Source organism: Paenibacillus sp. CF384 (assembly GCF_900106745.1).
In the GTDB taxonomy this organism is placed as follows: Bacteria; Bacillota; Bacilli; order Paenibacillales; family Paenibacillaceae; genus Paenibacillus_Z.
The window spans coordinates 1-57,671 of record NZ_FNNV01000005.1; the positions used below are offsets into that span (position 1 = coordinate 1).

Consider the following 57,671-nt stretch of genomic DNA (forward strand, 5'->3'; position numbering starts at 1 on the left):
AAGGAGGCTTAACGCCCTTCGACCTCCACAAACCAACCCTAAAACCAAAGAGAAACCCAACGTTTGAAAAAAAACGTTGGGTTTCTCGACATTCTGAGGCTGCCAAATGGCAGCCTTCTCTATGTTAAATATTCGAAAACTTAGCGAATCGCTGCTTGTACATCTTCTCGAGACCAAGCGAGATCAAATGGAAGCCCAGTATAAACACCGTATAGACAAGAAGCGGAATGAACAGCAGCCATTGGTTGATATCCAAATTACTGCGTGCTTGGCCGATCAATCCGCTCCATTCGTTCGTGCGGCTGATGTATTCGGGCAGTTCGGGCCACGGATTGATGTAAACTATCGTACCCCCGACGAAGATATGGAAGATGGCCAGCTGTCCGCACAACTCCAGGATCAATACGATCTCTTGAACAAACAGGATAATGAAGCTTTCCTTTAAGTGAGGGAGCAGATGCGTCCGGATGATAGTCCATTGGCTTGCTCCGATTGACTTCGCGGAGAGGATGAACTGCTTCTCGCGAATGACCATCGTCTTCTCTTTCACCGTAGAGGCGACTGTCGGGATGCCGACAAGCGCCATAACGATAGAAAGGATGAGCGTCAGCTTAAGAGGTGAAGACGCCGGATTCATGGAAATGCCGATCATGATCATCCATACAATAATTAAGATCGGAATGCCGTTTAACATATTCCAGATCGGAAGACGGCCAGCTCTGGAGGTCTTGCTTGTTCCCAGAAAACCAAGCAGCATCCCCAGCACACCGCCAATGCATATGCGGGTTAGCGCAATCGATACCGTTGCTATAATCGTATATTTCGCCCCGTCCAGCAGCTTCGCCATCAAGTCTAGACCGTATTTATCCGTTCCAAAGGGATAGGCGGCTGACGGCGGGCTCGGCGGCGCAATAAGCGTGGCTATGCCATTCTCGTCGACCTGATAATCGACAGCAAGATGTTCGTTTAGATCATGAGGAGCGATATAGTGGCCGAAGAAGGAAGACAAGATAATAAGAACTGTAATCGTCAGACCGGCCAACAACGTTCTGTTCATCGTACAAACACCTTCTCCCAGCCGTAAAGCAACGCTCTCAAGATGGCAAACATAATCACATAGAGCAGCAGCATCGTGAAAATGCCGTTCACGACCAGGTTGTACTGATAACCTTCATAGGCATAAGCGTTGGAGAATACCATCAGCGTCACGCCGTTCAGATTGTATAAATATTCGAAGATGAACAAATTACCGAACAGGATTCCCATAAACTTATGCAAATCCGCTTTGACAAAAGGCAATACGTTAGGCAGTGCATGGAAGAAAATAATATAGCGTTTACCCAGCCCTCGTGCTTTCGCAAAGCTGATATAGTCTTCCGTCAGCGTCTGACTCATATGAAGCGCGACATTGCGAATCATATAGATCGCAGGAATGATGATGGCCGAGATTAGCGGCAGCGCGACCGCCGGATCGTCGGTCGAAAAGCTTGCGACTTGGAAGACAATGAGCCCCGTCTCATCCGCGATGACTACGATCAGAAACTGCAGCAGCAAGACGATGACGAAATCCGGCAGCACGCCGAGCAGTTCCAACAGGCTCTTAAGCCATCGCGCGCGCGTAATCGCAAAATAGATGCCAAGCAAAATGCCGATCGTCATGCCGATAGAGGCGCCGACAATCATATAGGAGAAAGTAAGCGTAAAACTGCTGCCGATTTGCTCCAAGAACGAGTGCTCGGTCCTGCCGGCCAGGTAGATGAAGCTCTGCCCATTGGCAAGGCCATCGATGTAGCTGACCAACCGCTTCAGTCCCTCTGACCAATTGTAATGCAGCGAGCCGTCCACGTAGCTTTGCTGAAGCACAGCGGGAACCATGGCAAATGCAAGGACGAACATCAGAATCCCCAGAATAATCGCTGTGTGCGACGTAAGTTTTGACATGCTGCGACCCTAATCCTTTCTACAAGAATTCATCGCCGGTAAACGCAACGAGCGAAAGAATGAACAGCAAGGAAACAAGCACAAACACACCTAAGCAAATCGTAGAAGAAATTTTCTGCGAACGCGGTGATACCGTAACGCCCCAGCTAATCAGGAATGCCCAGAGACCATTGCTGAAATGGAACACAGCCGACAATACGCCGATGACGTAAAGAATGAAATACACCGGATTCACGGCAATGTGATGCATGGTCGAACCGAGCTCCTCATGGGTGATATTACCCAAGTAAATTTGAAGCCGCGTATTGAAGAAATGCCAGAAAACGAAGATAAACGTAAGAACGCCCGTAATGCGCTGCAATGTGAACGCCCAGTTACGCTCGTATTTGTATTGTCCCGCGTTCAAATTGGACTGAAAAGCCATGTACAGTCCATAAATAGCGTGAAACAAAATCGGCAGGTAGATCCCCACAATCTCTAGCAACGGCTTAAGCGGCAAGCTGTTAATGAAATGCACGTAGGTAGCGAAGCCTTCCGGTCCACGCTCAAACGCTTGAAAGTTGATCGATACATGCACAAGAATAAAACCTCCGAGAGGAATTACACCAAGCAGTGAATGCAATTTGCGCCAGTAATAGGAATTTCTTTTCATCATTTCGCCTCCCTATAAATGAAACGATTCAGAGCGCTCATCTGTGACACGAGCTTCGACATTTATCATGCCACCAGCGCACAAAGAGCAATCGGCAGATTACATAGCCCGATTGCTCTTTGTGTCAAATAAGGGGATAACTTCAATATGGAAACACCATAATAAGATGAATATTTGTTCTTAGACAGGCGGTGCGTCGTATGACCTCAAATCTAAATCAAGCATTGCGAGACACTTCTAAGTCATCCGATTTTCTGCAAACAACCCAGCTTGTGCAAGATACCCTTATTCATTTTACTTACTATAAAACGCTCATCAGCCAAGAGCAATTTCACCATGATATACTCCCTTTTTTGCAATTTCCGGAAGATACAAGCTTACATCTGCATGATGTGCAAGCCCTGATTCCAATTACAGGAACCACGATCTCTTCCAGCCTAGATGAAGTCCTTAAAGCCTTAGCGCAGGGCTCAATCTTCATTCAATTGGATGCCGAGCTGAACGAAGGACTGCTCGTAAACCTCGCGGACGTAAAACTTGGCCATCGTGATCATAATGATACCGAGAATGAATACAGCGTACTCGGGCCGAAGGTCGGTTTTGTCGAATGCATAGATACCAACTTGTCTTTACTGCGAAGAGGGCTTGTAACCGAAAAATTAATATTTGAAGAACTCATCATTGGTTCGATTTCAAAAACGAGAACCGTTATCGTTTCGTTGGATGGAGTCACGAATCCCCAGCATGTAAATACGGCTAGGCAGCGACTGTTGGATCTCGATTTTGACGTCGTGTTTGAAACTTCCCTGCTGGAATTACTGATTACCGACAACTCGAATTCACCTTTCCCGTTGTTCTTGTCCAGTGAACGTCTGGACAGAATCATGTATGCCTTGATAAACGGAGAAATAGCGATTCTATGCGACGGTTCTCCTTCTATTATTACGGGACCTACGAGCCTATTCAGCTTCTTCATTTCTCCCGAAGATTACTATTTGCCATGGATTATGGGCTCGTTCTTTCGTCTCATTCGTTATTTCGGCATCACTTTTTCAATTCTGGCTACCTCCTTATATGTTGCGATTCTTACCTTTCATTACACCGTCATTCCCCGTGACCTATTGGGTCCGATTATCGAATCCAGATCGAACGTCCCTTTCCCTCCGATGCTGGAAGTGCTGTTCTTGGAAATAACCATCGAGCTGCTTCGCGAAGCCGGCTCCAGATTGCCTACAAAAGTCAGTCAAACGCTTGGCATCGTAGGCGGCATCATACTTGGACAAGCAGCCGTGCAAGCCGGTTTGACCAGTAATATCCTGCTCATCATCGTGTCTCTGTCGGCGCTCGCTTCCTTTACCACGCCTATCTTTAAAATTTCGAACACGATCCGATTTTTGCGTTTTCCATTGATTATCTTGGCGTCCTATTGGGGCGGATTAGGCATCGTCATTGGGTTAATGTTGATTACATGCCATTTATTGCGTTTGAAATCGCTGGGAATGCCCTATATCGCACCCCTGTTTCCTTTTCGTCCTAAAGGTTTCAGCGACAGTTTCATACGCTCTTCCTTCACCCTTACTTCTAAACGATTCGCTACTCTGCGCCCGCTCTCGACACAAAGATATACCGTTAAGAAAAATAAGGATATCGGAGACGACTATAACAATGAATAATGTTGTGCGGCTAGGAGGATGAAATCGTGACAAGAAGGACTATCCCCGCTCTTATCTGCTGCTGCTTATTATGCGGATGCGCGCAAGAGCGGATCATTGACCGCATTAATATTATTCAGAGCATTGGAGTAGACAAGGAAGGGGAGACCATTAAGATAAGTGCTTCTTTGCCTTCCTATATAAAAGGCGCTCGTGAACAAGCCTCCCCGATAACCGCGGAGTCTAACGTCACGTACGGGATATTCACAGCCTTGACCGCCAAGTCTTCGCAGCCGATCGAAGTCGGTCAAATGCGCACCTTGGTCCTCAGCGAACCATTCGCCCGGGAAGCCATTGATGAGTTTGCCGAGATTATCAATCGAGAATCGATCAAAAGCAGCAATGCTACGATTGTCGTAACCAAACAAAACGTCAACTCCATTATTGCCGACAGCTCGAAGAAGCCTCCGTTCTACTTGTCGGAGCTCATCGAACATAACATGAAACAGGGAAACACGCCGAAGACCAATTATCATTCCTTCTTAAATCAGTATTATGGAGAAGGACAGGATCTGTATTTGCCCGTTATCAATAGAGACAACGGTTTATTACAAATGGATGGCATTTGCGTCTATAAAGGGAACGAGCTCAAGCTATGGTTAACAGCCGAAGAAGGCTTATATCTAAAGCTGCTGACAGACAAAGCATTGACCGGCGAATATGATTTCAAGCTAGGTCCACAAGAGATGTACTCCTTGATCATTCTGCGCGGAAAGAGAAAAGTTGCCATTGCACATGACGGAAAAACGAAGATATCCCTTCGATTGTCCATAGCGCTTAGAGAGATTCCGAAGGCGATTAACGTTCAGAAACAAGCCGATTTGCAGAAAGTAAAAGAACAAATCGAGACGAAACTATCTTCGGAAATCACGGCGCTGCTAACTCGATTACAGAAGAACAAGGTCGATCCCGTCGGCTTCGGAGAATACTATAGATGGCAGCATAGAACGTTTAACGCGAATCGTTTTTATAACAAAATCTACCCGAATCAAGTGTTCGAAGTGAAAACGAAAATTATTATTACATACTCAGGGGTTGGGCAATAGTGCAGAAGCTCGTAAAGGAAAACTACACGATTTCCGGATATTTTGTATTTTTCTTAATCGGCACTTCCCAGGCTGCCGCTAACATCTTTAATTTTCAATGTCTGATTGCCGTTCATGCCGAACAGGATGCTTGGATATCCATTATGCTGATGGGTTTGAGCTTGCATCTGATCGTCTGGATGGTGTTTAAGATGCTCGGTAATCCGGCGAAAGACGTCATTGATTTGCATCGAAGGATCTTCGGAAGGATCATAGGGAATGCCATTTCTCTGCTATTAGTCGGATACTACTTCTTGATGTCTCTTTATTTCCTGCGGTCTTACATCGAAATCATTCAAGTGTGGGTGTTTCCGAATATCCGAGCATGGGCGCTGGCAGCGCTCTTCAGCTGCATTATTTACTATATCGTATCCGGCGGGTTCAGGGTTGTTGCCGGCTTTAACTTCTTTTACTTGGTCCTGCTTCCGCTGCTCTTCTGGCTGTACTTCCCGATTCGACAAGGCAATTTCCATCATCTATTGCCAATGCTTAATCACTCTATTGTTGAATTGCTGAGAGGCTCCAGAGCTGCCGGATTTATTTTCTTCGGACTTGAAGCATTGCTTATTTACTTTCCTTTCTTAAAATCGCCTGAAAAAAACGTGAAATGGGCGCATCTGGCCGTGTTATTCTCAACGCTCAAATATATGGCAATCATGATGGTAACCATCATGTATTTTAGTCAGGGGATGCTGAAACATTCGCTATGGCCTACTTTAGCCATGACGAAAATTACGGAGCTGTCCTTCTTTGCAAGGTTTGAGTTTGTCTTTATATTTGTTTGGCTGATGATCATCATTTCAACGGTTTGCATCCCCATTTGGTGCTGTACGAGAATTATGAAGAGGGTTGCCTCGTTTAAACCCGGACTGTCATTACCGATTCTATTGGCAGCCCTTTTCATTGCCTCTCTTATGTTTAACGAACGAACGAAGATCACTGCATTTGGAACGTTTATAAACGATATCAGCTTTTATTTCAATTTTGCCTATATCCCGATTCTGTTCATCATCTCTTGCTTGGTCATAAAGTCGAATTCGACAGGGGGGCCTCTTTCGTAACGATGCTTTAGTCGGTCTGTATCCCGTTCCCTCCAAACACCACATTACTGCAGGCCTGCAGCCGAACAGCCTCTTCCGTCTGGCTTAACACCTTACCGGATGCGGGTACGACAAGCTCATTATTCAGAACATGCAAGCCCGAAGTGCTCTTAGCATGCAAAATATCACCTGCGATCATTTCGAAACGGTTATCTTCAATCCGGACATGTTGATGTACCGGCTGTTCGGCACTGCCCTCTCGATTCTCCGGAGCAATTAGAATGACAGGATGATCCTCATTGCCGCAAGCCAAGAATCGATTCTTCCTAATCGTTACATCTCGAACCATGCCGGACTCGAACCAGCTCTCGGCATCATCGGCGATTAGAATCGCGCTCATGCCTGTCCGTTCAAATCGGTTGTTCTCGATGACAACCTTTCGTCTGGTCGTAACCAAGATGCCGCGCGTCGGAATACAAGCAAACCGATTGTTGTCGATGCTAACCTGCGGCGTCCATGTGACATTCTCGACTACATCGTGTTCCTCGATCGAATCCGGCACCTGCTTGTCCAAGGTGAGCTGCCAATCTCTGGCATCCATCCTACTGACCTCTTCAACCGTATGGCAGGAATAAGGAATTAACGTTCGCGCTCGAATAAACTCCACCACATCACCGGTGAAGAAAGGCTCGAAACCGTAGGTTTGCTCATGCATAAATCGAACGACCACTTGGTTCCGGGACGGACGATCCACGATTCGCAAATGGGTGCCATGCACGTTAATGGCGTCATCATGCGCCCCTTCAAAATCGCTGTTCTCGACGCGGATGAGGCCGCGGCATCCCGAGACATGAATCAAATCCGCAAATCCTGCGCATGTCCGGCCGGATTCGGGGCGAGGCTTCATGTTCATCGCATCGAATGCAACGTTCTCGCTGAACTGACACACAATGCCAAGCCCATGCATGTAGTGTATGCCGACCTTTGACCATGTTACGTTCCGACTGCGGACCACGAAAGAACCCACTTGATCGCGGATACCATCGCGCAGCTGAAATACGTTACCGACTTTCGTATCCGGCATGTCCTCGGCATAATGCAACCGCAAGCGCTTCGGCTCTAACTCTTCTACTTTCACGGCGTCCATGATGGGATGCTGCGGGATACGCCTGATCGTATTGTTCGCCGGATCATATTGCGCAGCCGGTCCTCCTTGGTATCGCCAGCCTTCTCCGACCCAGGACAACACTCCGTGTTGATCGAGCTCATACCAAGAGTCCGGCTTGACGCGAACATCCAGATGATGGCAACCTACTGATTCGACGACCATCTCCGACATGGTCGCACGCTCGAAATCGATCGATAGATTGCGAATCTGAATGTTATCACAGCCATCGATGACTAGCGGCGTCATTTTCCCATGGAACACAAAGAGCGAACCGTTGCCATCCAGCGTAATGCCTTTCATGCCTTTCAACAACAGCCCGATTGTCTTGCTTACATCCGGATTCTCGGATTCGCTCGCTGTGTTGGTTATATAATAGGGCACCTTCGCTGCATGCTCGGGATAGAAATCGTATCTGCCCTTCGCGATGGATAGGGTTACCGGACTATCGTACGCATTCAACTGCTCTATCGCCTGACGGAAATACGGCACGGCATCTACTCCGAGATCCGGTTTCAGCCCAACATCCAACATATGCACGGTATTCTCCATTACTTATCCCCTCTCTGCGCCTCCAATTTAGCCCTTCACCACGAGCGTAGTCACGCTTTCAGCTTTAAACGTCCACACACGCGGAGTTGCACCTGTGAATACGCGCTCCAAATCAGAATCTGCAGATGTTTCGTAAATTTCTGTACTCGTTCCCTCTCCATCCGTACCGATATCAATGCCAGAGGTAACATTCTCTTTGCTGTTGTTAACGACCACAAGCGTTACGCGCTCTCCACCGTTGTCGGTAAACGCTGCAACCTTCAGCTCTGAATGATCGGAGTACGCCTCGTTTCTTACATCGCCGGGGCGAATGAATTTAGTATAATTTCCGAATGCCCATAGCCGTTTCGTTTCCTTGATCCGTCCCTCTGCCTCATCGACATAAACCAATCCGTCTCGGAAGTCGTATTTGGACACGGCGATCCAATACTGCCACGAAGTTACGCCGCCAATGGTGATATCCTCATGGACAAGATTAGCTAGATTCAAAGCGGTTTCCATGCCATAGTCTGCTCCGCCCTCCATTTCGGTCCACTCCGACATCCAAATGCTGAGGTTCGGCTGCTCCCGGCGAATAAGCTCAGTGAACTCTTCTTTGTACACGGGATTGGAAACATGCGGAACATACGAATGCACGGCAATATTGCCGAGACGGCTCATGAGCTCCTTATCCTCAGCCAACTTGTAATAGTACATCCTGGCGCTTGTCCATTCTCCCGCTTCGATCGCGGATATGCGGACAGGCAGCCCTTGCTCTTGCAGTTTACGGTCTAAAGCACGATAGACGAGCAAACATTCCTCAGGCGTGTAATGACAGCCTTCTTGTCCGTTCTCTGCATTCCATAACCACATCGGCTCATTGATCGGGGAAATCCATTCCACAGGCAAACCTTCGACTTCAATCAGATGCTTGACGACATCTATGAGGTACTGGGCGAACTGCTCTTCCATGCCTGCGCGGAAATTCGACTTCCCTTCTTGATGTCCGGAGGTCATCCCGCTAATCGTCATTCTAGGTGTTGGACTATTAGCAAACGCTACAATTTGCTTGGCACCTTTCTCTACAGCCATCTTCATTACCGCCAGAGCTTGCGCGTCCCTGCTCCAGTCATATTGTCCTTCGGCCACTTCGACACTTTCCGCGCGCCGCCACGCATCCTCAATTTCCTCGCCATCACCGGCTCCGATATTGTGACGATAGATCGTCATGCCGATTCCTTTGTGGGGATCATAAAACAATTCCAGTAATCGAGCCAATTCCGACTCCTGCCAGCTGCCCGTGTGCTGTGCCCACCATGCGCCTGAAGCACCGAAGCCCTCCATGCGTTGTTTCTTGTCTGCCTGTTTGATTTCAATCCGAAATGCTCCCATACGCTCACCTTATCTCTCAATAGAATGTGCTTTGCGTTCTCATCACGGTGCCTCAAGCAGAATACCGGTAAACAGAATCTCGATCATTTCTTTCAACGCTGCGTCGTAGGTCAAATTCATATCCAGCAAGAACCGGTCCTTCAACATGCGATCCATTGTCCCCACGATCATTTCCTTCAGAATCAAGGGATGAATCGGCTTAATTCGCTGCTGCTTTATCCCTTCCTCAATTAAAGCCAAGGTCTGATCCCAATCCGCCTGCAGATGGCCTTCGATCTCCGCGAACAGCTCCGGGTACGTCTTCTCGATTTCGTAAGCGCGCCTGTAATCGAGCACATCTGAGAATGCCGGCATGATCGGAATCACGCGCTTCAGCTTCTCAATAACATCCAGGGAGGCATCCGACAATACCCGCTGCTCTTGTTCCTTTATACTTGCAAAAGCTTCTTGAATAAACAGGCGAATAACATCTTCCTTATTGCCTATTTGCTCATATAATGTTCGTTTGGAGATGCCTAGCTTGGCAGATAGGTCATCCATGGTAAACCGAATCCCTTTCTCGTCGAATGCCTCTATAGCCGCTTTCATGACCCGAGCTTTTAATTCCATCCTGCTACACTTCCTTTACCACTTCACTTGTAAAAGCGTTTGTAAACCAATAAAACTACATTGGTTTTCTCAGTTTTATATCCAAAATAGCATACCTTTTAAGACTATACAAGACATCTTTCACCGAAGCTTGATTCATGTATGGAACTAAAAACCGAATAGGTGTCCATACTATAGAGGAACCGTATATCTAGATCTTTGCTGAGGACGTGAACGTACATTGACGACGAAATCTGTACCGAAAGAACAAACGGAACGCGAAGGAAATGCTCTGTTTCTAACCATGAAAATTACCGCATGGGTAGCGTTTATTATTGGCGTGGTGTTGTGTCTCAGCAACTATGAGAATTTCAGCGACAGCAACAGCTCACTAATGACCGGGATCGGCTGTTTGGTCGGCAGCGTGTTCATCTATACGATTGGCACGGCAATTAGCCTTGTGCAGAAACGCAAGGCGGAATCCGAGTAAGTAGCTTCATGTTAGTTAGCTTCGGGGCTGTTTCCTTCTATGGAGGAGCGGCCCTTTCTTGCGTAGATTAGCCTTGCAGCAATGGCGGCTGTAATATTGATCCGCATTCCGGGGAAAATTAAGTTAATCCAAGGTGATGGTTAGGAGATGAGAAACTGTTGAATATGTCCAAGTTCATTCGGCTGTTGACCACAAGCGGCGTCTTGGCAAGCACCGCCTTGTTTGCATCGGGCTGCAAGTCCATGATCGTCTTCGATCCGAAAGGGCCAATCGGCATGCATCAGCGTGATCTAATCTATTTTACGATGCTGCTTTGCCTTATCCTATTGGTTCCGGTGTTGATCATTACAGCCTGGATCGTTTGGCGCTTCCGCGACAAGAAGGGGAACAACGCGCCTTATCAGCCTATATGGTCTCACAGCACCAAGCTCGAGATTACCTGGTGGAGCATTCCCATCCTTGTCATTCTGATCTTAGCCATTGTCACTGTACGGTACACCTACATGCTGGATCCGGCTAAACCGATTACGTCGGACAAGAAGGCGATTACGATCCAGGCAACGTCACTGGACTGGAAATGGCTGTTTCAGTATCCGGATCAAGGTATCGCCACCGTCAACCATCTGGTCATTCCCGAAGAGACGCCGATTAAGTTCGAGCTTACCTCAGACGGTCCCATGAACGGTTTCTGGGTGCCCCAGCTCGGAGGGATGATCTATACGATGTCCGGCATGGCGACGACGATGTATCTTCAAGCGGACGAGCCCGGTAATTATATGGGGACCGGATCGAATTTTACAGGCCGCGAATTCGCGAAGATGGGCTTTACGACCAAAGCCGTTCCACAGGCGGAATTCGATCAATGGGTGGCGGACGCGAAAGCCGGTGGGAATGCCCTGTCCGAAGAGGGCTATCAAGCGCTTGCCAAACCGGGGACTTCAGACAAAATGACGTTCGCTTCCATCCCGTCCGGCTTATTCGAGCGTATCGTCCACGTCTACTCCATGAGCCGCGGCGCACCTCCGGGTTATACGCAGAAGGCGCAAACACTCAGCGGCGAGAAGGCCATAGAGAAATCGGAAGGCGGACAGCTGCCGCCCGGAAACAATGCGCAAAAGGATACACCGGACGACTTTGAAAGCTTCGGCTCCGGGCACTCCCATCATAAATTAGACAACAAACACATGTATCATGGCAAATGAGAGGAGAGGCTTCCGTGATGGACCAAATTAAAGATTTCGTCTCGTGGTTCTTTGTCACAGGCGACCCGTTAATTTATGGCGCGGATGTGGCGATATCGCTGACGACGGTGGCTATTATCTTCGTGCTTAGCTATTTTGGCAAATGGGGCTGGCTATGGCGGGAATGGCTGACGACTGTCGATCATAAGCGCGTCGGGATTATGTACATCATCGCTGCGCTGCTGATGCTGTTCCGCGGCGGCGTCGATGCGCTGATGATGCGGACGCAGCTCGCTTTTCCCGAGATGAAGTTCTTATCGCCGGAGCACTATAACGAGGTGTTCACCACGCATGGCGTCATTATGATTCTGTTCATGGCGATGCCGCTCATGTTCGGCTTATTCAACATCGCCGTGCCGCTGCAGCTTGGCGCGCGCGACGTCGCATTCCCGTTCCTGAACTCGCTTAGCTTCTGGTTATTCTTCTTCGGCGCCATGCTGTTCAATATGTCGTTCGTAATCGGCGGTTCCCCGAATGCCGGCTGGCTGTCGTATCCGCCGCTGTCGGAGATGACGGGCAGTCCCGGCGTAGGCGAAGACTTCTATATTTGGGGGATTCAAATATCCGGGATCGGATCTCTGATGACAGGCATTAATTTCATTGTCACCATCGTTAAGATGCGTGCACCGGGGATGACATGGTCGCGGGTGCCGATCTTTACTTGGTCGGTACTTTCCAGCTGCATCGCGATTATTGTTGCCTTCCCTGTGCTGACGGTAACGCTTGCGCTGCTGTTCCTGGATCGTTTCTTAGGTGCGCATTTCTTCACGATGGACGGCGGCGGGAACGCCATGATGTACGTCAACCTGATCTGGATGTGGGGCCATCCGGAGGTCTATATTGTCGTTCTGCCTGCCTTCGGCATTTTCTCAGAAGTGGTGGCAGCCTTCTCGAAGAAGCGCTTGTTCGGCTATGGGTCCATGGTGTTTGCGATGATGAGCATTAGTCTGATGGCTTATTTCACGTGGCTCCATCACTTCTTCACGATGGGCTCGGGCGCTAACGTCAACATTTTCTTCGCCATATCCACGATGATTATTGCGATTCCTACAGGCGTGAAAATTTTCAATTGGCTGTTCACCATGTTCCGCGGAAGGATCTCGTTCGCAACGCCAATGCTGTGGACGATCGGGTTCATTCCCTGTTTCGTCGTGGGCGGCATGACCGGCGTGATGCTCTCGGTAGCGCCTGCGGATTTCCAGTTTCACAACAGCTATTTCCTCATCGCTCACTTCCATCAAGTCCTCATCGGCGGGGTAGCTTTCGGATACTTCGCGGGTTTGTATTACTGGTGGCCGAAGATGTTCGGCTTCAAACTCAATGAACCTATCGGCAAGTGGGCGTTCTGGATATGGAACATCGGTTTCTATGTCTGTTTTATGCCTCAGTATATCGTCGGACTAGACGGCATGACGCGCCGGATCAATTCGTACGACTGGGATACGGGCTGGTGGGCCATGAATTTCACATCGACCATAGGCGGGTTCTTGATGGGGCTCGGCTTCCTATTCCAGGTATGGCAGATCGCGCACAGCATCAAGTTTATGGAGAAGGATACGACCGGCGATCCGTGGGGAGCCCGTACGCTGGAATGGTCCATTCCCTCGCCCGCGCCGCTCTATAACTTTGCGACGACGCCTCTCGTAACGGACCGGGATGATTGGTGGGAAGAGAAAGAGCGCATCGCCGCAGGCAAAATGCCTAAAGACAAACCGGCGCTCGAGCCTATTCATATGCCGAAGAATTCACCGATTCCTTTTATCCAATCCATCTGCTGGTTTACGGTCGGCTTTGGGCTTGTGTTTCACTGGCTCTGGATCGCGATTCCCGGTTTCATCGGCATTGCGCTGACGATGCTCGCTCATTCGTTCAACTACGATACCGATTACTATATCCCTGTGGATGAAATCAAACGCACGGAAGCCAATGCAAGGGGGAGTATCTGATGGCGCACGCTCATGCGCACGAGGGCGGCCATGATGGCCATCACGATCTGGAGGAGCTCCGCAAATTCGGCTTCTGGATCTTCTTGATTACCGACTGTATCTTGTTCGCGACTCTGTTTGCCACTTATCTCGTGCTTCATGAAAGTACTGCAGGCGGACCGGATGCCAAAGAAATTTTCGAGATGCCCGGCGTCATCGTCGAAACGTTCATCCTTCTAACCAGCAGCTTCACTAGCGGTTTGGCTGTTCTTGCACTGAATGCGGGAAGCCGGAAAGGACTGATAGGCTGGCTCGTTGTGACGATTCTGCTCGGTGCCTGCTTTATCGGCATGGAAGTGACTGAGTTTCTGAAGCTCATCCACGAGGGCCATACGATTCATTCCAGCGCGTTTCTGTCGGGCTTCTTCACGCTTGTCGGTACGCACGGGCTGCACGTCTCGCTCGGTATCTGCTGGATCACCGCGTTGATCATCCAGCTAACCCGGCATGGCATTACGCCGGTAACGCAGCGAAAAGTACATATCACCAGCTTGTATTGGCACTTTCTGGATGCCGTATGGATCTTCGTATTCACATTCGTTTATTTGATGGGAGTGATGTGAGATGGCGCATAACCATGCTGCCGGGCACGGCGATCACGGGCACCAAGCCGCACACCACGGCTCGCTCAAGGAGTACGTTATCGGCTTCGGGCTCTCCATCATCCTGACCATTATCCCGATCCTCGCTGTCATGGACGGCTGGTTCGGGAAAACGGCAACGATCGTAGTTTTGCTGACCACTGCAGTTCTGCAATTTGCGGTGCAGCTTCTATTCTTCATGCACTTGCGAGAGGAAGAAGGCCCGCGTTATAACCTCATTACGCTCATCCTCGGCTTGATCATCGTCGTGGTCGTCGTCTACGGTTCCATTTGGATTATGGACCATAACAAAATGTATTAGACGCAGAAGACGCCGAAGAGCCGATGCCTTCCCCATTGTTGGGGTCGGCATCGGCTCTTCTGGCTTCCATCTAGGTTAGCGCAATTATTGGAGACCTATGATTAGCGAGTCGACGAATTTCTCGCTCGCTGTTCCAAGGTCATATGAGGAATCCGAAAGGCACCATGTGATAAGAGCTCCCGTCAAGAAAGAGAACAAATAATGCACGATCTCTTCTACGGATAACTCTTGTCGGAATATGGACTGTGATATTCCCTCTTCAATCGCATTATATAATAGTTCCTGCTTAATGCAGTCTGAGAAGAACGAAGGTTCTGTTGATTTCTGCGATAGGAGGACTACGAACGTCAGTTTAGTAAGTTCTTCCCCGACGATTAACGGAAAGCCCAGCGCAACCATCATAAACGTTCTAAGTTTATCGACCGGAGAAGCATGTTCATTATCCTCGATATACTTCCCGAATTTCTCGTCCATGTACTCGGACATATCATCTCGGAATAACTGTCTGACGATGTCCTCTTTGGACTTGTAGTGAATATAGAATGCCCCTTTAGAAAGGCTGCATGTCTCGCAAATTTCATCAACCGTAACGTTGTTGTATCCTTTGCTCAGAATGAGTTCCTTCGCTACGGTAAAAATCTTTTTCTTCGTGGCTTTCCCCTTCAGGTAGCGACTCGTTTCTTTTTCCTTCATCCCGTAACCCCTCCACAATGATAACTATAACGTATAGGTTTTTGGTTAGTCAAAGCTTGCTCGGGGGGAATTGACAAAACAAATATGACTGAAGTATACTGACTACAGTCACATTGACTGCGGTCACTTTTATAAGGACCGAAACAAATCATAAGAAAGAAGGTCGTTCATCATGAAAATTTCTATCCTAGGTACAGGTCATATCGGAGGTAGTCTTGCCCGGACCTTCAGTCGTAAAGGTCATACGGTTACGATCGCCAATTCGAGTAACTCCAAAGCTTTGCACGAATTAGCTACCGAGACGGGAGCTACTCCGGCAACGGTTCAGAACATCGCACAAGGTGCCGACGTTATTATTCTCTCCATTCCTACAAAGGGAATTCTCGATTTGCCTTCGGAATTCATCAATAGTATCGCACCCGAGACGATTGTCATTGATACCACCAATTATTATCCTTTACACCGCGACGGAGCCATTGATGGCATTGAGAACGGTTTGCTCGAAAGTCGTTGGGTGGAGCAACAAATCAAGCACCCGGTGATCAAAACGTTCAGTGCCACGAATTGGTATAACTTCACGGCAGAAATTCAGTCGGAACTACCTAGCCGTCTGGCTTTGCCCGTCTCCGGCGACGACCCTGCAGCTAAGGCACTCGTATCCCAATTGGTGACCGAGGCTGGATTCGATCCGGTCGATGCTGGCGGACTGGATGAATCCTGGCGTCAACAGCCCGGATCGCCGGCCTATTGCACCGATCTCGGCGTAGAAGACTTGCGTAAAGCCTTGTCTCAAGCGACTAACGTGCGGAAACCGGAATCGTCGGGTGTCCGCTCGAGCCAAGAAGAACTGGCTACGGCGCGGGAGATGCAAACCACGTTCTTTCAAACCTTCACCAAAGCCATTGAGGTTCTGATGGAATCAAACCAGTGGTCGGAAGCAGCGGCAACGAAGCGTCTGGTCGCACAATTTATGACGGGTCAATCACCAGAGGCTGTCTTTGGATTCATATTCGAGCACAAACGGCTATCCTAAACTAACGGCATAGGGGTTACGACTTCGGTCGTCGCAACCTGACAGGTACCCATGCACTGGCACTTTAACAAAGTGTCACGTGCATGGGTACTTTTATGTGGAATAAAAAAAGCTGGCTTCGGTATCATACATCAAACCGAGACCAGCTATTGAAGCTTCATCTATACAATTCCAGTTAGAACGCCTTAGCTACTTCACGCGCTTTGCGGATCGACTTATCTATAATCGTCTTCGCTTGGTCAGAAGCCGAAGCCGTGCCCTCGACAAAGATTCCTTCTAAGTTCGGAACGCCAAGGAATTTCATAATGACATTCAGGTGGCGATGTCCCATTTCGAATGCGGCAAAATCCGATCCAGGCGACAATACGCTTCCGCTTGCTTGGATATGAACGGCTTTTTTGCTGCTCAATAATCCGACCGGACCTTTACCTTCCACATATTGAAATGTTTTCCCGGCAACGCAGATGGAATCGATATAGGCCTTCAATACGGGCGGAAACGAAAAATTCCATATCGGATTCACAAAAACATATTTATCGGCTTCCACGAATTGATCCACGAGCTCGTTCAAACGCGCGATTTTGGATTGTTCAGCAGAAGATAACGCTTTTCCTTCTCCCGCTTTCTTCCAACCGTTCATGACATCGGCATCGATCTCCGGAATGCTCGATTGATAAAGATCAAGGTGAATCACTTCATCGTTAGGATTTTCCTTCTGGTAAGTCTCTATAAAAGCAGCGCCGACAGACATACTATAGGATGACTCTTGGTTTTTGGGATGAGCCGTTATATACAACACTTTCTCTTTTTGGCCATTTCCATTAGATGAGCTGAATATTTTTTTGAGAAGCTGGATCACTTTACTACGACTCCTTCAATACTTAGAATGTTTTTGCAATGTTCCAAGCTTGTTGAATGGCATTTTCTTTAATTTGACGCGCTTGGTCTGACGCTGCTGCCATGCCTTCTACGAAAATGGCTTCAAAGCTAGGAACACCGATGAATTTCATGATCACATCCAAATGACGATGACCGATTTCAAAATCAGCATAAGCGGAGCCTGGGGACAATACGCTGCCACTTGCTTGAATGTGAAGGGCTTTTTTGTTGCCCAGAAGACCGACAGGACCTTTATCCGTATATTTAAATGTTTTTCCTGCAACGCAAATCGAGTCAATATAGGCTTTCATGACCGGAGGGTAGGAGAAGTTCCAAGTCGGGTTAACGAAGACATATTTATCGGCTTCTACGAATTGATTCACAAGCTCGCCAAGTCGAGCGACTTTCGCTTGTTCCTCGCTTGTTAATTGATCGAATGCCGTACCTGCTCCTAATTTCTCCCATGCGCTAAATACATCAGCATCGATGCGCGGGATATCCATCTTGAACAAATCGAGATGTACGATCTCGTCGTTAGGATTTGCAGCTCTATAAGCCTCAAGAAATTGTTTGCCAACCGCCAAGCTATATGAAGCTTCGGTTTCATTCGGGTGTGCAGTGATATACAGAACAGTAGACATAATATTAATCCTTCTTTCGTTTTTTTATTCGGATTTTATCCGTTTACGATTATTAACAAAGTGCGTATTGCTGCTTTGTTAAGCTTCTTACTTTTTGTATGTTACTATAGATAAATATTAGTCGTCAATGATATTTTCTTCCAGCTCTCTCAATTGTCGTATCCTCGCAATTTCGATCAAATCACCTATAATTGAAACGCAAAAAAACGGATTAGCTATTTGCCATCCGTTTCATGGTTCATTTTGTTGCAACAACTTCTAATAATAAGGGCAATCAAAGCGGCTCGATCGTCACCGCGCATACTTTGAAGCCAGGCATCCGACATGTGGGATCGAGTGCCTGATTGGTGATCTTATTCACGTTTTGGGAGTCGCCCCAATGCATCGGTACGAATACGGTGTCCTGCCGGATGTCTGTCGTCACCTTACTGCGAACGACGATGCTGCCGCGGCGCGAAGTTATCCGCACGAGCTCGCCATCCGAGATCCGGTAAGCCTTAGCCGTCTTCGGATGCAGCTCTACGAACGATTCCACATCACGGGCTGCCAAGGAGTGACTGCGGCGCGTCTGTACGCCGGTCAAATACTGCGACAGCACGCGGCCTGTCGTCAGATAGAGCGGGTAGGTCTCATCCGTCAGCTCGGCCGGCATATGATTGTCGACCGGAACAAGCTCCGCTTTGCCATCTGCATGGGCGAATTGCCGCTCGAACATCCGCCCGGTATTCGCCTCGCCCGGGGACGGACATGGCCAGTAGACCCCTTCCTCAGAGCGAAGCCGCTCATACGTAATCCCGTAGTAATCGGCGATGCCGCCTTGGCTTGCTACTCGTAGTTCTTCAAAGATAGCTTCGGCACAGTCAAATTCAAAATACTGCCCGCGGCCCAACCTACTTGCGACATCGCACAGAATTCGCCAATCGTCACGCGACTCGCCGAGCGCCGGACGACTCGCTTCACGCAGCAGCACACGTCCTTCTAAATTCGTCATCGTCCCGGTATTCTCCATATAGGAAGTGACCGGAATGACGAGGTCAGCCAGACGAGCCGTCTCTGACATGAACATATCTGCAACTACGAGGAAATCGAGCTTGCGCAGCCCTTCTTCGACAAAATTGGCGTTCGGATTCGATACGATCGGGTTTGAACCCATCACGAACATGCCCCGAATCTCCTGCGCATGCACCTTCTCCATCATCTCATACGCGGATACACCTTTCCCAGGCAGCTCCTCCGGCTCAATATTCCATACGTTCGCGATATACGCACGGTCGACTGGGTTCTCTATCAGTCGGTAGCCCGGCAGTTGGTCGGCCTTCTGCCCGTGCTCGCGTCCGCCTTGCCCGTTGCCCTGACCGGTCACCGCACCATACCCGGAGCCAGGTTTACCGATCTTGCCGGTCATTAGCACCATATTGAGGAAGCTGCGCACGGCCATGTAACCATCCGTCTGTTGTTCGACACCGCGTGCCGTGAATACCATTGCGGTACTCGACTTACCGTACGCGATTGCAGCCTTGCGGATATTTGCAACCGATACCCCTGTCAGCTGCGCAATCTCATCCAAATCTAGCGCATCAAGGTGTGCCTTCAGTTCCGAGTAGCCTTTCGTCCGCCCCTGCACGAACGCTTCATCCAGCAGCCCTTCCTCAAGCAGCACCTTCTGTAACCCGTTCGCGAGCGCGGCATCCATGCCCGGCTTCACCTTCAGATGCAGATCGGAGACCCGAGTCGTTCCCGTCTCGCGTGGATCGATCGCGATAATGAAGGCACCGTTCTCTTTCGCTCTTGTAAAATAAGGCATGAGCGTCGGCTGACACTCCGCGATGTTCGTTCCGGCGAGAATGATGCATTTTGCCAGAGGAATATCGGACAGCGGATTGGTCAGCCCCCGATCGATGCCGAACGTCTTGTTGCCGGCCGATGCAGCCGCAGACATGCAGAACCGTCCATTATAATCGATATATTTGCTCCGCAGCGCAACACGTGCGAACTTGCCGAGCAAATAAGCCGATTCATTCGTCAGCGACCCGCCGCCATACACGCCGACCGAATCGCGGCCGAATTGCTCCTGCAGCGCGGCGAACCGCTGGCCGATGATCTCAAGCGCATGATCCCAGGAGATCGGAACGAAGTGCTCTCCTTCTCTGCGCATCGGCACTGTCAACCGTTCCCGGTGAAGTGAATGCTGATAAGCATTCATCCCTTTAATGCAGAGCCGCCCTTCGGAAGCCTTGTTCATCTTCGGCTCCACGGTATAGACCGGTCTGACGGCTCCCGGCTCCCAACGCTCCGTCACCAACGCCTTGCACTGAACGCTGCAGAACGGGCATTGTGTATCCATTACTTTTATGACAGGAGCCGCGCCAATTACCTGATCCTGCTGCTGCATCATTTTCATTGCCATTTCCCCCGATCAATAGGCGGCTGCCGATTATTAATGTTAGATTGATCCGCTTAACACTTCAGCTACAGGGATCACATGTTGAGCGGCAGGTACATTCGCCAGCAGATGATCCCGATAATCGCCATTGAAAAGTCCTTCACGGAGCGGAATAAGGCCTAACCGATCCATCCACTGCCATGCATATTCGCCATACTCCGCCTCTTCGCGGTACCATAGGGCGAAAGCGGCCGCGATGTCGATTGCCGCTTCATCACTGCAGCATACGCCTATCAGCTGCGGCGTCCGCAGCTCCTTGATCCGGCTGCCGCCGGCGTAGATCTCCCAGCCTGCCGGCGTGCCAACAATTCCGAGGTCGGCGGTCAGCGTACCTGCGCGATGCATCGGACTGCCGGACACCGCAGCTGAGAATTCAGCCGGAAAGGCAAGACCTTCGAGCATCCATTCCAGCCTTGCGCCCATCTCCACCGAATCGCGCCAGACCCTCGAATCATACTTCGGAACTGCACCGGTAAGGACTGTTCCAAGCGCATTGCCATAACGCGATGCTGCCAGCGGCATAGCCAGCGCAGCACCGACGGCGGCAACCTGCTCCACCGCAATTCCCTGCAAATCCAGGCCGCCCGTGCTCGTCAGCTTCACATGCGGGATGCTGAAACGTTCCACGACTTCGGCAATGCGCCGCAGCTGATCTGCATTCGTAAGTCCGCCATACATGCGCGGCATGATCGAATAGGTGCCGTCAGCTAGTCGCGAGAACGCAAGGCTTCCGTCTTTATGCGCCGCATCAGTACCAGAAGAATTCTCAGACTTCATCTTTCGCGAGAAAGCATGAACTCCCAGATAATACGCTAGAGCTGCGTGACATACGCCGCAGCCGTTCTCCGTTTGCCAGCCGAGTGAACATCTTACTCCAGCCGCATCCATCTCGCTGCTACTGGCAATCGCCTCGCGAAGTTCGCTGTGGCTCAGATGGGTACAGCCGCATACCGTTACCTTCGGCGGCTCAGGCTGTTCCTCGTTCGCAAGCGTATACTCCAGAATCGAGCATACGAGCGGCTTGCAGCCGCCGCATGAGCTGGAAGCTTTCGTGTAGCTGCGCACTTGCTCGAATGTCTCCAGACCGTTCTCGCGGATTGCCGATACGATTGCGCCTTTACTTACGCCATTGCAGGAACAAACGGTATCGTTGCCCGACATGGCGGCGATCGCTGCCATATCCGCTCCGCCACCGCCCGAGCCTTGCTCCGCATCCTGTTCCAATATGGCCGCATCCGAATGCTGCTTAATATAACCGAGCAGTTTACCGCCTTCTGAGCTGTCCCCGAACAAGACAGCGCCGACGACTTTGCTGTCTTTAACGAAAATCCGCTTGTACGTGCCTTTAATTCCATTGGACAATTTATAAGATGCATCTGTTGCGCTGTCTCGGATCTCGCCGGCCGAGAAAACATCTACGCCCGATACTTTCAGATGGGAAGCGAGAATCGAGCCCTCGTACCCTTCTGTCTGCATCCCGCAGATGTGCTTGGCAAGCACTTTCCCCTGCTCATATAGGGGAGATACCATGCCGTAAACCATGCCGCGATGCTCTGCGCACTCCCCAACCGCATACACATCCTTGATACTCGTCTGCATAGTATCGTTGACGAGAATCGCCCTATCAATCTCAAGTCCGGCTTCTGCGGCTAGTCTGACGTTCGGGCGAACGCCGACTGCGATAACGACCAGATCCACGCTTATCGTCGTACCGTCCTTGAACAGCAGTCCTTCGACCCGTTTCTTGCCGAGAATCTTCTCCGTCTGCTTGGTCAGCAGGAAATTCATCCCCTGCTTCTCGAGCTCCCTGCGCAGCATGCTAGACGCTTCGCGGTCCAGCTGACGCTCCATCAAATACTCGTTAATGTGGATGACGTCGACCTGCATGCCAAGATTGAGCAAGCCGCGCGCCGCCTCCAATCCGAGCAAGCCGCCACCGATTACGGCAGCGCGGCGATACGTTTTGGAAGCCTCAAGCATGGTGTTGCAGTCTTTAATATCCCGAAATGCGGTAACGCCGGGCAAGTTGGCGCCGGGTAACGGAAGCATGAACGGCAGGGAACCCGTGGCGAATAGAAGTTTATCGTACGGGGCGACTACTCCGCTGCTGCTGATCACCTGCTTGCGCTCGGTATCGACGCGGACAACGGGATCGCCGGCATGCAGCGTAATGCCGTTGTCTTTATACCACTGCCAATCGTTGATCGTTATGTCAGCCAGCTTCGTATCTCCCTGCAGGACTTTCGACAACATAATCCGGTTGTAGTTCGGATGCGGCTCACTGCCGAAGATCGTCACCGAGAATTCGTCCGGTTCCAGCCTCAGGATCTCCTCGACACATCGAACACCAGCCATACCGTTACCTATAACAATGAGCTTCGTTTTCTTCATTACCGTTCCCCTCCACAATCCAGACCAAATCGCGGCATACCTCTCTCTCTTTCAGAAGCGCAGAGCGCTATACCGCGTGAGTCGCCTCTTTCTCTATGGCAGGGCGTATGGTCCACGCATTGAATCCAAAACATACAGCCGTAAAAACCAACAACAAGACGAAACCATTTACGTACGACCCGCTTGCGTCGTGAATGAATCCGAGCAGCATCGGCGGGAAGAAGCCGCCAAGTCCGCCTGCGGCGCCAACGATGCCGGTTACGGCACCCGTATCTTGCGGCGAAACCTCCGGTACCATTTTGAACACGGCACCATTACCGATGCCGAGGAACATTGCGCCGATCAGACAGCCTGCCGTGAACAGCGGGAGCCGATCCAGCGATAATGTCATGATGAATGCGGCAATCGCGAAGCCGCTGAACACGACGGCCAGCACGCGGCGCGAGCCGATACGGTCCGCCCATAAGCCGCCAAGCGGACGGATGAGTGTCGCTAGCAGGACGAACAACGCCGTCCGAAAGCCCGCCTCCGTCGCCGAAAGCACGAATTGTTCTTTCAGAAGCGTCGGCAGGTACACACTGAATGCAACGAATCCGCCGAATGTCAGGAAGTAAAATAAAGAGAGCAGCCAAGTCGATCTCTTGCGGAGCACCGCCATCGACTGCTTGAATGTTTTGACCGATGCCGGTTTAGGCAGATCTTTCCCCAGCAGCCAAAAGCCGATTGCCACCGCGCCGATCATAATCGCCAGACTGCGGAAGGTCGCGCTCATTCCCATCTGCGCATGCAGGAGCGGAACGCCATAGCTTGCCGCCGCCACGCCGAGATTTCCAAGCCCAGCAAGGCCAAGCACAAGACCTTGTTTCCGGGGAGGAAACCACCGGGATACATAGGTCAGCGAGATTGCAAAGGTCGAGCCGCCCATACCTAGGAACAGCGCGCAGAGCAGCAGGACCGAATAAGATGAAGCGAAGCTGGCTGCCAAGAGCGGCACGATCAAGAACAGCATCGTTGCCGAGAATACGCGCCTTCCGCCGTAGCGGTCAGCGTAGATGCCCATCGGAATGCGCATCACGGAACCGAGGAGCACCGGAGCTGCGATCAGCACGCTCGTCTGGAAACCGGTCAGCTGATACAGCTCCTTGAACTTGACAGCAAGCGGAGAAAACAGATTCCATATAATGAAGGACGCCGCCATGGCGATCGTCGATAACAGTAACGCCTGAATCGGTCTGTTCTTAGGCACGCACATGGCTCCCCCTTCTTCCTGCCCATCCTATCGTGCGGACACCGATATTTCATTGCTCATAGGCGAAAACGTCCTCTTCAGTTCATCCTGCTCGATAATTTCCTTCCATGGATCCTTCGTCAGGCTGAGCGAGTGTTCGACGCGCGATATTAATGCCAGACGATCTTCCTCTTTCTGGAGTGCATTCTTCACGGTATCGAGTCCGATACGTTCCAGCCATTCGCTGGTCCGTTCATTGTATTTGCCCGTCTCGCGGTAATATTGGATGAAAGCGCCGCACCATTCCATGACCTCGTCCTCCGTCTTCACTTTGGTCAACAGATCGCTGCCGCGCAGCTTCGTTCCGCCGTTACCGGAAATATGCAGCTCCCAGCCGCCATCGATCGCGACGACGCCGAAGTCTTTGATCGTCGCTTCCGCACAGTTGCGCGGACAGCCCGAAACGGCCATTTTGAACTTTGCCGGCGTTGCCAAACGCTCGAACTTCTTCTCCATCTTAATGCCCATGCCCATCGCATCCTGCGTGCCGAAGCGGCAGAAGGTTTCCCCGACGCAAGTCTTAACCGTGCGCAGCGTCTTGCCGTATGCATAACCCGAAGGCATATCGAGATCGGCCCACATCTTCGGCAAGTCTTCCTTCTTCACGCCAAGCAAATCTATCCGTTGTCCGCCTGTCATCTTCACAAGCGGCACTTCATATTTAAGCGCAACGTTAGCGATCTTCTGCAGATCCTCCGGCGTCGTCACGCCGCCATACATCCGAGGCACGACTGAATACGTGCCGTCTTTTTGAATATTGGCGTGATTGCGTTCGTTAACGAAACGGGACTCGCGCTCGTCTTCATGCTCATCCGGCCACAGCATGCCCAAGTAATAATTGAGCGCAGGGCGGCATTTCGAGCAGCCTTCCGTATTCGACCAATCGAGGACGTTCATCACTTCCTTCGACGTCGTCAGATGCATATTCTTGATCGCTTCGACCACTTCGTCGCGGCCAAGCGTCGTACAACCGCAAATCCCTTCCTTCACCGTCTTCACGCCGTCCGCGCCAAGCACGTACGTCAGAACATCTCCCACGAGAGGTTTACAGCCGCCGCAGGAGCCGCCCGCTTTGGTGCACGCTTTAATTTCGTTAATGCTGCTGCAGCCTTTCTCGTTGACGGCGTTCACGATTGCACCTTTGGACACCCCGTTGCAGCCGCAGACGATCTCGTCGTCCGGCATCCCTGCCACCAGAGCTGCGCCGGATTTCTGAGCGCCGCCGCCTGATGCGCCGAGCAGCACTTCTTTCTCGCGTCCCGTAACGTCTTCACCGGTACGGATCATTTTGAACAGACTCGAGCTGTCCGAGATATCGCCGAACAAGACGGCACCGATTACTTTGCCTTCACTAATGAGGACCTTCTTGTAAACTCCGCCAAAATCATCCTGCACGCGTACCGAACGAGTTCCCGGCCGATCGTTGTATACGCCGGCTGAGAATACGTCAACGCCCGATACTTTCAGCTTCGTCGAGACGACCGAGCCGTGATAACCATCCGTCTCAAGACCTGCCAGCTGCTTCGCGATAACCGCACCTTGCTCGTACAGCGGTGCGACAAGGCCGTAACCCACTCCACGGTGTTCGACACATTCGCCGACCGCATATACATTCGGGAGACTCGTCTCCAGGAAGTCATTAACGACGATCCCTTGGTTGATTGTAATGCCTGCTTGACGAGCCAGATCAACATTAGGCCGAATTCCGACGGCCATGACGATCAGATCCGTCTCTTCTTCCGTACCATCCGTGAATCTCAGTCCCGATACGCGCTTCTTTCCGTAAATACGTTCCGTATTCTTGCTAAGCAAGAACTTCATGCCCTGCTGCTCCAACTCGCTGCGCAGCATCGTCGATGCCGTTTGATCCAGCTGGCGCTCCATGATGTAAGGGTGCTTGTGCACGACCGTCACTTCCATGTTCAGGTTAAGCAGCCCGCGCGCCGCTTCCAGTCCGAGCAACCCCCCGCCGATAACAACCGCTTTGCGGTATGTCTTCGCCGTCTCCATCATCGTCTCGCAGTCTTTGATATCCCGGAAAGCGATAACGCCCGGTTTGTCAGCGCCCGGAACGGGGAGGATGAACGCGCTGGAGCCCGTCGCAATGATCAGCTCGTCGTATGGAAGCTTAAGACCGTTATCTATGCCGATCTGTTTACGTTCGGAATCGATTGAAGTCACCGTCCGCCCCGTGTGCAGCGTAATATGGTTTTCTTCATACCAGGACCATTCGTTAATGACGATATCCTTCATATCTGCGTCCCCTGCCAGAACGGAGGACAGCAGGATCCGGTTATAGTTAGGGTGCGGCTCACTGCCGATGATCGTAATGTCATAAAGGTTCGGGGCCAGCTTCAACAATTGTTCGATGCAATTCACACCGGCCATTCCGTTTCCTACCAAAACAAGTTTCTTCTTCATGAACACCCACTCCAATCTGTATCTAACATGTTGATGTAAGGTTTTTGCTGACAACTTCATCACGAACTAAAGCAATTCAAATTTATGTGTTATATTTCATGACATAAGATATTCATACTTTAACGCAGAATTGCTGTTTTGGCAATGATTAACTAGGAAATTTGGGTCCCATCTACAAAAAACTGCTCTTTGGCGAACAATATATCTAACATACACTGTCATCGTTCGTCATCCGAAGCAACCACCACGGAGCTTTGAGGTGGGTTAAAAAGAAAGCGTCCCCGCAATTTATCTCAAGTTTCAGACAAAAAGAAAACACCAGCTCAATCTCCCTCAGGAGATCGAACTGGTGTTATCTGGACAAACCGACATCTTCGTAGTTGTCAGATGACAACCTACTGGGGAATCCTCACCGTTACGCAGGTTCCCTCGCCTTGTTCACTTGTAATCGTGATTCCATAATTGCTGCCATACTGTACCCGGATTCGCTCCTGCACATTATAGAGACCGTAGCCCTGCGACTGCTTGACCAACACTTCTTCAACCATCTCCGGCGTAAACCCTGGGCCGTTATCTTTTACCGTAAATATCAGCACGTTATCTGCAATGGTACCGCCAATTTGAAGAACGCCTCTACCTGACCGTTTCTGATCGATGCCATGCTCGATCGCATTCTCCACGATCGGCTGCAGCACCAACTTTATCATATGACAGTCCCGTATATGGGGATCGATCGCATACTCCACATCGAAGCTGTAATCATGCATGATAAGCTGTATTTCAATATAAGACTTCGTATTAAGCACTTCATCACTGACGGACATGATATCTTTGCCTCTATTTAATGAGGTGCGGTAAAACGATGACAACAGTCCCGCTACTTCACTGATATCCTCCGCACCTGCTGATATGGCTTTCCAATTGATGACCGACAGCGAATTGTATAAAAAATGCGGATTGATTTGGGATTGAAGCGCCCGGAGCTCCGCTTCTTTTTGACTGATTTGGTTCTTGTAGCCCTCTTCGATCAGCACGTTAATGCTGGTCAGCATTTTGCCGAAGCGATGCTCCAGTTCGCCAATTTCATCTCTCGCCACTATTTTGCTGCCGACAGAAAACACGCCTTGCTCGACCATTCTCATCTTATTATTGAGCTGATGGATGCGGCTCACAAATACACGCGAGAACAACCAAATAATAATAAGGAGAACGATAAAGCAAATACCCTCGATGATAATAGTGGCACGTATGATTTTCCAAGGCTTAATCGTTAATGTATTCGAGGAAGCAAGCAGGGAAAGCGTCCAGCCTGTTTCCCGAATCGGTCTGCTGAGCGCAATCAGTTCCTTGTCTTCACGCTCCGAATTCGGCAGCTTCATCTCGGAGTTACTCGTATATATGACGTGTTGCTTAGCGTCTGAGATCACAATGGAAAACTCTTTCATACTCGAAACATTGAGAGAGTTAAAGAAAAATTCCGGCTTTAGCTCCATATAAACAAGGTTATTCTTATCATAATTAATATCGCCGAAAATACGGCGTACACCAAATATTTTACCGTCCTTCGCGTACCAGTTCGTCTGAGTTGAGCTCATCGCTTCTTCAAACCAGAACTCATGCTCAACCGTAGCGATCGGCATAATGGATCCTATTCGCTCCGTAATATTGTTGCCGGTGTAAATCATGATGCGGCTAATATCCTTGTTTAGAAAAAGCGTTGTATCCAGCAATGGATCTACATTTTCGCTAAGATCTTTGTACATGGTGTAATAATCGCTGTATTCATCATTAAAAATACGCGAGAAATTCGGATTGTATGTGATCAGCTCGATGGCGGAATTAAACCGCTGCAATTTGTAGTTCAGGTTATCTTCAATCTTGCTCAGATTATCCTGCAGCACGATGTCCATCTGCTGAATTTGCAACTGCTTCGATTGTTGAAACGAGTATGCGCCTAATATGGCAAGCGGAATAATAATGACAGCCAAGTAGGAAACAAACAGCTTTCGTTTCATACTCAGGTTGTGAATAAATTCCAGTTTCATTCCGAAATCAACTCTCTCTCTGTCTCTATCGTTTCATTATACGATGAAATGAAAGCATAGATAAGAGCGTAGTCAATCCGTGTCCTCTACTCTTTCACCGCGCCAAGCACGATTCCGCTTACGAAATATCGCTGCAAGAACGGATATATCAGCATGATCGGAACCATCGATACCATAACTTTAGCCGCATTGAGCAATTGGCTTGAAATGTTAGATAGGCGCTTCACTTCTTCAGGGTCAGTCGTATTCATAATCGAGCTAAGGTTGACTATGAGTTGCTGAATGTACGTTTGAAGCGGCCAATTTTCCTTATGCTGCATGAGAATCATTCCGTCAAAGAATGCGTTCCAATGTCCGACGAACGAGAACAGCGTTACGGCAGCAAGGGCAGGCAGCGAGACCGGAATGAAAATCATAAACAGTGTTCGCCAAGGACCTGCACCGTCCATATGCGCTGCTTCCTCGAGCTCTTTCGGAATGCCTTTGAAGAAATTCATAAGCAAGATGACATTAAATACCGGTACAGCAGTAGGAAGAACGAGCGCCCAAATTTTATCCAACAGACCTAACGAGCTGATCGTCATATACCATGGGATCAAGCCTCCGCTAAACAGCATGCAGAAAATAATAAACCACATATAGATATTGCGGCCCGGAAACAGCTTTGAAGTCTTAGCGAGCGGAAAAGCCATTAAGACGGTGATGATGAAATTGATTGCACCGCCTAGCAGCACGCGTTTTACCGAGACCCAGAAGGAACGGAAAAAGTCGTTATCGCTCAGCACCTGTTTATAGGCACTCACATTCATGTCCACCGGCCAGAAATAAACCTGTCCGGTCATCGCGGGGATTTTGCCGCTGAAGGATATGGCAAGCGTATTGAGAATAGGCGCCATCGAGAAGAAAGCGACTAGGGTTAGTATGGCATAAATAACAGCATCGACGATGCGGCTGTTGCCTCGAATCATGATCCATCTCTCCAGTCAAGAAGCGTTCAGCTTTGATTTAGAAAATACGATAATTTGCAAAACGCGAAGCAAGCGCGTAAGACACCGAAATTAAGATTAAGCTGACGACAGACTTCAGCATCCCTACCGCAGTCGCAAGACCATATTGCGTTTCCAGCAGACCTGCCCGGTATACATACGTATCAATGATATCTCCCGATTGGTAGACGATCGGATTATATAGATTTAAAATTTGCTCGAAGCCGGCATTTAGGACGTTTCCGAGACTAAGTGTCGCTAGCAGAATGACAGTCGGTAATAAGCTAGGTATCGTAATGTACTTCAGACGCTGGTAACGATTGGCACCGTCAATTGCAGCAGCTTCGTACAAATTGCCATTAATAGATGTTAATGCGGCAATATAAATAATGGTACTAAACCCGAATTCCTTCCATACATCGCTTGCTACGACGATTGGACGGAACCAGACATTGCTCTGCAAGAACATAATCGGTTCGAAACCAAAAAACTGAACGATATGGTTGATAATGCCGTCTAAACTCAGAATGTTTATCATAACGCCGGAGAGGATAACCCATGACATAAAATGAGGCAAATAGACGATCGTTTGAATGGTTCTCTTAAACTTGACGCTGAACACTTCATGAAGAAGCAGCGCAAATACGAAAGGTACAATCAATCCGGCGATAATTTTCATAATTGCGATCACAAGCGTATTGACGAGTATGAGCTTACTGTCCGGCAGGCTGAACATGTACGTAAAGTTCTCCCAGCCGACCCAATCGGAATGAAACATACCTAGTGTAGGTTGATAATCTTGAAAGGCGATCACAATACCAAACATCGGAACGATGCTGAACAGGATTAGAAAAATAATTCCCGGGAGCAGCATGAGGTGATAATTCAAAGCAAAAGCTCGATTAAACATTCGATCTCCACCTATACACGTTTTTATTAAGAAGGGTATCACTTGCGCTATGCAAGGATACCCTTCCATCTCTATGAATGCTTAAGCAAGTGCTGCGGATTATTTGATGGATTCCTGAACTTCTTTGGCTATTTCGTCACCGCCGGTGCTCTTCCAGGTTTGTACAAACTTATCGAACTCGCCGATTGGAGAAGCTCCCGTAATGATGCGCAGGAATGTTTCATTCTCCAGCTTTTCGAGGTTAGCGCCTTTCTTCACCATAGTTTCCGTTGAGCCATAGAAAACCGGGTTCACCTTCGTGATTTCTTTCGCGCCTGTAACAGCACCTGCTTTGTAGAAGGCGAGTGTATCGGCGAAGGCTGCGATATCCTTCTTCGGCTCTTTATGATCCTTTAACACCGAATTCACGCGGGGGATTAGACGAGCAGGCAGATCTTTCATATCGTTATCTTGAACTACTTTGTCATAAATCGGAATGTCGCGAGCAAGCGCATCTTGGAAGTCCAGCTGCAAGTTTAGCGGATAGTTCAGCCAAGTTACGCCTTTATCTTTGTAAATTTCTTGCGTTGGCGGATCGATCAAGCGAATGCCCTGATACTCCACATTCAGCATTTTGAGAGCAGCTTCTGGGTTCTTCGCGTCTTTGCTGACCACGAGGAAAGTACCGGATGGAGCGGATGGCACGACATTACGCTTGCCTTCGCCATCGAGCGGACCAGCAATCGGAAGCCACTCTGCGTTCGGATCCGATTTCACATTATCGGAAAGCATCCAGCCCGCAAACCATGGGGCGAATAGAATGCCTGCTCTGCTGCCGGATACGAGACCGGCATTGTCTTCCCATTTGCGAGTGAGGAACTCTTTATCAATTAGTCCTTCTTTATACATGTCGCTAAGCTGTTGCAGGGCTTGCTTCGTTTCAGGTGTTGTGGAGCCATACACGATGTTGCCGCTATCATCCTTGAACCAGCTCTTCGGATAGGAGTGATTGAGGTTGAAGATCGGGTCGAATGTGAAGAACGAGCCGTCACCTACGATCAGTTTATCACCTAGTAATCCAACTGTATCCGGCTTGCCATTTCCGTCCGGATCTTGCTCTCTGAACGCCTTGGCAATAGCCTTTACATCATCCATGCTCGATGGAACCTTCAGGTTCAATTTATCAAGCCAGTCCTTGCGCACCCACATCAGTTGATAGCTGCCGTCGATGTTCGTATTCGGCAGTCCAAGCAGCTTGCCGTCGACGCGGCCTGTATTGAGAACGCGATCTTCGGAGTACGAACCATAGTACTCTTTAATTAGTGGCGAGGCATACTTCTCGTAAATATCGGTCAAATCAGCTATTGAGCCTGATTTCGCCATCCGTTTGAACTGCTGCTCGTTGACAACCATAATATCGGGAATGCTGTTGCTTGCAATCGCCAGATTCACTTTTTGGTTGTAACCGTCGGTATCCTCAACGGAAAACTCGTATTTCACTTTAACATTTAATTTATCCTCAACATATTTCAAGTACTGATTGCTCTCGAGGCTATCGCCATCCGGCAAGTTATTGCCCGAGACTCCTTGTCTACCCAGCGAAACGGTAACCGTGTTGTCATACTTCGTGAACGGACCGTCTTCGACCGCAGCCTCATCCTTTGTGTTGCCCGCAGCCTGGTTCGTTGTGTCGCCCGCCGAATTTGTTGAATTAGCATTCTTGCCTTCATTCGATGCCTCGTTTGCATTGTTCGAACCGCAAGCCGTCAAACTTAAAGCGACCGATGCGCACAGTACCAAACTCAGTGCTTTCTTTTTCATTGTCATCCCCCAATTTCGTATAATTTCTTTACAGGTTCATTATAGCGAGCAACCGCTTTCAACCTCTATGCGAAATTCTTTCGAATTCGCATCAAATTTTTACGATGAGGATTCCCTGTATTTTGCAGGACTGACGCCGTGATGATTGCGGAAAATCTGTATAAAATAGGAGGAATTGCTGAAGCCTAGCGATTCGCTGATATCGATGATTTTCATATTCGTGTTCGTCAGCAGCTCTACGGCCTTCTCCATTCGAACATGCGTGATATAACGGACAAGACTGCGTCCAGTCTCCTTCTTAAATAGGAAGCTGAGGTAGCTAGGCGTCAGATGGACATGCTCTGCAATGCTCTCTAGCGACAAATCTTGGCTGTAATCTTTCTCGATCAACTTCTTAATGGTCGTAATGAACTTGCTTGAGGGCTCGGCATTCGATCCGTCCCCTTGGCTTGGCACTAACCGTTCCACAAGGGTGAGGATCAGATTAAACAGGTCTGCCAAGGAGTTGACTTTGAATATCTGATTCAAATAAACGCTGATCTCCTCTACTTGCTGCTTATCGGCTTTGCTATAGGCCCGCTTCATTAATTCCGAGCAGATAACTTTGGTATAGATGACAGACAGCTTCCCTTTGGATTTCAGAGACGAGAACAGCAGTTCAATGCTGTAAGCGGCTCCCTGCGCATCGCCGTTATCGATATGCTCGTAAACCCGGCTCAATATCGATTCCACCTCGAATTCTTCCATCTTCGAAGCGGCAAGCAGTTCTTCGCCTGCGAATAGAATGGGATTACCATCCATAAAAAACTTGTAATCCAGCGCCTGCTCTACCTCGTTAAACACATCAAACAAGCCATCGAGCCGATCGACGGCACGTCCGATAACCAACCCCAATCGGGATGCGAATAATTCCGTCGTCTGGAGAACGATTCGCTCAGCAAGCAGGAGCAGCTCTTGCTTATCGATTTCATGATTGCTTCGGATAAAGAGAACACTCTGGTGCTCGTTCAAGCCCAGATAATCATATTCATACGGGATCTGCTCGTTAAGCAGCGAAGTAAAGGGACCGTTGTTGCTATCGAAGAATCTATCATTGCAATCAACCAGAAATAAATGAATCCAAGGGTTAGCGGCCGACTGTTCCGCTTCATGATAAATCCCGTTAAGCGCGTCCATGAGTACTTTTTCCCGCTCATAGGCAAGACCGCGCTGATAGCCCTCCAGCAGCTCGACTTTCTTGATCCGTTCGGCTTCTTTGGAATCGCAGGCTGCAATGCTTTGACCCATGATCGTAAGAAATTCCGGAATTTGAATCGGTTTCAGCAAATAACTGGATACATTCGTCCCGAGTGCTCTGCGCGCAAACTCAAAATCATTGTAAGCGCTGTATATAATGATATGGATGTCCGGCTTCAGCTTACTCACATGCTCGGAGAGCTCAAGTCCGTCCATAAAGGGCATTTTGATGTCGGTAATGATGATGTCGATCGGTTGCTGCTGGATAATAGCAAGCGCCGCTTCGCCGTTCTCGGCCAATACGGTTTCGAGGTTCAAGTTATTTCTGCGAATTAATTGTTGTATGCCTTCCCGCTCGATACGTTCGTCGTCGACAATTAAGATGCGATACATAGGGGTTCCTCACTTCAAATAGACTTAGATGGCTAGCACAAAAAGGGGCTTATCCAAAGATAACACCCCCCTGTGTGTATTGCCACCTCAATAAATAGGCATTTATTCCCTATTACTTCGATCTGAATGTAGGGGTCTCAATGTTCAAGCTGTGACAAATTTGAATGGCCTTCTCGGCAGAATCGATATGGCTTCCCCACTCCACCGTATAACGGAATTCATAGAATCCGCCCAATGTGGCTTTAAAATTCGTCTCCCAATAGTTAGTTAATACCCAAGCGTACAAAGGATGCTTGTCGCCTTCTTGCTGCTGACCTTGAACGAGTCGCTGGCCATAAGCAAGGTCGCCCGTTTGCATCAGCGGCGTATCCGGCGTTGCAATCAACAAGCCGCGGCCTTGCGTGATGACAGCAAGTCCTTCCTGAATGCAATAGAAATCAAGACCGGTACCCGGCAGTTGGTCGACGCCTGGTCGAATGAGTGAGCCTGCCTTCTCGAACCAGAGCTCGCTATCCGCACCATTGGAGAATGGCAGCGAGATGTAGACGTTTTCCGGGTCCCATACGCTGTCTTTGTGCATACGGACAGAGACTTCAACTCTTGGCTGTCCGCAATAAACTTTGAGAAACAGCGAGAAATAGCTTATGCCTTTGATTTGATAGGTCAACTCGACGACGCCGTAGATGGCACCGTTCGTAATTTCCCGAACACCGATCAACTCGCCAATTGAACGCTGTACGTTGATTCCTTTGCGATTGCGACCCATAATACGGCGGACATCCGCCATCTGCTCCATTGTGCCTGCAGGGGTCACCTCATAAACAGGAGTGAACGCATTGTGGATTTTGTCTGTATCCATCAACTCTTGGCCGGTCTCTTTATCGATCCAACTTGTAATGCCTTCTCCGGCTTTCCATGCGATGCGAACAAACCGGGATTCGATGGCATTCTCGCTGATGCGCAGCTTCGCGAAATCCTCGTCGTCTCCGAGTTGAATGAGGTTTGCGATATCATGAATGCCGTCTCGCCCTTCTAACCGAGTGCTGCTCGTCGTTCGTGAATCGGATTGTTCAACCGGACGAATGGAGTATACCCGTTCCTCGAACGGCTGCAGTAGAACGGAAACGGTAATTTGATTGCCGCGGCTTACATTATCCCGTTGATGCGGGATCACTTCTCCGGTTGTGTTATCAACGATCTCGAGGCCGTTTTTAAAGTAAGACGGCTCCCATTGGTCCTCCATATAGAAATGCGCTAATGTTTCTACCGTGTAATCGAAGGAATTGATTACTTTATAGGTAAAAGGTCTGTTTGGCGATAGCAGCGCGTCCCCGCGAGATACCATTACTTGATCTAGCGCGGTATGCACCGCTCGGCTTGCATTGGCGGAATAGGCTTCTTTACGCAGTCCAAGCTCCTGCACCATGATATTCCACGGCTCACGCACGGAGGAATGATAGCCCCAAGTATGCTCGGCATACATCATCAGCTGCTGCTCTGCTTCATTAATTGTCCGCTCGTCGACTACGGCATGCTGAGGGTCGAGACGGTTGACCACACCTAGCGTCCGCTGCGCGTTTCGGAAGATTTGAGTATGAATCGCCGTGGAAGCGACGCCGTCAGACCACCAATCCGGCCAGTCCCCGCGATGAACGGGAATCTCAACGTCCTGTTGTTTCAAGAGATCGAAGTAGCGGTTCAATGTCGTCATCTCGATCTCGACCTGCTCGCCGTGCTTCGCATTCCATTCTTGAATAAAGCTCGCCACTCTTCCGTTTGGCGCGGCGTTATCGCGAAGCAATCCCATAACGTTAAGCAATATAAATTCATAAGGGTAGCCTTCGGAATCCAACTGGTTGAGGTATCTCGAAATTCGCGTCTCTGCTAGCTTCATATAATCATCCGGGACGCCCCAAATGGATGTCTCGTCCTTGATCGTATAAGACAGCGCTCCATCCGGATTAAGGCCGAGATCGTTGCCCATCATATAGTGTTCGCCGTTCCACACCAGTATGCGCTGCCCTTTCGGCGTCTCCCAATAAAACGGGATTTGCTTGCGTCCGATGGCAAACATGCCATGATGCGTATGTACGCAAGAGAGCAAATGCTCGATGCCCGCATCGGCCATTGCTTGCGCATAACCCCAGCTGTATCCGTTAATGTCGGCGGTCATCGCCGAACGCACTTGAAGGCCATGCTGTGCGGCATAGGCACCGGCGCGGGAAAGAACCTTGCGCACCAAATCATAATTAACCAGTTCAGTCATATTGAGGTATGTACCGGATAATTCAATATCGCCCCTCTGTAACGCGGCGACGAATTGCTCCTGCTCTTCCTCGGTTGCCTGCTCCAGAAACTTCTCCACGGCCCAGAATGTTTCGCAGGTCCACTTGAACCCCTTCCATTCCTTCCGATCCTCGGTATGGGAGCTGTTGCAGATTTGAATCGCCTGACGGATAAAATCAACTTGATATTGCTCGATTTTCTCTTGACGTTCGGTGTATCCAATATCTGTATGTGAATGATGGATGACATACAATTTCCATTTACGTTGCAGCGACTTCAGCTTCATGCAGGCATAGTTCCCCTTTACGTTGTTTAATAGATTTCATTCAATAGCAGTTCTAATTACATTTTATCAACAATAAAATGTCGTTCCTATAAAGGATTTTTTCGAAACATGCCACTTTTTCGGGTTGTTTGCGCAGAAGGATTGCTCAGACCCTTGTGAGGTTATCTACAGCAAATACGATAAATGCCCAGCATTGTACTGTGTAATGTATTGTCACTTAAGACGATTGGGACGTGAATTCCATGCTGCTTTAGTTCTTGCTGACAGCTTGGAATAAATAGAGCACCGCTCTTCGATATTTGCCCGCCAAGAACGACCATATCGGTATTATAGGTTTGCAACACGGCCATGATTACTTCCGCAATTTGTCTACCAAATGCTTCGAACAAATTTACGGCGTTTTCATCTCCTGCTATTGCTAAATCTGCGATTTCTTTAACATCTCTAGCATTGGTGTCCATTCCCATGTCTGATGCAAGCCTTAGAAGTCCACGCCGTGAGATGTAATCGTCAGCGATACCTGAACGATATGGAATCTGATACATCCAGCCATTCGCTGGAATACCTGCCCCCTCGGTCACAATTGCACCATTCTCGATAAATCCCGATCCGATTCCAGTACCGATGGTTAAGCATAACGCCTTTTCCACGCCGGCAGCTTTACCGTAATTGGATTCACCAATTGCAAACAGGGAAGCATCGTTGGCGAAGCGTAGACGTATATCGGCATCCAGTTTGTCTCCCAGCCTCGAATCGGAGCGCATTAGATCTGTTAACCGATCTCCGAAATTCATCCCGTATAAAGACTCGAATTTATCCAGTCCGCGAATATAACTGATCCCCTGTTCATAATCAAACGGACCTGGAAAGGCATACCCAATCCCTCGAATCCTTTCCCTTTGCTCATGGGAAACTCGGCTTATGAGATCGACAGCCATATCGACGAAATGCGCTAAGATTTCGGAGGATGATGCATTTGCTTTGGATTCATAGTGATGGAGCGTGTGTTCTAAAATATGGCCTGCGGCATCGATTACTCCTGCCTTTACAGAAGTACCACCGACATCGAAGCCAAGATAGATCCCTTCAGTCATGCTTTGTCCTCCCCCAAACTTAACCAATGTTAAGATTTCACATACGCTTTGATTGTTGCTAATGTTTCTCCGGAGCTAGATTCTGTAGGGCGAATCACGTAACGTTCTATTGAAGCCGGGATAATGAACGTTTCCGCATAGCGGATTACGAATGGATCAAAAGCATGATCCGGACTCTCCACGACGGCTTCATTGCCTTCGACCAAATTCAATACGTGAACACTTCCGTTCGCTTGATGCAATACGGGTTCGGAAAACCAGTGGCGCCGCGTTTCAATAAACTCGTATTCATGCAGCCCCGTCCGCTCTTCTCTCCATCCATCGCCGACAGCAATCTCCTCAACTCGGCCAACTAGCTCCTTCTCTACCCATGAAGTCGTCCGGTCCCACTGAATAACCTTAGAACCATGTTCAAGATGAACAGGACGCGGTTTACCATCAAGTCCAAGCCGATCCCAATCCCACAATTTGAATGTGAATATATAAGGGGTTGCACTAATTTCAAGTACCATACAATCACTTCCCGAACAATGTATGGTCCCGGCAGGAATTAGGAAATGGTCATGCTTCTCGGCCGGGAAAATATTAATATACTCTTCTGCCGGGAAAGCGATATCCCCCTGCTGCGCCTTTTCTAAATCCTCAAGCATCTTACCGCGATCGACGCCTTCCTTAACTCCCATATAAACATGCGCACCTGGCTTGGCATCAAGAATGTAGTAACTTTCATCCTGCGTATAGGTCATTCCGAAGTTTTCCCGGATATAATCGGTAGTCGGATGCACTTGCAAGCTTAAATTCTGACCGCCAACGGTATCAAGGAAGTCAAAACGAATCGGGAATTCTGCGCCAAACCGTGCATATACTTTCTCGCCAAGTAACGCTTGTGGCTGTAAGAATACGAGATTAATAGCCGGTACTTCGACCCTGATCTTGCCAAATTGCATATAAAGACTGTTTTCTTCCGGCACGCCGTCGAATCCCCATGCATATGGATTTTCTCTGGGAGGTAAATCGATATGTTTTTCCAGCCACTGTCCGCCCCATACGCCCGGATCAAAGTAAGGAACTAGACGGAATGGTTGATTAGCCGTCTGCGCCATACCCTCGAGCAGCGATTCCCAGGCTACCATTTTGGGATCGTCCTTTGTATTGGTGTCCAAATAATAATCGATGCGGTCAAATAAGGAACGTTTATGTCGATCGGCCATCCGCCATTCGAAGAAGTAACCTCGCTTATACTTTCTAAGAATATCTTCTTCCTGATTGTCAGCTTGCCAGTTTCCATACTCTTTGGAACGGTAACGAAGTTGGATCTCCCACCGGGTCAAGTCTGCATAAACCAACAAATCTCCTTCAGTTACCAGAGCAGCACCGAAACCAATTACAATCACAGTGCCTTCCGTAATCGAGTCAACTTGCATTCGTAATGCGGATAATCCCTCGCTGTCATAGCATTCTTGGATGTTGTAAGGTGTCATATAGCCAAACACGCGATCATTTGTCATAAAGCGTTCAACCATACTATTAACTTTACTGACTGGCAGTGCGGCCGAAGCGACGCGGATAACAGAAACCGGATTAATAAACGGGAGTAACCCTTGAATAATTTCTTCTTCGCGAACGGTCGGATAGCATTCGATCACGATTACTGATTTTTTTGTTCCATTCAGCTGGGACATCAGTTGCTTCGCAATCCCCTGATAACCGCTACACACATTATGATCTTGCCCTTTTACAGCGATAATAGGTTCTTTGTTGTATTTACTTTGCATAAAAACACAAACTCCTCTCACTAAATTCATCATTATGAAACATATAATATCATAAAATAACATAAGTACATAGAAAAAAATCCCTGGCACACAAGCGCAGGAGATTTCTTATACCGCTATACGATGTGCAGTTCCACACCGGCTTTATCACAAGCTTCACGAATCTGCTCAGGAATGCCGTCGTCCGTCACCAAGACGGATATTTCATCCAACCTGGCTACTGTCGCAAAAGATCTGGTGCCGTATTTCGATGAATCCAGCATCATGACTATTTTTGCCCCAGATTGGATCATCGACTTCTTGACTTGCGTATCCATGAGGTTCGGATCCGTAAACCCAATCTCTTCAGAGAAACTTAATGCCGATAAAAAAACCGTTTTGGCATGAAATTGGGTAAAGAAGGATTCCGCAACCGGGCCAACAAACGTTCCCGATGCTTCTCTTAAGATCCCTCCACTGCAAAGGACTGTAAGCCGATTTGCTGCCGTTTTCAATTGCGTAAGCACATCAAGCCCGTTTGTCACGACCGTTAGATCGGGTTTCACAAGGTAAGGAACCATTTTGGCCGCTGTCGTTCCACCTTCGAGAATGATAACATCGCCTTCGCCGATGAATTGCTCAGCAGCATACCGAGCTAATCGTTCTTTAATATCTTGATTCCGCTCTATCTTTTCCTGAAGCGCCGGTTCCTCAAGCAACACATTTACAGATACGGCTCCACCGTGGGATCGTTTAACAAGACCTTGCTGTTCGAGTTCCAATAAATCGCGGTGAATCGTCATTTTGGAAACTGCAAACTTTTCACTTAGTTCTTTCGTTGTAACGCTGCTTTGAAGCGATAAATACTGTAGCAGAGCCGACTTTCGTTGTATAGGCAACAAGTATAGACACCTCAGTTAATATGATTTCGTTAATATATCACATAAAGTAACATATCCTGTTCGTTTAGACAACTAATCGTAACTTTTTATTGCATGTTTCTCGTGTACCCATAACAATCCAATCACTTCTCGCTTTGCCATATATGTCAATTGTGAAAGAAAAAAACCACATGGAGTAGTGATGCTCCCATGTGGTAATAGAAATTTAATAACCTAGTGAAAAACAATGCCAATAAATTGCCCGAATTTACTTATGGTTTCCTTGGTTCACTTGCTTTTGAATTTTTTTTGAGAAGATGTATAAGATTATACAAGAGACCATAACAAACAATAATAAAAGGGTACAGTACATGTAAGTGAAAAGTCTTATTTTCTGTGTAAATAGTTATATTGTAATAGGAGTAGGTGACTTCTTTAACTAAATTTTTTGAAAAGTACATATTGTCCAACATACTTCTTATATCTCCATACAAACTTTGTAGTACACCAAGTAGAGCAATAATAATAAAAAAATTGTGATAAATTAGACTCTTTTGGGTTTTTGTCATATTTACATCCTTCCTTTAATTGATTAACCTTTACTTATTATTTGTTTTTAGTGGGATCCTCTACGTATACATGATTAACCCATGTACCAGTAGGATAATATGCAGAAGTCGTAGTCACAATACAAACTGGTCCTCCACGATCAATCTTTTTGATTTGATCTTTCATATGATCAACATGCTTATTTGTAAAATAGTCAACTGCAAATAACAGAATTGAGACTGTTGCTGTTGCTTCCGTCAAACCAATATTAGCCAATTTGGAAAGCTTCTCGGCAAGTTTTGCTGCTCCAGTCAGCACACCACCTTGCACAAGAGATTGATCAGTGCTTTTAGGTATATCATCAATTAATTGGTAAGCAACAAAAGGATCTTTAAAATATGTTCTAGTAATCGAATTGTAGCTAAAGTTGTCAGATGCCGATTCTATTACTGAAAAGATAGGGTGAATATCCCAAAAATTACCACTTCCATATCCTTTAGGATCAGGTGGCCCCATAACCCCCATATAACCTTTTACTTTTCCATTCTCAATAATTTCAGTACCAGCTGGTATATATTGATCATCCCCCATGTAGATACTCCCCTTAGCCCCATTATCGCATACTCCAGCGTGTGCATACTTACCATCAGCAGATACACAATAATTACCTGTTGGGTCTACATAAATTAATGGATTATTCATTACATACGTATACAAGTTCAAACTCAAAGGATTATTAATCTGCCCCTCATACGTATCCTCATTAATGAACCGTCCAACCGTCGAATCATAATACCGTGCTCTTAAATAGTATAGACCAGTTTCAGAATCCTGTATTTCCCCAGCATATTTGAATGAGTTTGCTAATCCTCCTGTCTGTTGCGTGACAGTCCCCCATTCATCATAACTGTATGAATTAATGACTTGACCGCTAGTATCAACAATTTGAATAACATCTCCATGACCATTATACAAATAATAGTAATCCTTAGCCGCAGCCAAATCCTTCTTGACGAGGAGACGATCTCCTCGAACATACGTAGCAGTTGTCTGATTGCTGCCGTTCATTTCGGCAACAACCTGACCGCTTGGATTGTAACGATATTGCGTTACGTTCGAACCTGAAGCCTTTTTATATCGCAGACCGTCGGGAGAGTAATCAAACGAGGTAGCAACCCCGCCTTTAGTAACAATGGTTAGCGTGTTAAACAAATCATATTTGTAAGTAGCTTCTGATTCAATTCCTAAGGGCAAGCCTGCAGTATCACTCAAAGTTAAGCGATTGCCTTTTAAATCATAATTATATGATGCGGTGCTGCCATCCCAACGGGTAACGATAGATAGGCGGTTGAGTTTATCATACTTATAGTTATTGTTTCTTGTTCCCTGCCCCGTGATTGTCTGTGTGATCGATATGATGTTTCCATTATCGTCATAACTGTAGCGGAACTGGGAAAGGATTGCACTTCCCTTTTGGTTTGTTACGGTGTCCTGACGATTCAACTTGTCATACACATAATTCGTTGCCAATACGGTAGCGTCCGCCAATGTCGGATATGTGATACTTTTTACTTGCCCGTTGGCGTAATAGGCATACTGTACATTCTTTCCTTGCGTATTGTCTACCGTTGCCAAGCCATCCACCTGAACCTTGTCGAGCCGTAATCCCGAGTATTTGTAATTAGTAACAAAGATGTTGGACGGCCCGCTTGAGGTTAGTGATGATACGCGATCATTAGCATCGTAACTCAGCGCCAATCCTGAAGAATATCCACCAGTGCCTTGTTTATTGATGCTCGTTACTCGCTTTTGCTGATCAATCACTGTATCCATTTGCTCGGTTTGCACACCATTTTTGAAAGATAGCGTTCTATCCGAAAGAATTCCGCTATTCCCGAAAATAGTTTTCTTTTGCTGCGAACTGCTTCCATTCGTTAATGTCACGCTGTCATTACGATAATGCTCATCATAATGATAGGCAAACTTACTACCATTTCGATCGGTGTTCCACTCCAGCAACCCTAGACTGTTGTATGCATAGGTCTCCAAGTTGGCTGTGGCATCCGTTTTCGTCGCTAGTCCGCCAATCTCGTTAAAGTCTTTTGTTTTTAAGGTACTCGGTGCACTTGATTCGTTAGCTTGCATCGCAATGCTAACAACTTGCCCATTCCCATCGTATTTATATGTTGTGATTTGACCTAGCGCATCCTTCACGGCAACTGGTTGGTCCAGAGCATCGTAGCTGTACTTTGTTGTCACCCCTTCATTATTCAAATTTCGTTTGGGATCCGTATAGGCGACAACATTGCCTTCGATATCGTACGCATAGAGCTCGGATATCGGCTGAGACGTATTTGGCCAGTCCTTGTAAGTTCGTGTTGTAAGCAAGTGTCTCCACTGATCGTAGTCTTGTTCCACATAACTCGACTTTGCAGAAGCATCTGCAGGGTTTGTGCGGTAAGTGGATACTTGATCCGCCGCAACGAAATAGGAGATGTTCCTCCTCAATTTTAAATTATTCTCGGTCACATAGAGATTTCCATACGTATCTGCCGATTCTTTTAGTTCTCCCCAAGGACCATAAGTAACCGTAGTCATGTTACTCATTGGATCAACCCTATAAATTTCCCTTGTCATATCATCGGGACGATACTGCGTGACAATGGCCTGACCGTTGTTTTGTTTAACATCGTAGCGCAAAAAGCCAAACCCATCGTAATAGAATTGCTCATTCGACAGGAAGGTCTGAGCGCCATCTGACTTTCTTACATATTTACGATCGGAGCTAACGGAAGTGCTATAAAGATTAGCGTTTTCCGGATCACTTCCAGGGACGTAAGTAGATTCGGAATAGCTTAACTCGTCGAAAACATCATATTTTTCGTTATTCAGGTTCGTAAAGGTAGGATAAGATATCCTTGTAACACGTTTAAGCGAGTCATAGGTATAGCTTGTCTTATTCCCTAGACCATCTGACTCTTCCTTGAGCAAACCTGTACCGACATCGTAAACGAACGTTTTCCTAGCGTCTTGCGTAACGGTGCTGGTACCCGTACTGCCCTTCGTCGTAAAATAACTATCTGATTGAATTGGGTAAGCAAAGTTCGAAACTGAGCCGTACAAAACCTCATTTGTAGACGTCTTTCCGTTCCCCAAATTTTTTATAACCCGAACTTTACTGATGTTCCCGTTAACAGCCGTAGCTGCATTTGTACAATTGGAGATGCCGTCCACTCCGTCGTAACAGTAATTAGTGACTTCATTCTTGGCATTCGTGAAACTCTTCAACCGACCACTACTATAGTAATCGGAAGTCTCCGTGAGCATGGTCGTTGGATTCTGGTACCATGTTTTTGTCTTCACAAAATTGTAGGTTGGCTCGTAGACATAGGTGGTTGTATACAGTTTTTTAACGTTGGCGTCGTTTCGTTGTGCTTGCGTCAACGGCTTCGTTTCAGACGACAACCCGCCCCAATCCGAATACGTTTTCTCGACAAGGAGCTTGTTCGCTGTACTATCGGTGTCGCCCGCACCATATTCTGAATGCTGCGTCAACGTTGGTAGCGAGGTAAACGTTGAATGATAGGTCAAAACCGAATCTACTTGGCGCTCGCCATTGGCCGCCTTAGTTTCGGTGGAAACAATCTGTCCTAAGCCGTTAAAATTCGTAATGGTTTCGAGGCCATTGGTAGGTGTTGTACTTTGAACTTTAGAAAAGTTGGAATACGTGTATCCTGCCGGCAAGTTATTAGTGTCATAGTAGGCTGGGTAACCAGTATAATCCCCCGTATATGTTATATTTGTGTGGTTGTAATCACCTGTAGCTGAGAAACTTCCTTTCATTAGCTGGTCATATCGTTTAATAACTCGGTATTCCTCTGTGAATCCGCCCGGGCCAAAATTCCGTGTCACCATCTCGTGTTGATAATTGGCAACGGAATTACTGTACTGGACCTTATCGAGAAGGTAAAAAGGAGTGAATCCTGAATAGCTGTCTCGTGATTTGGTGGAATAATTAAAATAGCTTTGAGCGTTCCAATTGTAATAAAGATAGGTTGGTGTTCCTTTTTGGTTTGAGATGGACCAAAGGTAAGGGAAATAGCCATCCGGATTCCCGTTATAAGTTGAAGATGCACGCCATTTCGTATAAACCACTGTCTCTATCTGATTTCCAGACGGGTCCTTAACCGTAACCGTAATGTTCTCACCGTCAAAGGTCCCTGTCATTTGAAGCTTGGAATCATAAGTGAACGATACGACCCGGCCAACCGAATCTGTAATTGATGAAATTACCTTGTAGGTCTGTCCATCGTATTCTTGCCGATCGACATGTTGAAAGGTAATCGTATTCCCATACCGATCCACAATACCAAGCAGACGTCCATCTGTGGCAAAATACTCTCTCTTTTTGTTTGCATATTCTAAATAATAGGCGGATTGCGCTTGCCCATTATTAAATAAACCCTGCGTATCCTGATTCAAACGCAAGTTTTTGCCTTCATACCCTAGCAGATGGGTGACTCCGGCTACTGCATCGCTAGCCTCAAAGTCAATGCGATATACAGCGCCGTCTCCCCTATGGTAATAGAGGTACCCGCCATCGGCGACTTGAATGGACGGAAATTGAAAGGACCAGCCAACACCTAGGTCATAACGTGAATTGAGATAATTAAATTTCTTCAAGCCGGGAGCCGTATATATTTTCATATAGTTAAATGCTTGATTGGATTGATACATAACTCCGACGTTGACGTCCAATCCATCCCTGCCCGGCAGATGAATGCTGTTTTGCTTCCAAGTCAGGCTTCCAGATGCCGGATCAATAATATCGCTTGTGCCATTACCGTCACTGAATTGCGGCTTTTTTACCTGATTGATGCTCTGCTGTGTTACGAGACCGTTCATAACACTGTTGACATCACTTGGGTTCACGTCTGCCCAGACGTGTCTAGGCATACTGTATACACCTGCAATTAGAGCAAAGAAGAATAGAATTGAACCGATTTGTTTATTCATGCGTTTCCTTCCTCCTTCACAACCGCTTCATCTGCACTTCCTTGTTGATTCGTACTCTCTTCCTGACTGCCATCTTCAATAAAGTCTGGAGTTTGTTCGTCACTTAATTGGGAGGACAGGGCTTCATTAGCACGTATTTCGTCCTGTTCTTTTGTGGGTGCTCCTCCACCTAGTCCCTCTAAGCCATCTGCCTCGTAGTTTTGCATAACTGTATCAAGCGAATCATCTCCTTGTATTTCCGCAACTTGCAGCAATTGAAGCTTTTCAGCGTCGCTCATTTCTCGGCGTTCAAGCATTTTAAGTGCTTTTGCCTGTTTCTGCTCCAGCATCTTTAGCTTTTTCTTAGTGTCATTCTGTATTCTGAGTTCAATCTCATCCCAGGTTACTTTCTGTTTTTTCTTGGTTTCAACAAGCGCCTTGGGCTGAATAAGCCATTCATTGCCTACGTAATCTGACATATAAATATCTTCTACAGTAGCACCGCCAAGGATAAGGTCTTCTATATCTTTTTGAGAATAGTTGTACTGATCTTGTTTATAAAGCCGTCCTTTTCGATTGTCTTCCTTCTTATGCTGGAGTTCGGTCTCCCAGTTTGATCCGTATACCGATTCAGTTACCGTCCCGTTTGAGTAATCCGAGTCTGTAACCGTCATAACGCTTACAACCGGAGAATCAGGAGTGATATTTATTCCAGGTGTCGCTTGACCTGATGAAGGAGTGTTTGATTCTTGCTGTGGCTGTAGTTTATCCTTGTCGTTCTTCACATTTTTTGCATATGCAAGTCCTACGACATTAACCGCGAGTATGATACATGCGAGGGCCATTACTAGTGTCTTTCTTTGAAATCTCATATGTGTTATCGCTCCTTTAAAACATTAAGTAGTCTAGAATAAAAGAACTCTTTTGCTACATTTACGATATCTTCTTAAAGAGTAGATTACCGTTGGAGTCATATACATAATCTATAATTCTTCCATCTGGGAGTTTAATATAATCAAGTCTTCCGTTACTATCATAGATAAAGGTTACAGGATCACGTGTTTTAATATCTAAAACTTCGCCCGAACTTATAATTCCTGTTGAAATATTATAGATTGCTCGGACTTCGACTTTATAGATAGTTCCCGCGATTAAACCTTCCAAGCGTAAAGAATAATTAGTTGCTGAGGTTGGCAAAATGGAACTGATCAAATTTCCATCTCGATAAACTTCATATCTTCCCAAAAACCCCGAACTCGCGTAAATCGATGTTGGACGAGACCAATTAATCAAGAATGATGACTCTTTTATTTCACTAGCATTTATGTTTTGCGGAGCGAATGAACTATCAGTGTCGTTATATGTAATCTCCATGTACGCGTTATTAAACGGATTGAAAGATGAATATAATGTTCCACCATTGAACGTTGAAATGCCTAGTGTATATAAGTTAAATCGAATTTCAGATCCAGAAATAGTGAGGATAGCTGGGGCGTTAGAGTTTAAAGTCGTAGCTTTACCTAAATAATAGTTGTTTGATGTTGGCCTTGAGTTATTTGAAAAGGTTGATTGATGAGTTTTATTAAGATAAACATCTGAGTCTGCTCCTGTAGTACTGCTGGTAAATATGGTTCTAACACAGGCACAAGAAGGATCAAATGTATTTTGTGAAGATGTTTGATACTTATAACTTTTATACACTATATTTTGAATGGAAGCGGGTAATATGCTCGGAGTGTCGATACTGTGTAGGCTATAGAAATTTGCGGACGTGTCGTAGGTTCCTTCTCTCCTAACTGTTGTTGGGTCAACTATCAGCGGGTAGTGAAGGTTTTTATCGTCAATGTTAAACGTAATAATTGAAGACTTATCTGTGCGGACTACATGGGGTATAACCCTTCCATAAAGATGTTCTTCCTTACCCGACTCTTGAATCCATAGTTGTGGGATGGAATATACTACACGTCCGTCACGATTGATAAAGTCAATGGAGTTGTCTTCATTTTGCTTGATTGATGCATTTTGAGTTTTCACATGAAAAGAAAAGGTCTTAGGGCTTGTTTTATCCTTAAGGAACAAAAACATTTTGAGATGGTCAGAATTCACTGTGTAAATTAAATCCGTATCTTGCCACGTGTTGTTATATGTAATTGTATTTTTACTCACATAACCTTTTGACTTATTAGTTTTTAAAGCTTCATATGTTATAGAAAGATCAGCATCACCAATTGTTACTTCTTCATGACTTCTTTTCCCAAGATGAACTTTGAATTTGTTTTTCAATACCGCAAAGGAGTTATTGGGATCAATCTGATCATCAACAAGCGTTGTATCAACCCTGCTCCATTTACCACCTTGAAGATAATTTATTGGCGAATTAGAGAATATGGTGGTAATTGAATCGTCGCTGTTTCTGTAAGAAATACTTTTTTCTGTGCGTTTTTCTGTAAGCTCATTAAGTATTGTTACTCCTTTTTTATATGAATCCGGAACTATATCATTGTAGTCTGGTACTTGCAAATTTAGATTATTGTAAGTAGCTTGCTCTTTCTCTTGAAGCATTGACAAATCTTGTTCTAAACTAGCTGCCTGTAAATTAATAGCTCCATTAAAACCAAAAATAGAAATAAAACAAAACAATAAAATACCAGACACCTTCGTTATTCTCAAGAACAAAAAGCATCTCCCCTAAAATGATTAATATGCAGCAACGTTCAGTAGAAAATTAAAATCATTTAATTGCATTGGCACAGCAATTTTGAAAGCGATGTCAAAAATATGCGTTGATATTATTCTCGAGACTCCCTCCTTCCGTTCTATTTATCTAATGCACTTTGCTGAGCATTTCAATAATAAATATTTTTGGAAGGAGAATATAGGTACAATTGATAAAAACAGCATCCAAATCCCCCTTATCTTTGGTACAATTTTATTTTTTTAAGTACAATTTTCCTGTTTTGGCTGGCCACTATAGGAATAAAGTCACTCTTGACCTTGCATTTCCTAGGAGAGTGTGTATATAACTTGGCCTTTTTATCTAAAAATACAAAGGCTAGTTGTCCCGCGGCTGAAATCACGAAAATAAAGTTGTTTAATCAGCGCTATACAAAATGTCTGGAATAAAAATAAAGCTCTTTAATGAAAATCTAAAAGTTGGGCTCCCCCAAATCCCTGGATAGCACAAAAACAGCAGCCGATCCGGCTGCCGTCAAACCTACTGCAATCGATTCAATACGCTTGGCGTAGCCACCTAGCTGTCTCCAAATATCGGACTTGCGTAACTTACTGTCTAACCCGTTGTCGCCATGGATAAAGGTTTGAATCATAAACGCTCTTCATTAACTACCCCCGTATTAAACAATACTCGATTCTGTAATTAATAGTTGTGCTATTATCCCCCATTAGCTCAATGAAAACGGCAGTCGCGCAAACGATTGGCATCCTCCCTAGGTGGATAGCCGTACATGCGGAGTTGGTCAGCCTCCAGCCATGCGGCCGAGGGCGAACGCAAAACAAAAAGAGGACTATAAATCTCGGTCCTCATACAAAATATTTCAATTATAAGCAACAAGATCTATGAATACATCCTGAGTGTGGGATGAAAGTCCTCTGTTTGCTTCAAAATGGGAAGAATATAGTCTCGTTGCCCATTGGTCGGATCGAGGCAACATTTAAACATTTTTGGGACAAGATCAGGATATTCTATTATTAATAAAGATTTCCTGGGAGGTTGCGCATGCGTTCATTACTTCCGTTTATAAACGCAATAAGTCTAGCACTCGTACTTGTCCTCAACTATTGGTTTGAGAAGCTGCCGCTAGGAGGCCAAACAACGGGTCAAATCGCCGCTAAGTATCCCGTGCTTATTCAGCCCGCAGCCTATGCTTTTGGAATATGGACAGTCATTTACGCTCTATTGGCCGGATTCGTGGTGTATTCCTTTACCAAGAAAGGATCACGGAGCCGGTCCGTACAAGCTTGCAGCCTATACTTCATGTTAAGCTGCTTATTCAACGTCGGGTGGCTGGCAGCCTTTCATCTGGAAAAATTGAAGACGAGCGTCATCATCATGTTTTCACTCTTGCTCACTCTTATTATCCTATACACGAGACTTCGATCATTCTCCAACAAACCTTTCACTCTCGCGGATCGCATATTTGTTCTCTTACCCTTCAGCTTCTATTTGGGGTGGATTTGCGTCGCAAGTATTGTCAACGTCGCCGTTGCGCTATATGCCTTCCACTGGGATCGTTTCGGAATTTCCGAAGAAGCATGGACGATCATCATGTTAATGATCGCTGCATGGCTTGCTATATGGATGTCCACCAGAAACAATGACTGGGCAATAGCAACCGTCTTCATCTGGGCGTTTATTGCTATAGGGGTGAGCAATGATTCTCACCTTGTCATTGCTTATACAGCCTATATCCTCGCTCTGCTGCTCTTTATTACAACGCTTTACCGAGTTCTACTAATGAAAGTGAAAGGTCCTTTCTCTTAAAGACGATTACGACAGCAGAATATAAGCCTATGCTTATTCCAAGAGGCGACCTCCAGCAATTACGCTGGTGGTCGCCTGCTGGGATTTCAATAGAAGAACGTGTGCTGCAAGGTTTAATTCACGCTTACGTTATCCCCGAATGACTGCGCGTACAAAGATCCAATTCCGATAAATCCCGATGTCAGCGAGGAATCCGTAATGCCGGAGAACAATGTGGTGACCGCCGAGCCTCGAGTCCCTTTCACGGAGATCGTTCCATTGTTGAATCCAATTTCGATTAACGGCCAATCCCAGTTCTTAATCGTGTAAGCACCGCCATACGTCGCAAGCGTCGATTCGATCCCGCCGACGACCTTCTTCAGCTCTACTGTATTGGTGGTACCTCCTCCGAATTGAACGAAATACGTGTTTGAGACATCTGTGTAATTGAAATAGATCCTCGTCTTGCCATTATTGTCTCCAGCGTCGGTCTGCAATGCCGCTTTAACCGTGAAGTTGCCGGAATAAGAGGCACCCGTATAGATGCCGCTTGCCGATCCGCTCCAATTGTTAAGCAGGAGGCGCTGCGTGTTCACCGAGCTGCTGACGAGCGTCCAGCTCTGTGCCAGCCCGTCATCAAAATTCTCGGCGTAAGGGGTCACTTGACTTGAGAAACCTTCGTTTAACACGACCTCCACATCATCCGCGAATGATTGCGTGCCGGAGACGCCGATTGCAAGCTTACCGGATGTCAGTGACGTATCCGTTACGGCATTGAACAATGTCGTGCGCGTTCCACCGCGAATCCCCGCCACTGTTATGGTGCCGCCGTTCACGTACTTGATCTCGATTGTCGGATAGCTTCCGTTCTTAATCTCGTAGCTGCCTGAGTAGGTCGCAAGCGTCGTCTCTGTTCCGCCCACCGCTTTCTTTAATTCCACCGTGTTGCTCGTGCCGCCTCCAAGCTGTACGAAGTAGGTATTGCTATTGTTCGTGTAATTGAAGTACACCCGCGTTTTCCCGTAATTGTCCGCCGAATCGGTTTGCAGTTTCACGCGGTAAACGACGTTATTGCCACTGTTTGCAGCTGAGAACGTTCGATTGCCGTACACGCCTTCAGTAGTGCCGCCCCAATTAGTCATTTTTAGGCGTTGGTACTCCACAACCGTACCGCTGCCGAGCGTCCAGTCCTGAGCAAGTCCGTCATCGAAATTCTCGGAGTAGCCGTCATACGTAGATACCGGAAGGACACTCGAGAACGCCGATGCATTTAATCCGGTGTCCTTCGCACGGATCTTGAGCGAATAGGCTGTATTCGGCGTCAATCCGTCTAGCGTAATCGAGGTCTTTCCATACGTGGAGCCCATGAGCTGGCTGCCGTTGTAAATGTCGTACTGCATCACGCGTACATTATCCGTACTGGCTGTCCAGGAGAGGCTGATGGCATTCGTCGTTCTCCCGGTCACCTGGAAATTTGCAGGCACTGTCGGTGCTGTGCCATCCATGGCGGCGAATGTCGCATCCGCTAGCGCGACGCGCGGCGTTCCGCCTCCTCCCACGTTGGATGCACTGTTGTTGTCGACGACATACAGGTTCGTGATCAGTGCATTGTAATCGTCAAAATATTGCTTGGCCGCCCCCGAAGCGGAGTTGCCCTGGTTGAAGGAATAGCCGTAGGTTTCTTCGAATTCGTTCTTCGCCTCCACCGACAGGCTGAACGCATAGGCGTCCCATCCCGTATCGTCAGCAATATACGCACCGTAATCTTGCAACGCATGGAAAAGTTTCTTGCCCGCGGCCGTTTGCAGGCCAAGAGAAACCTCAGTCGCGCTTGGCGAAATTGCCATTAATGATCCCATCTCGATCCGGCTGTCAGTGCCGTGGTAACTACTTGGCGCCCCAGCATCGGAACGGTCCGCCGGCCAACGGTAGCCTTTCGTAGGATCAGAATTGTTGTAATAGAGGTAGTTGCCCCAGACGTTCAGCTTCAGCGCGTGCTTGATCGGCGCCGTGCCCGTTAATTCACCATGCCGGAGTGAGCCGCCGATCGCGGATAATCCGGAACCCCAGTGCGTGCCTCCAATGCCCTCGCCTTGAATGTTCAGGTCGGTTGCCCATCTGTAACCGAACACGTTGCCTCCTGCCGTGCAGCGGGTAAGCGGTTCCAGTTGAATGAGTGTCTGGCCGTCCGGCTTCAGAAATGCCGCAACGTTATTGGGAGTGCTGTAATAGGGAGTGGTTACGGCATCCGGAACAATGAAGTCGTCCGGTACGTTAATCGTACCCTGCGCATTCGACGTATCGCTGCAACGGCTCGTCCAATTAGGCACGCCGTAAATGTTGCGTAGTGGATCCGATGTCGAGGTCTTTAAATGAAATTCCTCGTCTGCGCTTACGTAACTGGCCGCCGGAAAATGAGCGAAGGACTGATATGAAGCGCCGGAGCCGATCGGCATATTCCAGATGCTCGTTTGCGAGAAAGGCTGAAGCCAAGGATCCCTGGCGGCGTCGGTATGCGCCGCATTTGTCAACCATAAAGCGGCAGCAGCCGCAATGCCCGTGTAAACTAGTTTGCTTGAAAAGCTTTTCATTACTTTCATCCTCTCGTTAGATATTGATATGAAATTCAGAACAAAGTTTTTCGTTGCCCCTAACTTTGGCCTCCTTTCTCGTTTATGAAAGGGCTTAAAACAACTATAATTCGCTCCGATTCAGGGGAGGAATCCAATATATTCGATTTTTATGCTTCTTTATTGCTGAATTCCGCGGCAAGTAGCACGTTGAGCCAACGTTTGTAATTTCGTCCGTCGTTATGCAGTCTGCGTGAATTTGTTACGATCGCGCAAGCCACGTCATATAAGGGATCGATGACCAGCATGCAGCCGCTGAAGCCGTTATGTCCAACGGCAAAGGGGGAATTCAAATCGCCGAAACAACGGTGAACGTCCACATTAGTCGTACCATGCATGTCCAGCTCAGTCTTCTTCCAGAATATTGGCGTCCGGCCAAACCGTCCGTTCGTTGATTCACGCAGCATCAGGTCAATCGTCGCCGGTGCAAAAATTCGTTTGCCGCCCTGATATCCACGGCGCATCATCATATCGGCGAATCGAAGCAGGTCTTCGGCAGTCGAGTAAATGCCACTATCCCCCGTGACTGCATGGTTCGCGAGATGCTTCTCCGGGGCCATCGTATCGGAATGAAGCGGAAGCGAGTCAATGGCTTTAGCGCAAAGAGCTTGTTTAGGGAACTGAGGGTCGAAGCTTGCTTCATAGCTGGTCGCCGACATCCCAAGGGGATCAAACAAGTGGCTCCGCGCGAATGTTTCGATCGAACAGCCTGTTGCTCGTTCAAGCACGTCCATCAGAATGGAGTAGCCGTGCGTGTAATATTCATTCGCGCTGCCCGGTTCATACTTGAGGCAGTCTACGGCATATATACGCTGTAGATACGCTTCCCTATCCCCCGATTGCGGCCAATCAATGAAGTTGGCTCCGTCATAACCGGCAGTGTGCGTGAGCAAATGATGAAGCGTTATGTTGCCGAAATGGAATTCCGGCACATATCGTTTCACCTCGTCATGCAGCGACATAACGCCCATCTCCGCCAGCTTCAGGACCAGCGCTCCCGTAATGGGCTTCGTGACGGATCCGATATTGAAACGCGTCGCCGCCGTAACCCCCGCCGCGTCCGATGGCAAAGCAATTCTTCCTCCACATTCATTAAACACGACGCGTCCCTGCTTCAGCACGGCGACGGAATAGCCGGTCACCATGCCTCGCGCCAGCTCACTCTGTAAAAAAGCAGATACGCTCCCTCGCCCAGGTGGCGATAGTTCACGGTACTTTTCGCGTCCTATAGCCTGATCTTCCATTTATTCCTTCACCGCCCCGAGCACCATGCCTTTGACGAAATGACGCTGTAGAAACGGATACACGATCAGTACAGGCACCGCTGCGATGAAGATCTGAGCAGCCTGGACGGAACGCTGTGTCAGCTTCGCGACATCATTCACGTTCGTAATCAGATCCTTAAGGTTATGGCTGACCACAATCGTCTGCAGATAGGTCGCGAGAGGGTAATTCTCCGGCCGCGTCATGTACATCAAGCCGTCGAACCAGGAATTCCAATGCCCGACGAGCGTGAAAAGCGACAATGTCGCCAATGCCGGCATGGATACGGGCAAGTAAATTTTCCACAGGGTTTGAAACTGGTTGGCTCCGTCGATTAGCGCGGCTTCCTCCAGCTCCTTCGGCACATTTCGAAAGAAGTTCATTAGCAGAATCATATTCCACACACTCACGGCGCCTGGGAGCACCAGCACCCAAATCGTATTATTCATGTGCAGCTTGGAAATCAAGAAATACGTCGGCACAAGCCCTCCGCTAAACAACATCGTGAAGATGAAATACCACATGAAGCCCATACGCCCTCTCAAACTGCCACTGTCCTTGGACAATGGATAGGAAGATAGAATGACGAGTCCCATGCTGATCATCGTTCCGAGTACGACGCGTTCGAACGAAATCCAGAGCGATTTTAGGAACAACGGATTGTCGACGCTCTTGTGATAGGCATCCCAATTGAAGCCGATCGGCAGAAAATTGACGAGATTACCGGTGACCGCAGCTTTATCGCTGAAGGAAACGGCCAGGATATGAATAAGCGGCAGGATGCAGCAAAGTCCCAGTACGAAGATGAAGACGCTGTTGAAGATGGTGAATATCCGGTACGACGTCGTTTTGTAATACATCGTGATTCGCTCCTCCTTAGAAAATTTTGTAGTTGCCGTAGCGGTAAGCCAACCGATAAGAGACGACGATAAGTACTGTCGAGACGAGTGACTTGAACAAGCCAAACGCCGTGCCGAAGCTGAACTGACCGTTTTGAATGCCCATTCGGTAGACGTAAGTATCGATGATGTCCCCTTTACCGTATACGAGGGGACTATAAAGGTTAAATATCTGATCGAACCCCGCGTTCAACACGTTGCCCAATGACAGCGTGCCAAGTACGATCGCCATCGGAACGAGCGAAGGAATGGTAATAAATATCGTTTGCTGCCACCGATTAGCACCGTCAGCTTCCGCCGCTTCATAGAGCGAAGGATTGATGCCGGCAAGCGCCGCCAAATACACGATCGTCGAGAAGCCGAACTCTTTCCAAACGTCACTCAGCACGACCGTAAACCGGAACCAGTTCCCGTTACCGAGAAAGAAGATCGGCTCTACACCGAAAATGCTGAGAAAGCGATTGAACAACCCACCGGATGGCGACAGTACGTCCACCAGAATACCGCCCAATATGACCCATGATAGAAAATGGGGCAAGTACACCAGCGTTTGCACGGAGCGCTTGAAGATATTCGATCTCACTTCGTTCAGCAGCAGTGCGAAACCAAACGGCGCTATTAACCCGGCGACGATCTTTAGCCCGGCGATGATGAGCGTATTCCAAATGACCTGTACAGAGTCCGGGAATTGAAATATCGTCCGAAACTGCTGCAACCCTACCCAAGGCGACTTCGTGAAGCCAAGCCAAGGTTGATAATCCTGGAAGGCCATAACCAGTCCAGCAATCGGCACATACGAAAAAATAAAAGTCAACACAATGGCGGGCAGCAGCATCGCATAGAGCAGCCCGTTTCCTTTCCAGCCACGAGTCCGTTTTCGTTTACCAGTAACGATAACTGGTCTTGCGGGAATCAATTCCGTATTCATGATGCAAGTCTCCTTTTCCATCCACACTCTTGATCTATCGTGTATACTACAATTATATTTCCGCCTTGATAGGCCTAATAGAAAAGGATTTGGACATTGATAACGTTTTGTTCACCACTTCGTCAGGAGGGCAAGGAATGCCGCAGGTCAAGTCGAATATCTTCACGAAGCTCCTAACCATGCTGCTATTACTGCTCTTTCCGATCGTCGTGCTCTACGGGTATTCCACCAATACGAGCGTCGGGGTAATTAAATCGCAGATACAGGAGCTGAACGTCAACCGTCTAGCTTTCTTTCGTGACCAGATCGAGGAGGAAATGAATCAGCTCGTCCTCCTGTCCAGCGTTATCAGCCGCGATTACTCCGTTCAATCACTTCAAACGAAGAGCGATTACTCGTCCTATGCAGAAATCTCGTCTGTCATTGCCGTCGAGAACAAGCTGCGGCTGCAGCAAATCGCAGGCAAATGGAGCAATCAAATTATCGTCTACTATCCGCAGGCGGAACGCGTCGTACCCGATAGCCTGAGCAGCGTCAATCCATTGCAGCTGGCCAACCTGGATCTCTGGAACAAGTACCCGTGGATCTACGAGAATGATCCTTCCGTTCGGGGCAACTACCGCTTCGCCCACTACGTCATCGACCCGTTTGGCGCCGACTTGGAATCAGCGCAGCAGGTGACGAAGATTTATTTCTCCGCCGAAATCCTGAAAGACCTGCTTTATAATTTTAACGTCAACAAGGAAGGCGAGACCTTTCTCTGGAGCAGGCAATTCGAGCCGATAACCAAGCCTGTGAAGCCTCTCGAACATAAGGACGAGCTGCAGGCAACGCTGAGACAAACACTCGACGGTCCCGTCCAGAACAAGATTGTCAAGGTCGGCGGCACGGAGTACGTCATGAATGCACTGCAAATCGGTGGACTTGACTGGTATATCGTCGACGTTGTACCCATTAAGCAGATTCTGAAGCCAATTACAACGAATCGGAACCTCTTTTACATTGCGATCGTCGTGCTAGTTCTCATCGGGACATTGGCTTCACTGTGGCTCTACCGTTATATCCAGATTCCCATGCGCCAATTGCTGCTCGGCGTTCGCAAAGTACGCCACGGCGACTATTCGATCCGTATTCCTGAGCGCGGAAATAATGATTTCGACTATTTGCTGTCAGGATTCAATCATATGACCGCGGACATACAAGTACTGATCGATCAAGTCTATAAGGAGCAGATCCATTCTCGGGAGGCGAAGCTGAAACAGCTTCAGTCCCAAATTAACCCGCATTTTTTGTACAATTGCTTGTTCTACATTATGAACATGTCTTCACTTGGGGACGAAGAAGCCGTAACGGCGATGGCATTGAATCTCGGCGAATATTTCCGCTACACGACACGCAATGACAAGCCATCGGCTACGCTTAGAGAAGAAACGAATCTCATTACGAATTACCTGAAGATTCAGCAGCTGCGAATGAAGCGTCTCTCGTATGACATTTCCATTCCCGAAGAGATGATGTTTCTCGAGATACCGCGTTTATCACTCCAGCCGATCGTCGAGAATGCGGCCATCCATGGAATCGAACCGCTTCCCGAAGGCGGAACGATCACAGTTACGGGCGGCAGTAACGGGCAAGAACATTGGATCGTCATTGAGAACAATGGCGCTACGATGGCAGAGGACAAGCTGCGGGATCTGATTGCGATGCTGGGTCAAGAGCACGAAGAAGAACGCGGATATGGC

General features: G+C 47.9%; 40 protein-coding genes (1 of these 40 running past the window's edge). 11 read left to right on the forward strand and 29 right to left on the reverse strand.

What is annotated here, in order from left to right; all coding sequences use genetic code 11:
* Nucleotides 1-124: 124 nt before the first annotated feature.
* Genes BLW29_RS10560 through BLW29_RS10570 form a run of 3 tightly spaced genes read right to left on the reverse strand, consistent with a single transcriptional unit; the run spans nt 125 to nt 2,593 of the window.
* On the reverse strand, nt 125-1,057 hold the full coding sequence (locus BLW29_RS10560; protein WP_090979165.1) for an ABC transporter permease subunit: 933 nt from the start codon (nt 1,055-1,057) through the stop codon (nt 125-127).
* Nucleotides 1,054-1,941 carry an ABC transporter permease subunit gene (locus tag BLW29_RS10565; protein ID WP_090979168.1) on the reverse strand — a complete coding sequence of 296 codons (888 nt, stop codon included), beginning with the start codon at nt 1,939-1,941 and terminating at the stop codon, nt 1,054-1,056. The genes BLW29_RS10560 and BLW29_RS10565 overlap by 4 nt, the downstream gene beginning before the upstream one ends.
* A 19-nt stretch (nt 1,942-1,960) precedes the next feature.
* Nucleotides 1,961-2,593 carry a succinate dehydrogenase cytochrome b558 subunit gene (locus tag BLW29_RS10570; protein ID WP_090979171.1) on the reverse strand — a complete coding sequence of 211 codons (633 nt, stop codon included), beginning with the start codon at nt 2,591-2,593 and terminating at the stop codon, nt 1,961-1,963.
* Nucleotides 2,594-2,793: 200 nt separating this feature from the next.
* Between BLW29_RS10570 and BLW29_RS10575 the strand changes: the two genes are divergently transcribed.
* Genes BLW29_RS10575 through BLW29_RS10585 form a run of 3 tightly spaced genes read left to right on the forward strand, consistent with a single transcriptional unit; the run spans nt 2,794 to nt 6,451 of the window.
* Nucleotides 2,794-4,266 carry a spore germination protein gene (locus BLW29_RS10575; RefSeq protein WP_090979174.1) on the forward strand — a complete coding sequence of 491 codons (1,473 nt, stop codon included), beginning with the start codon at nt 2,794-2,796 and terminating at the stop codon, nt 4,264-4,266.
* A gap of 26 nt (nt 4,267-4,292) precedes the next feature.
* A complete protein-coding gene (locus BLW29_RS10580) occupies nt 4,293-5,351 on the forward strand; it encodes a Ger(x)C family spore germination protein (protein WP_177186573.1) in 1,059 nt (352 codons plus the stop codon).
* Nucleotides 5,351-6,451 (forward strand): GerAB/ArcD/ProY family transporter, encoded by a 1,101-nt coding sequence (locus BLW29_RS10585; RefSeq protein WP_177186574.1) that lies wholly within the window; start codon nt 5,351-5,353, stop codon nt 6,449-6,451. The genes BLW29_RS10580 and BLW29_RS10585 overlap by 1 nt, the downstream gene beginning before the upstream one ends.
* A gap of 7 nt (nt 6,452-6,458) precedes the next feature.
* Here BLW29_RS10585 and BLW29_RS10590 read toward each other — a convergent pair whose 3' ends face one another.
* Genes BLW29_RS10590 through BLW29_RS10600 form a run of 3 tightly spaced genes read right to left on the reverse strand, consistent with a single transcriptional unit; the run spans nt 6,459 to nt 10,127 of the window.
* A complete protein-coding gene (locus BLW29_RS10590; RefSeq protein WP_090979182.1) occupies nt 6,459-8,147 on the reverse strand; it encodes a right-handed parallel beta-helix repeat-containing protein in 1,689 nt (562 codons plus the stop codon).
* A 27-nt stretch (nt 8,148-8,174) separates the two neighbouring features.
* Nucleotides 8,175-9,518 carry a glycoside hydrolase family 30 protein gene (locus BLW29_RS10595; protein ID WP_090979185.1) on the reverse strand — a complete coding sequence of 448 codons (1,344 nt, stop codon included), beginning with the start codon at nt 9,516-9,518 and terminating at the stop codon, nt 8,175-8,177.
* Nucleotides 9,519-9,560: 42 nt separating this feature from the next.
* Nucleotides 9,561-10,127, reverse strand: a complete 567-nt coding sequence (locus BLW29_RS10600) for a TetR/AcrR family transcriptional regulator (protein WP_090979188.1) — start codon at nt 10,125-10,127, stop codon at nt 9,561-9,563.
* Nucleotides 10,128-10,347: 220 nt separating this feature from the next.
* Between BLW29_RS10600 and BLW29_RS10605 the strand changes: the two genes are divergently transcribed.
* The 5 genes from BLW29_RS10605 to cyoD all read left to right on the forward strand — a co-directional run bounded on the left by BLW29_RS10605 (nt 10,348) and on the right by cyoD (nt 14,725).
* The gene (locus BLW29_RS10605; RefSeq protein ID WP_090979191.1) at nt 10,348-10,596 is read left to right on the forward strand and encodes a hypothetical protein; all 249 of its coding nucleotides are present in this window, start codon (nt 10,348-10,350) and stop codon (nt 10,594-10,596) included.
* A gap of 164 nt (nt 10,597-10,760) precedes the next feature.
* Nucleotides 10,761-11,798 (forward strand): ubiquinol oxidase subunit II, encoded by a 1,038-nt coding sequence (gene cyoA, locus BLW29_RS10610; RefSeq protein WP_090979646.1) that lies wholly within the window; start codon nt 10,761-10,763, stop codon nt 11,796-11,798.
* Nucleotides 11,799-11,815: 17 nt separating this feature from the next.
* Complete coding sequence (locus tag BLW29_RS10615; protein WP_371264701.1) at nt 11,816-13,783, forward strand: cbb3-type cytochrome c oxidase subunit I; 1,968 nt, start codon at nt 11,816-11,818, stop codon at nt 13,781-13,783.
* Nucleotides 13,783-14,385 carry a cytochrome o ubiquinol oxidase subunit III gene (gene cyoC, locus BLW29_RS10620; RefSeq protein ID WP_090979196.1) on the forward strand — a complete coding sequence of 201 codons (603 nt, stop codon included), beginning with the start codon at nt 13,783-13,785 and terminating at the stop codon, nt 14,383-14,385. The genes BLW29_RS10615 and cyoC overlap by 1 nt, the downstream gene beginning before the upstream one ends.
* A 1-nt stretch (nt 14,386) precedes the next feature.
* Nucleotides 14,387-14,725 (forward strand): cytochrome o ubiquinol oxidase subunit IV, encoded by a 339-nt coding sequence (gene cyoD, locus BLW29_RS10625; protein WP_090979199.1) that lies wholly within the window; start codon nt 14,387-14,389, stop codon nt 14,723-14,725.
* Nucleotides 14,726-14,809: 84 nt separating this feature from the next.
* Here the strand turns inward: cyoD and BLW29_RS10630 are convergent, their stop codons facing one another.
* Nucleotides 14,810-15,418 (reverse strand): TetR/AcrR family transcriptional regulator, encoded by a 609-nt coding sequence (locus BLW29_RS10630; RefSeq protein ID WP_090979202.1) that lies wholly within the window; start codon nt 15,416-15,418, stop codon nt 14,810-14,812.
* A gap of 172 nt (nt 15,419-15,590) precedes the next feature.
* Between BLW29_RS10630 and BLW29_RS10635 the strand changes: the two genes are divergently transcribed.
* Nucleotides 15,591-16,451 carry an NADPH-dependent F420 reductase gene (locus BLW29_RS10635; protein WP_090979205.1) on the forward strand — a complete coding sequence of 287 codons (861 nt, stop codon included), beginning with the start codon at nt 15,591-15,593 and terminating at the stop codon, nt 16,449-16,451.
* Between the two features lie 175 nt (nt 16,452-16,626).
* Here the strand turns inward: BLW29_RS10635 and BLW29_RS10640 are convergent, their stop codons facing one another.
* From BLW29_RS10640 to BLW29_RS10730, 18 genes are all read right to left on the reverse strand, one after another.
* Nucleotides 16,627-17,289 carry an NAD(P)H-dependent oxidoreductase gene (locus tag BLW29_RS10640; RefSeq protein WP_090979648.1) on the reverse strand — a complete coding sequence of 221 codons (663 nt, stop codon included), beginning with the start codon at nt 17,287-17,289 and terminating at the stop codon, nt 16,627-16,629.
* A 43-nt stretch (nt 17,290-17,332) separates the two neighbouring features.
* Complete coding sequence (locus tag BLW29_RS10645) at nt 17,333-17,971, reverse strand: FMN-dependent NADH-azoreductase (protein ID WP_090979208.1); 639 nt, start codon at nt 17,969-17,971, stop codon at nt 17,333-17,335.
* 274 nt (nt 17,972-18,245) lie between these two features.
* Complete coding sequence (locus tag BLW29_RS10650) at nt 18,246-20,366, reverse strand: assimilatory nitrate reductase catalytic subunit NasC (protein ID WP_090979650.1); 2,121 nt, start codon at nt 20,364-20,366, stop codon at nt 18,246-18,248.
* A 48-nt stretch (nt 20,367-20,414) separates the two neighbouring features.
* The gene (gene nirB, locus BLW29_RS10655; protein WP_090979211.1) at nt 20,415-22,805 is read right to left on the reverse strand and encodes a nitrite reductase large subunit NirB; all 2,391 of its coding nucleotides are present in this window, start codon (nt 22,803-22,805) and stop codon (nt 20,415-20,417) included.
* Nucleotides 22,806-22,872: 67 nt separating this feature from the next.
* The gene (locus tag BLW29_RS10660) at nt 22,873-24,051 is read right to left on the reverse strand and encodes a nitrate/nitrite transporter (RefSeq protein ID WP_177186575.1); all 1,179 of its coding nucleotides are present in this window, start codon (nt 24,049-24,051) and stop codon (nt 22,873-22,875) included.
* A gap of 30 nt (nt 24,052-24,081) precedes the next feature.
* Nucleotides 24,082-26,514, reverse strand: a complete 2,433-nt coding sequence (nirB, locus tag BLW29_RS10665; protein ID WP_090979216.1) for a nitrite reductase large subunit NirB — start codon at nt 26,512-26,514, stop codon at nt 24,082-24,084.
* A gap of 395 nt (nt 26,515-26,909) precedes the next feature.
* Nucleotides 26,910-28,559 (reverse strand): sensor histidine kinase, encoded by a 1,650-nt coding sequence (locus tag BLW29_RS10670; RefSeq protein WP_090979219.1) that lies wholly within the window; start codon nt 28,557-28,559, stop codon nt 26,910-26,912.
* 86 nt (nt 28,560-28,645) lie between these two features.
* Entirely contained in the window at nt 28,646-29,527 is an 882-nt protein-coding gene (locus BLW29_RS10675) for a carbohydrate ABC transporter permease (RefSeq protein WP_090979220.1), read from the reverse strand.
* A 37-nt stretch (nt 29,528-29,564) separates the two neighbouring features.
* Nucleotides 29,565-30,455 (reverse strand): ABC transporter permease, encoded by an 891-nt coding sequence (locus BLW29_RS10680; protein WP_090979223.1) that lies wholly within the window; start codon nt 30,453-30,455, stop codon nt 29,565-29,567.
* A gap of 99 nt (nt 30,456-30,554) precedes the next feature.
* Nucleotides 30,555-32,255: an extracellular solute-binding protein gene (locus BLW29_RS10685; protein ID WP_177186576.1), complete on the reverse strand. Its 1,701-nt coding sequence runs from the start codon at nt 32,253-32,255 to the stop codon at nt 30,555-30,557.
* A gap of 99 nt (nt 32,256-32,354) precedes the next feature.
* Entirely contained in the window at nt 32,355-33,884 is a 1,530-nt protein-coding gene (locus BLW29_RS10690) for a response regulator transcription factor (protein ID WP_090979229.1), read from the reverse strand.
* Nucleotides 33,885-33,996: 112 nt separating this feature from the next.
* Nucleotides 33,997-36,456 carry a glycoside hydrolase family 38 N-terminal domain-containing protein gene (locus BLW29_RS10695; RefSeq protein ID WP_256208523.1) on the reverse strand — a complete coding sequence of 820 codons (2,460 nt, stop codon included), beginning with the start codon at nt 36,454-36,456 and terminating at the stop codon, nt 33,997-33,999.
* Between the two features lie 161 nt (nt 36,457-36,617).
* On the reverse strand, nt 36,618-37,550 hold the full coding sequence (locus BLW29_RS10700; RefSeq protein WP_090979232.1) for an ROK family protein: 933 nt from the start codon (nt 37,548-37,550) through the stop codon (nt 36,618-36,620).
* A gap of 29 nt (nt 37,551-37,579) precedes the next feature.
* A complete protein-coding gene (locus BLW29_RS10705) occupies nt 37,580-39,325 on the reverse strand; it encodes a class I mannose-6-phosphate isomerase (RefSeq protein ID WP_090979234.1) in 1,746 nt (581 codons plus the stop codon).
* Nucleotides 39,326-39,441: 116 nt separating this feature from the next.
* Nucleotides 39,442-40,203, reverse strand: a complete 762-nt coding sequence (locus BLW29_RS10710; RefSeq protein WP_143044381.1) for a DeoR/GlpR family DNA-binding transcription regulator — start codon at nt 40,201-40,203, stop codon at nt 39,442-39,444.
* 588 nt (nt 40,204-40,791) lie between these two features.
* The gene (locus tag BLW29_RS10720) at nt 40,792-45,750 is read right to left on the reverse strand and encodes an RHS repeat domain-containing protein (RefSeq protein ID WP_090979243.1); all 4,959 of its coding nucleotides are present in this window, start codon (nt 45,748-45,750) and stop codon (nt 40,792-40,794) included.
* Entirely contained in the window at nt 45,747-46,601 is an 855-nt protein-coding gene (locus BLW29_RS10725) for a hypothetical protein (protein ID WP_090979246.1), read from the reverse strand. Before BLW29_RS10725 ends, BLW29_RS10720 begins: the two co-directional genes overlap by 4 nt.
* Nucleotides 46,602-46,662: 61 nt before the next feature.
* Nucleotides 46,663-48,399 (reverse strand): fibronectin type III domain-containing protein, encoded by a 1,737-nt coding sequence (locus BLW29_RS10730; RefSeq protein WP_143044382.1) that lies wholly within the window; start codon nt 48,397-48,399, stop codon nt 46,663-46,665.
* Between the two features lie 1,066 nt (nt 48,400-49,465).
* Here BLW29_RS10730 and BLW29_RS10740 point away from each other — a divergent pair.
* Entirely contained in the window at nt 49,466-50,230 is a 765-nt protein-coding gene (locus BLW29_RS10740) for a tryptophan-rich sensory protein (protein WP_090979253.1), read from the forward strand.
* 113 nt (nt 50,231-50,343) lie between these two features.
* Here BLW29_RS10740 and BLW29_RS31145 read toward each other — a convergent pair whose 3' ends face one another.
* From BLW29_RS31145 to BLW29_RS10760, 4 genes are all read right to left on the reverse strand, one after another.
* A complete protein-coding gene (locus BLW29_RS31145) occupies nt 50,344-52,800 on the reverse strand; it encodes a fibronectin type III domain-containing protein (RefSeq protein ID WP_143044383.1) in 2,457 nt (818 codons plus the stop codon).
* Nucleotides 52,801-52,949: 149 nt separating this feature from the next.
* Complete coding sequence (locus BLW29_RS10750) at nt 52,950-54,083, reverse strand: serine hydrolase domain-containing protein (RefSeq protein WP_090979255.1); 1,134 nt, start codon at nt 54,081-54,083, stop codon at nt 52,950-52,952.
* Nucleotides 54,084-54,962: a carbohydrate ABC transporter permease gene (locus BLW29_RS10755; protein ID WP_090979257.1), complete on the reverse strand. Its 879-nt coding sequence runs from the start codon at nt 54,960-54,962 to the stop codon at nt 54,084-54,086. It lies immediately after the preceding gene.
* A gap of 16 nt (nt 54,963-54,978) precedes the next feature.
* On the reverse strand, nt 54,979-55,929 hold the full coding sequence (locus BLW29_RS10760) for an ABC transporter permease (RefSeq protein WP_090979259.1): 951 nt from the start codon (nt 55,927-55,929) through the stop codon (nt 54,979-54,981).
* Between the two features lie 137 nt (nt 55,930-56,066).
* Between BLW29_RS10760 and BLW29_RS10765 the strand changes: the two genes are divergently transcribed.
* A protein-coding gene (locus tag BLW29_RS10765) for a sensor histidine kinase (protein ID WP_090979261.1) crosses the window boundary here: on the forward strand, nt 56,067-57,671 show its 5' portion. Its footprint extends 150 nt past the window's final position; only the first 1,605 of its 1,755 coding nucleotides appear in the window; the start codon lies at nt 56,067-56,069; the stop codon falls past the right edge of the window.

Coding starts and splice junctions, on each gene's coding strand:
- BLW29_RS10560 (WP_090979165.1), bottom strand. CDS start 1,057: ATGAACAGAACGTTGTTGGCCGGTCTGACGATTACAGTTCTTATTATC.
- BLW29_RS10565 (WP_090979168.1), bottom strand. CDS start 1,941: ATGTCAAAACTTACGTCGCACACAGCGATTATTCTGGGGATTCTGATG.
- BLW29_RS10570 (WP_090979171.1), bottom strand. CDS start 2,593: ATGAAAAGAAATTCCTATTACTGGCGCAAATTGCATTCACTGCTTGGT.
- BLW29_RS10575 (WP_090979174.1), top strand. CDS start 2,794: ATGACCTCAAATCTAAATCAAGCATTGCGAGACACTTCTAAGTCATCC.
- BLW29_RS10590 (WP_090979182.1), bottom strand. CDS start 8,147: ATGGAGAATACCGTGCATATGTTGGATGTTGGGCTGAAACCGGATCTC.
- BLW29_RS10595 (WP_090979185.1), bottom strand. CDS start 9,518: ATGGGAGCATTTCGGATTGAAATCAAACAGGCAGACAAGAAACAACGC.
- BLW29_RS10600 (WP_090979188.1), bottom strand. CDS start 10,127: ATGGAATTAAAAGCTCGGGTCATGAAAGCGGCTATAGAGGCATTCGAC.
- cyoA (WP_090979646.1), top strand. CDS start 10,761: ATGTCCAAGTTCATTCGGCTGTTGACCACAAGCGGCGTCTTGGCAAGC.
- BLW29_RS10615 (WP_371264701.1), top strand. CDS start 11,816: ATGGACCAAATTAAAGATTTCGTCTCGTGGTTCTTTGTCACAGGCGAC.
- cyoC (WP_090979196.1), top strand. CDS start 13,783: ATGGCGCACGCTCATGCGCACGAGGGCGGCCATGATGGCCATCACGAT.
- cyoD (WP_090979199.1), top strand. CDS start 14,387: ATGGCGCATAACCATGCTGCCGGGCACGGCGATCACGGGCACCAAGCC.
- BLW29_RS10630 (WP_090979202.1), bottom strand. CDS start 15,418: ATGAAGGAAAAAGAAACGAGTCGCTACCTGAAGGGGAAAGCCACGAAG.
- BLW29_RS10635 (WP_090979205.1), top strand. CDS start 15,591: ATGAAAATTTCTATCCTAGGTACAGGTCATATCGGAGGTAGTCTTGCC.
- BLW29_RS10645 (WP_090979208.1), bottom strand. CDS start 17,971: ATGTCTACTGTTCTGTATATCACTGCACACCCGAATGAAACCGAAGCT.
- BLW29_RS10650 (WP_090979650.1), bottom strand. CDS start 20,366: ATGATGCAGCAGCAGGATCAGGTAATTGGCGCGGCTCCTGTCATAAAA.
- nirB (WP_090979211.1), bottom strand. CDS start 22,805: ATGAAGAAAACGAAGCTCATTGTTATAGGTAACGGTATGGCTGGTGTT.
- nirB (WP_090979216.1), bottom strand. CDS start 26,514: ATGAAGAAGAAACTTGTTTTGGTAGGAAACGGAATGGCCGGTGTGAAT.
- BLW29_RS10670 (WP_090979219.1), bottom strand. CDS start 28,559: ATGAAACTGGAATTTATTCACAACCTGAGTATGAAACGAAAGCTGTTT.
- BLW29_RS10675 (WP_090979220.1), bottom strand. CDS start 29,527: ATGATTCGAGGCAACAGCCGCATCGTCGATGCTGTTATTTATGCCATA.
- BLW29_RS10680 (WP_090979223.1), bottom strand. CDS start 30,455: ATGTTTAATCGAGCTTTTGCTTTGAATTATCACCTCATGCTGCTCCCG.
- BLW29_RS10685 (WP_177186576.1), bottom strand. CDS start 32,255: ATGAAAAAGAAAGCACTGAGTTTGGTACTGTGCGCATCGGTCGCTTTA.
- BLW29_RS10690 (WP_090979229.1), bottom strand. CDS start 33,884: ATGTATCGCATCTTAATTGTCGACGACGAACGTATCGAGCGGGAAGGC.
- BLW29_RS10695 (WP_256208523.1), bottom strand. CDS start 36,456: ATGAAGCTGAAGTCGCTGCAACGTAAATGGAAATTGTATGTCATCCAT.
- BLW29_RS10700 (WP_090979232.1), bottom strand. CDS start 37,550: ATGACTGAAGGGATCTATCTTGGCTTCGATGTCGGTGGTACTTCTGTA.
- BLW29_RS10705 (WP_090979234.1), bottom strand. CDS start 39,325: ATGCAAAGTAAATACAACAAAGAACCTATTATCGCTGTAAAAGGGCAA.
- BLW29_RS10720 (WP_090979243.1), bottom strand. CDS start 45,750: ATGAATAAACAAATCGGTTCAATTCTATTCTTCTTTGCTCTAATTGCA.
- BLW29_RS10725 (WP_090979246.1), bottom strand. CDS start 46,601: ATGAGATTTCAAAGAAAGACACTAGTAATGGCCCTCGCATGTATCATA.
- BLW29_RS10740 (WP_090979253.1), top strand. CDS start 49,466: ATGCGTTCATTACTTCCGTTTATAAACGCAATAAGTCTAGCACTCGTA.
- BLW29_RS31145 (WP_143044383.1), bottom strand. CDS start 52,800: ATGAAAAGCTTTTCAAGCAAACTAGTTTACACGGGCATTGCGGCTGCT.
- BLW29_RS10750 (WP_090979255.1), bottom strand. CDS start 54,083: ATGGAAGATCAGGCTATAGGACGCGAAAAGTACCGTGAACTATCGCCA.
- BLW29_RS10755 (WP_090979257.1), bottom strand. CDS start 54,962: ATGTATTACAAAACGACGTCGTACCGGATATTCACCATCTTCAACAGC.
- BLW29_RS10760 (WP_090979259.1), bottom strand. CDS start 55,929: ATGAATACGGAATTGATTCCCGCAAGACCAGTTATCGTTACTGGTAAA.